The sequence below is a fragment of the Caulobacter sp. SRI_014 genome (genome assembly GCF_057586315.1).
In genome coordinates this window covers 265,241-322,911 of sequence record NZ_JBYCZQ010000001.1, presented here as the reverse complement: position 1 = coordinate 322,911, position 57,671 = coordinate 265,241, and the positions used below count along the sequence as shown (strand labels likewise).

The window sequence follows — 57,671 nt, the reverse complement described above, 5'->3', positions numbered from 1 at the left end:
CGCCGTTGAAGGCAAGACCCCGGAAATCGGTGAACAGCGCATCCTGGACCTGATGGCCTCGGTTGACGCCTACATCCCGCAGCCGGAACGCCCGGTTGACCTGCCCTTCCTGATGCCGGTCGAAGACGTGTTCTCGATCTCGGGCCGCGGCACCGTGGTCACCGGCCGTATCGAAAAGGGCGTGGTCAAGGTTGGCGAGGAAGTCGAGATCGTCGGCATCCGTCCGCTGCAGAAGACGACCTGCACCGGCGTCGAAATGTTCCGCAAGCTGCTCGACCAGGGTCAAGCGGGCGACAACGTCGGCGTTCTGCTGCGCGGCACCAAGCGTGAAGACGTCGAGCGTGGCCAGGTTCTGTGCAAGCCGGGTTCGATCACCCCGCACACCAAGTTCATGGCTGAAGCCTACATCCTGACCAAGGAAGAGGGCGGCCGTCACACCCCGTTCTTCACCAACTACCGTCCGCAGTTCTACTTCCGCACGACGGACGTGACCGGGATCATCAAGCTGCGCGAAGGCGTGGAAATGATCATGCCGGGCGACAACGCCGAGCTGGACGTCGAGCTGATCACCCCGATCGCCATGGACCAGGGCCTGCGCTTCGCCATCCGCGAAGGCGGCCGCACCGTCGGCGCCGGCGTCGTGGCCAAGATCGTCGAGTAATCTCTCTCAGCCTCACGGCTGACTGAAGCGAAGGGCCCGGAGAAATCCGGGCCCTTTTGCTTTGGAATGGCGGGCTCTAGCCGGGCGGAGCGCAGTCCAGGGCTTGCCGGGCCGACCAGCTCAGGCAGGCGATGTAGGATCCCAGCAGGTAGCCGAGTTGATTGCGCAGGGCCGGCGAGAAGTGGATCTGGCCCTCCTGGTCTTCCTGGAAGAACCCGGCCTTGGCGCCGGCCCGCAGCACGGCCCGCGCCTGGCCCCGCGAGGCCCCCGAACGGCGGGCCAGGTTTGCGAGGTTCACCCGGCTTGGACCGGTAGGCGGAAATTCATCGCCATTGCGCGCCTGGGTGATGATCTGGCCGAGCACCGTCAGGCCGGTGTTGAGGTGGCTGATGGCCTCGAGCGTGGGCTTGTCGCGGTCGTAGGAGAGCAGGGCCTGGGTCATGTAGCGGCCGTGTGCGATGGTGAAGACGTCGGCCAGGCCGGGCGTCTCCCACCGTCCCAGGCAGTCGGCCACAGCCTGATCCAGCGGCGCGATAAGCGTCAGTTCTCGCTGAAACCGGTTCATGAACAGTCGGCGCAGGGGCGTCGTCGGTTGAAACCGCCGCTCGCGCCTGTCGCGGCCGTCCACGCCCGGCGGCAGAGGTTCCACCAGCCCGGTGAACTGAAGATAGGCGAGCAGAGCGATGGCCCGATTACGGCTGCCGTACCCGGTCTTGCCGAGCATCGCTCCCATGGTTGTCGGCGTCAGGCCGGTCGGCTCGGCCGCCAGTTGCAGCGCCCAAACCCCGGCCAGATAGGAGCCCACGTCGCGCAGACGCCGGCTCATGGCGCCGTCCCCCGGAGGCTCGGCGTGCGGCGCCCAACCGTCCATCAGAGCGTAGGCGACAACAGGAAACTTGGGATGCGACATAATCTCGGCCAGCGCCGCGTCGACCGCAGCGCCGGTTGGCGGGCTGTCCAGCCCGCCAATGAACTCAACCATTCATCCCCCCAACGGCGCCTGACGCCGCGCCAACTCCCCCCGGAAACGGCGCAGACTTCTGTTTGTTCCGCTTGACCTAGCGGACGTCAAACCTGGCGAAGATAGGACCCAGTGCGATGCGCGAAGCGGCGTCGTCGAGAATGCTGGCCGCATGGGCCAGCCCTTCGGCCTCGGCCGGGGTCGCGGTCGTGCGGGCCCGCAGCTCGTCGGCAGCAGCCAGCAGCGAGAAGACATCCAGCCGGGTGATGACGGCGATCAGCGCCTCTTCGAGACCATCGGCCCTCGCCCGCTCTTCACCGGCGTCGATTTCAGCATGGGTCAATGGGGCTCCCCTTCCGGGCTGGCTCTCGCGGCGAGCGGCCCGGGCGACAGACGGACGGGCGGGATGCTTCCGAGCAAGGCGACCAGTTCCGCCTGGCGTTTGGCGCCGGACTTCCGGAGCAGGCTGGTTAGCTGGACCCGTGCGGTATTAACCGACACCGAGCGGGCGGCGGCGAACTCGACCACGGAGTTGCCATTCACCAGCGCCCAGGCCAGCCGCGCTTCGGCGTCCGACAGCCCGAACAGCAGCCGGATGGGGTTGAGGCGCCCATCATGCTCTCCGCTGGCCCGAAGGGTGACCAGTGCGCGCCGGGGTTCATGCGCCGCCCCGTCGTTCCGCAGCGGGGACACCAGCACGGTCGCCCAGGCCCCGCTGCGGCCCAGCATCCGGATCAGGGCCGGGCGTGGGGCGACGGGTCGGCAGGCGTCCATGATATGGACCTCCAGGCGCTCCCGCTGGGCCGGGTCAACCGTCGTGATATGGCCGTCCACGACCGACAGCCAGTCGGCGGTCCCGACCAGCAACGATGCGGCGCGGTTGCCGTACAGAACCTCGCCGGTCTCGCCGACGACGAGGGTTCCCAGGGTCAGGGCGTCGAGGGCGGCGTTCCCGTGGGCAGACGCCTCGCGTTCCGCCTCGGCCGCCCACATCAGATCGGCGACTCGGGGAATCATGGGTAGGAACATTTCCACCCGCGCCTGCTCCGCCGTGGAGAAGGGGCTGTCCCACGTGGCCCGGGCGAGGAAGGCGACGATCTCGCCGCCGGCGCAGGCTACGCTGGCGATCAGGCTGTGATCCGGCTCGACACCTGTCGGGCGCAGGATGGACTGATAGTAGTCGGAAGCCTTCCAGACGGCGGCGGGCAGGAAGGACTCGCCGCGGATGGCCCGGCCAAGCATCCGGGGCCGTTCGGTCAGCCAGGGGTCGGGAACCGCCATCCGCTCCGACTGGCCGATGTTTCCGCCCAGCACCCTTGCGGCGCCTTCCTTCTCAAAGGTCAGTTTTCCCCACCGCGAGCCAGTCGCGTTGAGCAGGTCGCCAAACAGACCCTGAAGGGCATTACCCGGAACGGGTGTAACAAACTCATCAAGACCTGAACTCCGCAACGCCAACATTAAAGCTCCCCCCAGAGCCACGCTCTCACAAGAGCGATGTTCGATGTATACTTAAATTGCCGAATATAAACTATGCGAATTGACCACGATTGAATGGATATCCGACGGTACGCGCGCCTAGAAGTGTCATTTTTTGGTGTAAACCAAAATGGGCGCTCCGACAAACCTGAGGAATAGTGCATTGTCACTATTACTTTCGGTTAATTCTCGCCCAATTGAGCTTAAAACGCTGCTGAATTAGTGTTCCAGAATTATTGTTTAACCGCCGGCGCTCCTTCACCCTTAGCGAAATGTTACCAGGCGCTGGACCCATGGGGGTCGTGTCGCGCCTCTTGGGGGAACGATCATGGCCAACATCACCGGCACCAACGGTATCGATAATCCGCTCAACGGCACGGCCGGCGACGACACCATCAACGGCCTGGGCGGCAACGACACCATCAGCGGGGGCAATGGCGTCGACACCATCGACGGCGGCGAGGGTGACGACACCGTTTCAGGCGGCAGCGGCAACGACCTGATCCACGGCGGCGCGGGCAACGACACCCTGAACGGCCTCAACGACGACGACACCATCTGGGGCGACGACGGCAACGACACGATCAACGGTGGCTCGGGCAACGACACACTGATCGGCGGTCTGGGCAATGACACCCTCGTCGGCGGCACCGGCATCGATACCGCGGTGATCAACGCCGATGCCGCGAACAACATCGGGACCTGGTCCGGCTCGACCCTGACCATCACCACCAGCGATGGCGTGGACCGCATCACCCAGACCGAGACTCTGCAGTTCAACGACCGCAGCTTCACCTTCTCGGGCGCCAACGTGGTGGCCAATCTGGCCGCCGACACCGCATCCACGGACGAGGACGTCGAGGCCAGCGGCAACGTCCTGAGCAATGACATCAATATCGACGGGACCCTGTCGGTCACCAGCTTCAACAACGGCGGCGCGCCGGTTGCGGCGGGCGGTTCGATCACCGGGACCTACGGGACCTTGACCCTCAACACCGATGGGACCTGGAACTACGTCCCCGCCTCGAACCAGCAGGGTGTCGACAGCTTCACCTACACGGTCACCGACGGCGCGGTCGTCCAGACCCAGACCCTGACCATCACCATCAACAACATCAACGACGCGCCGGTGGCCAACGCCTCCACGGCGTCCGGCGATGAAGACTTCGCCATCATCGGCGCGGTGACGGCCAGCGACATCGACAACACCGCCGGCGAGCTGAGCTACGTTGTTTTCGCGGGTCCGAGCCACGGGTCCGTCGTCCTCAACACCGACGGCACCTTCACCTACACCCCCAACGCCAACTACTTCGGGGAAGACGCCTTCACCTTCACCGCCACCGACGGCTCGGCCACCTCGGCACCGCAGTCGGTCACCCTGACGATCAATGCCGTCAACGACGACCCGGTCGCCGTCGACCAGTCTTCCAGCATCAGTGAGGACGGCGACCTCGAGGGCCAGCTGTCGGCCAGCGACGTCGACGACAACGCCGGCGCCCTGACCTACGTCGTTGCGGCCGCGCCGCTGCACGGCCAGCTGTCCATCGCGGCCGACGGCTCCTTCACCTACACGCCCACCGGCGACTTCAACGGATCCGACAGCTTCACCTGGACGGTCACCGACGCCGAGGGCGAGACCAGCACCGGGACCTACTCGATCACGGTCGGGGCGGTGAACGACCCGCCGGTCGCCATTGACGGCAGCGCCTCGGGCGAAGAAGACACCGACATCACCGGCGTCCTGACGGCCACCGACGTCGATAGCGACCCCGTCGGGCTGACCTATGGCTACGGGTCCATGCCCGCCAACGGCACGCTGGTCATCGACGCCGTTACCGGCGCCTACACCTACACGCCCAACGCCAACTTCTCCGGGACCGACAGCTTCACCTTCGTGGTCTACGACGGCCAGGCCCTGTCGGAAACGCCCGGGACCATCACCCTGACCGTCGAGGCGTTGAACGACTCGCCCGAGGGTTCGACCAGCTCGATTTCGGTGCTCGAAGACGAATCGATCGAGGGCTCGGTGCTGGCCACCGACGTCGACAACACCAACGCCGAGCTGACCTACAGCATCGGCGCTGACCCGGAACACGGCACGGTCGTGTTCAACCCCGACGGCACCTACACCTACACCCCGAACGCCGACTTCAACGGCACGGACAGCTTCACCTGGAGCGTCGAGGATCCGGAGGGCGAAGGCGCCTCCGGCACGGTCAACATCACCGTCGGCGCGGTCAACGACGCGCCGCGCGCCGAGGACTACTTGCTCACGGGGACCGAGGATAACAGCGTCCTCATCGCCATTCCCGACACCGACATCGACGGCGACGTCCAGACGGTGACCTCGGTCGGCGGTCAGGCCATCGCGGCCGGTGAAACCGTTACCCTGGACCACGGAACCGTCACCCTGCAGTTGGACGGCGACCTGCTGTTCACGCCGGTCGCTGACTACAACGGTCCTGTCGACTTCAGCTACACGCTCAGCGGACCTGGCGGCGACCCCATCCCGGGCGGTGTCTGGGGGGACTTCAACGCCCCGGCCGACTTCGACGTACCGGATATCTTTGGCTCGAACGCCAATCACAGCGGCCCGCACGTCGGCGGGATCAACGCCTATAGCACCGAGGCGGATATCTCAGCGGCCCAGTTCCAGGCCCTGCTCGGGCGGGACCCCGGCTTCGCGGACAGTTCCTATCTCGCGTCCGGCCTGAAATTCACGGTTCACCTGAACGCGGGCCAGGTCCTCAACATCGATCAGACCGTCGATCAGGATAGCTACGGCGATGATCAGCAGTACCTCTTCTGGACGGGCGCGGCGGAAGGGATGTCGACCGTCGGCGGCGGCGATGGCACGTTCACGGCGAACGTGGACGGGACCTACACCTTCGTCTTCGCCCGCATCGACTTCGACGAGAACAACAACGCCGGATCCGGCTACGGGGGCTACACCCACATCGGATCGGTGACCATCGACGGCGCGCCGATCGCGACAAGCAGCGGTGAAACCGGCCTGCACGATACCGGCCAGGTCCATATCGACATCTCGGCGGTCAACGACGCCCCGACCGCCGCCGCCCAGTCCTTCTCGGGCACGGAAGACACCGAAATCACCGGCTCGGTGACCGGCGGCGCCGACATCGACAGCAGCGAGCTGTCCTATGAACTGGTCAGCGGGCCAGAGGGCCTGATCCTCAACGCGGATGGTTCCTTCAGCTACACGCCTGAAGCCAACGTCAACGGCCCGGTGACCTTCACCTACACGGTCAGCGACGGCGCCCTGAGCTCGGCGCCGGCCGAAGTCACCCTCAACTTCGCGCCGACCAACGACGCCCCGGTGTCGAGTGACAGCCTCATCCTGATGGGCGAGGATGACCTCTACGTCGGCACGCTGCCGACGGCGACCGACATCGACGGTACGGATACCCTGACCTACGCCCTGGCCGTAGGCGGCGAGGCCGCCTTTGGCACGGTGATCATCCAGCCGAACGGCGCCTTCACCTACGAGCCGGCCGACGACTACAACGGCTCCGACAGCTTCAGCTACACCGTCAGCGACGGGAACGGCGGAACCTCGACCTCGACCATCTCCATCGGCATCTTCCCGGTAAATGACGCCCCGGTCGCCGCCGACAGCAGCTCCACGGGCACGGAAGATATCCTGGTCACCGGCTCGGTCCAGGCGACCGACATCGACAGCGAGACCCTGACCTACGTCCTGGACGGGGCCAATGGCGACGATGGCCTGATCCTCAACGCCGACGGCACCTTCACCTACCAGGCCGCGCCCGACTTCAACGGCGAGTTCAGCTTCACCTACCACGCGACGGACGGCGCCTTGAACTCGGCGACGGTGACCCACACCATCACCATCGATGCGGTCAACGACGCCCCGACCCCGACCGCCACCTCGGCCTCCGGCGATGAAGACACCACCATCTTCGGCGTCATCAGCACCCCGACCGACATCGACGGCGACACCACCTTCACCTTCGAGGCCGGCGACGCGCCGACCAACGGCACCGTCACGGTCGATCCGGACGGGAGCTTCATCTATGTCCCGAACCTCAACTACGAAGGCCCCGACAGCTTCAGCTACACGGTCAGCGACGGCAACGGCGGCACGGCCACCGGGACCGTTTCGATCACCGTCGAAGGGGTCAACGACGCCCCGGTCGGCGTCGACGCCAGCTACAGTGTCGACGAAGACGGCACGCTTGAGGACACCATCGCGGCCACCGACGTCGATGCTGGCGACGGCCTGACCTACACCCTGGGTGACGATGTCACCTCGGGCGTGCTGGTCCTCAACGCGGACGGCAGCTTCACCTACACCCCGGACGAGAACTTCAACGGCGAAGACAGCTTCACCTACACGGTGGAAGACATCGACGGCGAAACCTCGACGGGGACGATCACCCTCAACGTCGGCGCCGTGAACGACGCCCCGGTCGGCGAGGACGACTCGGCCTCGACCTTCGAGGACAGCGCCGTCACCATCGACGTGCTGGGCAACGACCACGACGTCGATTTCGACGACGAACTCTCCGTCACCCACGTCAATGGCGAGGCACTGACCGAAGACGGCGTCGAGGTCTACGACGAGGACGTCCTGCTCGGCGTGGTGACGCAAGGCGAGGGCGGCCTGCTGTTCACGCCTGCGGCCAACTACAACGGCACGGCGACCTTCAGCTACACCGTCTCCGACGGCGTGCTCAGCTCGACGGCCTCGGTCAGCGTCCTCATCGACGCCCAGAACGACGCCCCGGTCTCGCTGGCCGATGCGGCCACCATGGAGGAGGACACCATCCTCCTGGGCCAGGTGCCGGAAGCCACCGACGTGGAAGGCGACAGCTACAGCTACTCGGTCGCCGAAACGACGGCCAACGGGACCCTGGAGTTCAATCCGGACGGCAGCTTCACCTACACGCCGAACGAAAACTTCCACGGGACGGACAGCTTCACCTACTTCGCGACCGACGCCGATGACGGTGAGCCGGCGACCTTCACCATCACGGTCGAGTCGGTGAACGACGACCCGGACTCGACCGCCTCCAGCGTCACGACCGAGGAAGACACCCCCTACGAGGGCACTGTCATGCCCAACGTCGTCGATCCGGACGACAACAACGTCTTCACCTTCAGCATCCTCACCGAGCCGGAGCACGGCACGGTGACCATCGATCCGGAAACCGGCGCCTACATCTACACGCCGGACGCCGACTACAACGGCCCGGACTCCTTCGAATGGTCGGTGGACGACGGCTTCGAGGGCTCCAGCTCCAACCAGGTGACGATCACGGTCGGCCCGGTCAACGACGCGCCGGCCGCCACCGACTACAGCAATACCGAGCTGCTGGAAGACTTCGACCCGATCACCATCACCGTCCCGCATACGGACGTCGACGGCGATCCCGTCTCGGTCACCGCCATCAACGGCCAGCCAATCACTCCCTCGACCTCGGTCACCCTGGTCGACGGCGCCGTCACGATCGGCGTGGTGACGCTCAACGAGGACGGCGACATCGTCTTCGCCCCGGCCCAGGACTACAACGGCCCGGTCGACTTCGAGTACACGCTGTCGGAGCCGACGCCGGTTCCCGCGGTCACCTGGGGTGATTTCAATGATGGCGGCGACCTGAACGCCATCCAGACCTTCGGGTCGCTGTTCATCGAGGGGTTCCCCGACAGACTGCACGTCGAAACCACCTCGGCCAACGTGTCGGCCAGCCAACTCGCCGACATCGTCGGGCGGGATCCCGGCTTCGCGGACACCACCTACAACGCGGCGGGCTTCAAGTTCACGGTCACCCTCGAGGCCGGCGATCTCCTCGACGTTGGCCAGTACGAACAGTCCATCTACACCTCAGGGAACCAGCAGTTCCTGTTCTTCAGCAATGGAACTGACGAAGGAACCATCGACATGTCCGGGGGCCCCGGGCAGTTCACCGCCTCGGTAGGCGGGACCTACACCTTCGTCTTCGCGCACATCGACTTCGACCAGAACGACAGCGGTGACTACATTCACATCTCCGCGGTGACCATCAATGGCGCGCCTTTGGCGACCGCCGGTGCAGAGGGCAATTTCGAAGGCCTCACCAGCACCGGATCGGTCCACCTCGAGATCGCCCCGGTCAACGACTCGCCGGTCGGCGGCATGGTCAACAACACGACCGATGAGGACGTGCCGGTCAGCGGCTTCGGCGACATCGTCGATATCGACAACGACGCCCTGGTCTACGAGGTCTCCGAGGCCAGCAACGGCACGGTGACCATCGATGAGGTGACGGGCGAGTACACCTACACCCCGAACGAGAACTTCCACGGGACCGACAGCTTCGTCGTCTCCGCGGTCGATCCGGACGGTGAGGGCGCGTCGAGCACCGTTACCATCACAGTGACGCCGGTGAACGACCCCCCGGTCGCCGCCGACATCACCATCGCCGACCCCATCGACGAGGACTCCGGTCCCCTCAGCATCTTCGTCAGCCAGACGGACGTTGACGACGACAGTGTCGGTGTCAGCGCCATCAACGGCCAGTACATCGACAGTGAAACCCCGGTCGCCGTCATCGGCGGCGTGGTCTCGCTCGACGACGTCGGCCAACTCGTCTTCACCCCGAACGAGGACTTCAACGGCGACGTCGACTTTGAATACACCCTGTCGGACGGTTCGCTGTCCGACAGTGGCCAGATCCACCTCGTGGTGGCTCCGGTCAACGACGCGCCGGTCGGCGCCGACGTCACCCGGTCGGAGGGCGAGGACGAGGTCGTCACCGGCTTCGGCGACTTCAGCGACGTTGACGGCGACGCCCTGACCTACACGGTCGGGACCGCCACCAACGGCGAGGTGTCGATCGATCCGGAAACCGGCCTCTACGCCTTCACGCCTGACGAGAACTACAACGGCCAGGCGACCTTCACGATCACCGCCACCGACGAAGCCGGCGCAACCGCCACCAGTGAGGTCACCATTGACCTGGCCCCGGTGAACGATGCGCCTGTGGCGACCGACTTCACCGACACCATCGCCGAGGACGCTGATCCGATCATCATCACCGTCCCGCATACGGACGTCGATGGCGACGTGGTCACCGTCGTCGCGGTGGATGGCCAGGCGATCAACGCCGAAACCTCCGTCGCGGTCACGGGCGGCTCGGTCACGCTGAACGAGGATGGTGACCTGGTCTTCACGCCGGGCGAGAACTTCAACGGCGACGTCGACTTCGACTATACCCTGGCCGACCAAGGTTCGTCGGGGACCGGCAACTTCGATGCGGGTCTGCCGGCCGGGTTCAACAGCCTGAATTCGCCCGCGACCGTTGTGAGCCCGTTCGGCGGCAACGGCATCCTGCTTAACTCCGACGCGACCACCGACCAGGCGCTCTCGGACTTCTCGGATGCCGCTTTTGGGGGCTGGGTCGGAGGTTCGGCCTTCAGCTTCAACCTCGTCTGGCAGGCTGACACAGTGCTGTCGTTCGATCTGAGCATGACCACCGGTCTGAGCTTCTTCGTCGTCCTTGGCGTCGAGAATCCCGAGTCCGTATCCGATGGCGATTTCTTCTACGGCCTCACTGAAGCGAACGGCCACATCAGCCTGACGGGCGGCAACTTCACCCCCATCGGTGGCCCGTCGGCCCCTGTTGTCGGGCAGGCCTACACCGTGACGTTCTTCGCTGGCAGCCGTAACGGCGTCGATCAGGGCACAGCGCTGGTGGACAACCTCGGGGGCGCAGGTCCGCTGACGGACGACGGACATGTCCACCTCACGGTCACGCCCGTCAACGACAGCCCTGAAGGCGAAAACAGCACCGACTCCGGCGACGAGGACACAGTCATCACCGGCTATGCCGCGGCGACCGACGTCGATGGGGATGTCCTGGCCTATGCGATCGCCAGTCCGGCGGTCGACGCCAACGGCGACTCCGCCGGCACGGTGACCATCGATCCGGTCACCGGCGAGTACAGCTTCACCCCGAACGCCAACTTCTATGGCGAGGCGACCTTCAGCTGGTCGGCGGAAGATCCTGACGGCGAGAGCGCTTCCGGCGTGGTCACCGTTACGGTCGATCCGGTCAACGACGCGCCGGCGGTCGACGCCGGCGGGGCCTACATCCTCGGAGAGGACGACACCGTCACCGGCCAGGCCAGCGGTTCGGACCTGGACGGCGACGATGTGGAGTTCGCGCTGGTCGGCGACGGCCTGCCGGGCCTGACCTTCAACCCGGACGGCTCCTGGAGCTTTAACGGCCTCGCCAATCCGGCGGCCCAGGCCCTGAACACCGGACAGGCCCTGACCCTGACCTTCAGCTATGTCGCCACGGACGGGGCCCTGAACAGCGCGCCGACCACGGTCAGCCTGGTGATCAGCGGCTCCAACGAACTGTTCGTTCTCACCGAAGGGGTCGACACCTTCGGCGGCACCGCGGGCGGGGATGAAATCCACGCCCTGGGCGATGACGACGTCATCTCCGGCGGCGCCGGCGACGACCTGATCTTCGGCGACGGCGGCGACGACCTCCTGGGTGGCGCGGTCGGCAACGACGACCTTCGCGGCGGGGCGGGCAACGATACCCTCTCCGGCGGCGCGGGCGACGATGTCCTCGACGGGGGCGAAGGCGACGACGTCCTCAACGGCGGCGCGGGCACGGACCTGGTGTCCTACGCCAGCGCCACCGGCCCGGTGAACGCCAACATGACCACGGGTACAGTCACGGGCGGCGACATCGGCGTCGACAGCCTGGTCAGCATCGAGGGCATTACCGGCTCCAGCTTCGACGACACCCTGATCGGCAATGCGCTGGCCAATGTGTTGGTCGGCGGGCTCGGCAACGACGTGCTGAACGGCATGGGCGGAGACGACGCCATGACCGGTGGCCTGGGCAACGACACCTTCCACGTCGACAGCCTCGGCGATGTCGTGGTCGAAGCGGACGGCGAGGGTACGGACACCATCGTCGCCAGCCTTAACTACACCCTGGCCGAAGGCTCCTCGATCGAGGCGCTCAGCGCCTCGGGCAGCGCGGGCCTGACCCTGACCGGCAACAGCGCCGGCCAGACCATCACCGGCGGACAGGGCTCCGACCTGCTCTACGGCCTGGGCGGCAATGACGTCCTGGTCGGCGGGGTCGGCAATGACCTGCTCGACGGCGGCGCCGGCGCAGACGCCCTGACCGGCGGAAGCGGCAACGACATCTACGTTGTCGACGACGCCGGCGACACCACCACCGAGGCCGTCAATCAGGGAACCGACACGGTTCACGCCTATGTCGACGCCACCCTGGCGACCAACATCGAGAACCTTCTGCTGATGGGCGCTGCGGCGCTCAGCGGCACGGGCAACGCCCTGGCCAACACCATCACCGGCAACGGTGCGGCGAACACCCTGAAGGGCCTCGACGGCAACGACTTCCTGTACGGGATGGACGGCGACGACTTCCTGCTCGGCGGCCTGGGTGTCGATACCCTGGACGGCGGCGCGGGCGCCGACACCATGAGCGGCGGGGTCGGGAACGACACCTACATCGCCGACAACGCCGGCGACCAGCTGATCGAGCTGGCCGCGGAAGGCGTCGATACCGCCCTGGCCTCGGTCACCTTCGTGCTCGGCGCCAACCTTGAGAACCTGACCCTCACCGGGGCGACGGCGATCAACGGCACAGGCAACGAAGCGACCAACATCATGTACGGCAACAGCGCCGCCAACACCCTCTGGGGCATGGCCGGCGGTGACCAGATCCACGGCGGCGACGGCAATGACGTCATCTACGGCGGAGCGGGCAATGACCAGATGTGGGGCGACGCCGGGGCCGATCACTTCATGATCGACAACGCCTCGATGATCCTGAGCGGGGCCCGCGAAAGCGACACCATCAAGGACTTCTCGGTGGCCCAGGGCGACCGCATCGACCTGTCGGCGATCGACGCCAACGGCAATGCGGCGGACGGGGACCAGGCCTTCACCTTCGTGAGCGCCTTCACCCGCGTCGCCGGCCAGGCGACCCTGACCTACAGCTCCGCGCTCGACACTACTCAGCTGCGCCTCGATGTGAACGGCGACGGCGCCTACGACTACCAGCTGACCATCAACGGCAACGCCACCACCGGCGTGCCGATCCTGACCGGCGCCTCGGCGCCGAGCGACGGCGGCTGGCTGCTCTAGCAACAAGGGCCCGCCCGGGCGAACCGGGCGGGCCCTTCATTTTCCGGCGGCCGATGGTTCGGCCCGCTTCATTCCATCACGCCCGCCCCCTGGGGCGCCGGCTGTCAAATCCTCGAAGGAAATGCCATGGCCGATCCGGTCGACCAAGTAACCATCACAGACTCCTACGCCGAGTTCCAAGGCGGTCAATCGGGTGGAACCTACTTCCGAACCGTCGTGACTGTTCCGACGACGATCTCGGGCCCCAGCGCCGAGGTCACCTTCTCGGGGGTCGGCGACCTCGATGCGTTTGGCTCTGAGTATTTCGATATCTTCGTCGAAGGTACGTATATCGGCAGAATTGAAGGCCAGCAGTACGGCGGCCCCGTCAGCGTCTTCGCCAGTATTCCGCAGTCGGTCTGGGCAGCGATCATTGCCGACGGCATGATCGAAATGACCTATGTCGTCGGACCCAACTCCGACGATTTCGGCTCCGAGTACATCGACGCCTCCTTCACCTGGCTCTCTGGCCCAGCGGTTGTAACGCCTCCGGTGGCCGTGGCGGACGCCGCCGCCGTGGTGGAAAGCGCCACCCTAACCGCCGCCACCCGCGCCTTCGGCGTGCTAGGTAACGACAGCGACGCCGACGACGGCCAGACCGACACCCTGGTGGTGACCAGCATCGCCGCAGGCGCGCAGAGCGCGGTGACCGTCGCCGGATCGCCTGTCGCCGTCACCGGAACTTACGGTGTCCTGACCATCAATGCCGACGGGACCTACAGCTACAACGCCAACAACGCCCAGAGCCTGAATGCCGGCCAGACGGCGGTCGACACATTCACCTACGTCATCGAGGACGAGGACGGGGAGACCAGCACGGCCACCCTGGCGATCACCATCAACGGGGCCGCCAACTCCATCGCCGGCGCGACCCCGGGCATCGACAGGCTGACCGGCACCGCTTTCGATGACCTGCTGTTTGGTCTCGGCGGGGCCGACGTCCTGACCGCCGGCGCGGGCGCGGACCGCCTTGACGGCGGGACGGGCATCGACCGCATGGTTGGCGGTACGGGCGGCGACATCTATGTCGTCGACGACATCCGCGACGCCGTCGTGGAACTGGCGGGCGAGGGGACCGACACCGTCGAATCCTCGGTCGACTACACCCTGGCCGCCAACGTCGAGAACCTCACCTTCACCGGTTCGGCCATCAAGGGCACGGGCAACGCCCTGGCCAACACACTGACCGGCAACGGCCAGAACAACGTCCTCAACGGCGCCGACGGCGATGACATCATCTTCGGCCTCGCGGGCCTCGACAACCTGACCGGCGGCAATGGCGCCGACCAGATCCACGGCGGCGATGACGCCGACACCCTTACCGGCGTGGCCGGCGACGACAGCCTCTGGGGTGACGGCGGCGACGACGTGCTGTCCGGCGGCGAGGGCAATGACACCGGCTACGGCGGCGACGGCGCCGACCAGTTCCTCGGCGCGGCCGGCAATGATGTCTTCAATGGCGGCGACGGCGCCGACCTTGGCTACGGCGGGACCGGCATCGACCAACTCTTCGGGGACGCAGGAGCAGACCGCCTGTTGGGCGAAGCGGGCGACGATCTGCTGTTCGGCGGCGAAGGCGACGATGTCCTGACCGGCGGCTCGGGCATCGACAACCTGTCTGGCGGACTGGGCGCGGACACCTTCGTCTATCTGTCGGCCGCCGACAGCACGGGCCTTGGCCGGGACCTCATCCAGGACTTCAGCGTCGCCCAGGGTGATCGCATCAACCTGCAGGCCATCGACGCGAAATCAGGCACGTCCGCCAACGACGACTTCACCCTCGTGGCGTCGCTCACCGGCGTCGCCGGCCAGCTGGCGATCGGTCATTTGGGGGGCGGCGTCTATGAGCTGCGCGGCGACGTGAATGGCGACGGCCAGTCCGACTTCGAACTGTTCTTCATCTCCGCCGCGCCGATGTCCCTGTCGGACCTGACCGCCATCACCGGCGTCAAGACCATCAGCCTGGGCGCAATCCCGGACCTGTTCGCCTGACGGCGAATTGGACGTCAACCTGAGAGGAAGGCGGGCTTCCGCCAAGGGTCATGTTCAAGCGGCGTACCGGTCTGAAGCGCGACGACTTCGAGCGCGAAGTCCTGATGGAGGTGGCCTACTGCCGCCAGATGTATGGTGAGCGCGCCGAGGCTGAAGCCACGGCGCGCGCCCAGCTGAAGCCGGCGGGCAGCGACCGACGCAAGGTCATCGAAGAGGCCGCACGCCGTCTGGCCGCTGAACGATGAGGCTCCAGGCCCCCGCCGGCGATGACGGGGACCGAACCGGAGCTCGACAGGGTGAGGCAGGTCCTCGGGTCGCCCCGAGGGCCCGCGCACGCCGACCTGAGGGCTTGCATACCCCTCGGGTCGTTGGCGGCCGGGCGGATGTCTTTGCCCGGCCGTCATTTTCCCGCGGTCGACCTGCCTCGGCACTGGCGCTTGCCGCCCGCCCGGGCTAGCAGACCGCCCCATGATCCGCCTCGACAACATCACCAAGCAGAACGGCCACCAGCTGCTGTTCATCGAAGCCTCGATGGGCGTGCAGAAGGGCGAAAAGGTCGGGCTTGTTGGCCCCAACGGCGCGGGCAAGACGACGCTGTTCCGCATGATCACCGGCCAGGAGCAGCCCGACGACGGTCTGGTGGCGATCGATACCGGCATGACCATCGGTTACTTCAGCCAGGACGTCGGCGAGATGTCGGGCCAGAGCGCGGTCGCGGCGGTGATGGACGGCGTCGGCCCCGTCAGCGCCCTGGCCGCCGAGATGACCAAGCTCGAGGCCGCCATGGTCGATCCCGACCAGGCCGACCAGCTGGACGCCATCATGGACCGCTACGGCGAGGTCCAGGAGCGGTTCCAGGAGCTGGACGGCTATGCGCTCGACGCGCGGGCGCGCGAGGTCCTGGCGGGCCTGAGTTTCAGCCAGGAGCGGATGGACGGCGACGTCGGCCTGCTGTCCGGCGGCTGGAAGATGCGCGTGGCCCTGGCCCGCATCCTGTTGATGCGGCCCGACGGCATGCTGCTGGACGAACCCAGCAACCACCTCGACCTGGAAAGCCTGATCTGGCTTGAGGCCTTCCTCAAGAACTACGACGGCGCCCTGTTGATGACGTCGCACGACCGCGCCTTCATGAACCGGATCATCGGCAAGGTGGTGGAGATCGACGCCGGCTCCCTGATCACCTATTCCGGCGACCTCGACTTCTATGAGAGCCAGCGGGCGCTCGGCGAGGCCCAGCGCCAGGCGCAGTACGAACGCCAGCAGGCCATGCTGGCCAAGGAAATCAAGTTCATCGAGAAATTCAAGGCGCGCGCCAGCCACGCCGCTCAGGTCCAGAGCCGGGTCAAGAAGCTCGACAAGATCGAAAAGGTCGAGGCCCCGCGCCGCCGCCAGTCGGTCCAGTTCGAATTCCGCAGCCCGCCGCGCTCGGGCGAGGACGTGATCAGCCTGCGCAATGTTCACAAGGGCTATGGCGCCCAGCCGATCTACGAGGGCCTCGACTTCCTGGTTCGCCGCAAGGAGCGCTGGTGCGTGCTCGGCGCCAACGGGGCCGGCAAGTCGACCCTGCTGAAGCTGGTGGCCGGCGCCGCAGCCCCCGACAAGGGCAGCGTCAACATCGGGGCCGGGGTGAAGATGGGCTATTTCGCCCAGCACAGCATGGACCTGCTCGACGGCGAGGAGACCATTTTCGAATCCCTCGACCGCTCCTTCCCGCAGGCCGGCCAGGGCGCCCTGCGCACCCTCGCCGGCTGTTTTGGCTTCTCCGGCGACGACGTCGAAAAGCCCTGCCGCGTCCTCAGCGGCGGCGAGAAAGCGCGTCTGGTCATGGCCAAGATGCTTTTCGATCCGCCCAACCTGCTGGTCCTCGACGAGCCAACCAACCACCTCGACATGGTCACCAAGGAGATGCTGGTCGCCGCCCTGGCCGACTTCGAGGGCACCATGCTGTTCGTCAGCCACGACCGTCGCTTCCTGGCGGGTCTGTCGAACCGGGTGCTCGAACTCACCCCCGAGGGCATCCACCAGTACGGCGGCGGCTACACCGAATACGTCGAGCGCACGGGCCAGGAAGCGCCGGGGCTGCACCCGGGCGGGTAGGGACCCGCGCTGCAGTGCACGCAGACGTCAAATGCGTCTGTGGCGCCTGTGCTATAGAGAAGGGAGGTCCGACCCCAGCGACTGGCCCGATGATCGCCGCCACCCTTCGCCGCCTTTCTGTCCTGCTGCCGCTCATCGCCTTTCCGGCCTTTGCGCAAGACGACTTCCAGACCCGGGTGCTGGCGGCCCACAACGCCGTGCGGGCCGAGGTCGGGACTCCGCCGCTGGAATGGAACCGGCGCCTCGCCGCCGACGCCCAGGCCTGGGCCGACACCCTGGCCCGCAAGGGCCGGCTGCAGCACGATGACCAGCGCCTGCAGGGCGAGAACCTGTGGATGGGCACGGCCAACTACTTCTCCATAGAAGAGATGGTCGGCGCCTGGGCCGGCGAACGCGCCGACTACCGGCACGGCGAATTCCCCAATGTCGCCAAACGCGGCAAGCCGGTCGGCCACTACACCCAGATGGTCTGGCGCTCGACGACCGAGGTCGGCTGCGCCACCGCCCGCACCGCCGACGAGGAAGTGCTGGTCTGCCGCTACAGCCCGCCGGGCAACTGGATAGGCCAGACTGCGTACTAAGAGAGCTGTTCACTGACCCCGGGGCCGCGCGCGGCCGCACGAAGGAGACTCCATGGCTGATCCCGCTCCGGTTCTGGTCCTGCTTGGCGGGGCGGGGGATCTATCCATGCGCATGCTGCTTCCCTCCCTGCTGCATCTGGAGATGGACAGCCTGCTGCCGGCCGGCCTGCGGGTCATCGCCGTCGGCCGGGCCAAGGGCGATGCGGAAAGCTATCGCAAGGATGTCCGCAGCCACCTCAAGAATGAGGATGACATCGATACCGCCTGGTCGGCGCTGTCCGCGCGCCTCGACTACCTCGCCGTCGACGCCGGCAAGCCCGAGGGCGCCAAGGCCTTGAAGGAGCGGATCGGCGAGCACAGCCTGATTGTCTTCTACTACGCCCTGTCGCCCAGCCTTTTCGCACCCGTCACCAAGGCGCTCAGCGACGCGGGCCTGATCGGCGACAAGACCCGGCTGGTTCTGGAAAAGCCCATCGGCCGCGATCTCGAGTCCAGTCGAGCCACCAACGCGGTGATCGCCGAGGCCGCGCACGAGGGCCAAGTCTTCCGCATCGACCACTACCTGGGCAAGGAGACGGTCCAGAACCTGATCGCCCTGCGCTTCGCCAACGCCCTGTTCGAGCCCCTGTGGAACAACCTGGCGATCGACCATGTGCAGATCACCGTGGCCGAGACTCAGGAGGTCGGCGACCGCTGGCGGTACTACGACGAGTACGGCGCGATCCGCGACATGCTGCAGAACCACATGCTGCAGCTGCTCTGCCTGGTGGCCATGGAGCCGCCGTCCGACCTCGAGGCCGACGCGGTGCGCAACGAGAAGGTCAAGGTGCTGCGCTCCCTGCGCCGCTTCACCCCGGAAGCGGCCGAGAAGGACAGCGTGCGCGGCCAGTACGTCGCCGGCATGGCCGAGGGCAAACCCGCCGCCGCCTACGAGGCCGAGGTCGGCCGCCCGTCCTCGACCGAGACCTTCGTCGCCCTGACCGCCTGGATCGACAACTGGCGCTGGAAGGGCGTGCCCTTCTACCTGCGCACCGGCAAGCGGATGGCCGAACGGCGCACCGAGATCGTCATCCAGTTCAAGGCCGTGCCCCACTCGATCTTCGGCCCCTACGGCGACCGCGACATCCAGGCCAACCGCCTTGTGATCGAACTCCAGCCGCACGAGGACATTTCCCTTACCATCATGAACAAGCGTCCGGGCCTCAACGGCGAGCATATGCGCCTCCAGCCCCTGCCGCTGTCGCTGAGTCTGGCCAAGGCGCTGGGCGAGGAGGGCGGCCGGCGGCGCATCGCCTATGAGCGGCTGCTGCTCGACGTCATCCGGGGCGATCCCACCCTGTTCGTGCGCCGCGACGAGGTCGAGGAGGCCTGGCGCTTCGTCGACGGCGTGGCCGAGGCCTGGGCGGCGGCCGGCGTGCAGCCCAAACCCTATCCGGCCGGTAGCTGGGGGCCCGCCGGCGCCTCGGGCCTGATCGAGCGGTCGGGCCGCGCCTGGAATGACTGACCGGCCGCCCGTCGAGGTGTTCGACAGCGCCGACGCGGCCGCCGAGGCCGCCAGCGCCGCCATCGCCGAGCGCCTGCGGACCGCCATCATCGACCGGGGCGCCGCCCATCTCTGCGTCACCGGCGGCTCCTCGCCCGGCCCGGTCTATGACCGGCTGAAGGACGTCGACCTCGACTGGGGCCGGGTTTCCATCACCCTGTCGGACGAGCGCTGGGTCGATACCGCCTCGCCGGACTCCAACGCCCGCCTGGTCCGCGAACGGTTGCTGCAGGGCCGCGCCGCCGCCGCCGCCTTCGTCTGCCTGAAGGGCGAGGAGACCGACCCGGTGCACGGCGCCTGGGCCGCCGACCTCAAGGTCGCGCCGCTGGAGCCCTTCGACGCGGTGTTGCTGGGCATGGGGTCGGACGGCCACATCTGTTCGCTGTTCCCCGGCAACCCGGTTCTGGAGCAGGGCCTGGACCCGGCCGGGGCCCGCCTGGTGCTCCACACGCCCGCCGGTGAGCCCGCGCCCGCGCAGGATCGCGTCACCCTGACCCTGCCGGCCCTGATCTATGCGGGGCTGATCCTCATCCTGACCAACGGCCAGCCCAAGCGCGCAATTCTCGAGCGCGACGGGGACGAACCGGTCCACCATCTGATCCGCGCCGCCGCGCGGGGCGATCTTCGCCTCCTCTGGTCGGCTTGAAAGTCATGCCCATGCACCCCGTCGTCGCCGACGTCACAGCGGCCATCATCGAGCGAAGCCGCGAGTCCCGCGCCAAATACCTCGCCCGCATCGAGGCCATGCGCGCGGAGGGCCCCGGTCGGGGCAAACTCAGCTGCGCCAACTGGGCCCACGCCTTCGCCGCCTCGCCGGGCGAGGACCGCCTGCGGGCCCTGGACCCGAACGCTCCCAACATCGGCATCGTCTCGGCCTACAACGACATGCTCTCGGCCCACCAGCCGCTGGAGGACTATCCGGCCATCATCAAGGCCGCCGCGCGCAAGGCGGGGGCCACGGCCCAGTTCGCCGGCGGGGTGCCGGCCATGTGCGACGGCGTCACCCAAGGCAAGCCGGGCATGGAGCTCAGCCTCTTCTCGCGGGACGTCATCGCTCTGGCCACGGGCGTGGCGCTCAGCCACGACGCCTTCGACGCCGTCATCATGCTGGGGGTCTGCGACAAGATCGTCCCGGGCCTGGTCATCGGCGGCCTGGCCTACGGCTGGCTTCCCACCATCCTGATGCCGGCCGGCCCGATGACCAGCGGCCTGCCCAACAACGAGAAGGCCCGCATCCGCGCCCTCTACGCCGAGGGCAAGGTCGGCCGCGACGAGCTGCTGGCCGCCGAACAGGCCAGCTACCACGGCCCCGGCACCTGCACCTTCTATGGCACTGCCAACAGCAACCAGATGCTGATGGAGCTGATGGGTCTGCACCTGCCGGGCTCGGCCTTCGTGACCCCAGGCACACCTCTGCGCGAGGCCCTGGTCGCCCATTCCGCCGTCCGGGCCGCCCAGATCGGCGCCAGGTCCAACGACTGGACGGCCATGGGCCACGTCATTGACGAGCAGGCTATTGTAAATGGCGTCGTCGGGCTGATGGCCACCGGCGGCTCGACCAATCACTGCCTGCACCTGCCGGCCATGGCGGCGGCGGCCGGCATCAAGCTGACCCTCGAGGACATGGATGCGCTGAGCCGCGTCACCCCGCTGATGGCCCGCGTCTATCCCAACGGCCAGGCCGACGTGAACCACTTCCAGGCCGCCGGTGGTCTGGCCTTCGTCACTCGGGAACTGCTGGCTGCCGGCTTGCTGCACGAGGATGTGCGCACCGTCGCCGGTCCCGGCCTCAGCCGCTACACCCAGGAACCGGCGCTGGAGGGCGACACCCTGGTCTGGCGTGAGGGGGCGGCGCAAAGCGGCGACCTGGCGATTCTCCGCCCGGTATCCGACCCGTTCGAAAGGGAAGGGGGGCTGCGCCTCCTGAACGGCCCCCTCGGCCGCGCCGTCATCAAGGTTAGCGCGGTGAAGCCGGAGCACCGCACGGTCAGCGCGCCGGCCGTGGTCTTCGACAACCAGGATGACTACCTGGCCGCCTTCAAGCGCGGCGAGCTCGACAAGGACTGCGTGGCCGTCGTCCGCTTCCAGGGGCCGCGCGCCAACGGCATGCCCGAGCTGCATAGCCTCACGCCGCCGCTGTCGGTGTTGCAGGATCGCGGCCGCAAGGTGGCCCTGGTCACCGACGGCCGCATGTCCGGCGCCTCGGGCAAGGTGCCCGCCGCCATCCATGTCACGCCCGAGGCCCTGTGCGGCGGCGCCCTGGCCCGGGTCCGTGACGGCGACATCATCACCCTCGACGCCGAGGCCGGCACCCTGAGCATCGCCGTCGATCCGGCCGTCTTCGCCGCCCGCCCACAGGCTGCCCCGCCCCCGGAAGGCATTGGTCATGGCCGCGAACTGTTCGCCAGCCTGCGGGGGCTGGCCGGGGCGGCGGACGCGGGAGCATCCGTTCTTTTCGAAAACTGACCGACTCACGTTCCGTGAACGTCAAGGTAAGCTGCGTCACCCTGCCACAGGCCATAAAGGTCACAGGTGTTTCAAAGATGAAACGCAACGGCGTTACGCCGGTTGACGTGGCGTGAGAACATACCGCATCATCGAACAGTTGTTCGTCGGACTGTTCCGGCGAGCGGGCGGCAGCTTCTAGGGGGCGCGTTGGCGAGATCGCCAAACCTGTCTGGCCTGATCGGAACCCGGACCGGCGTCCGGGCGATGGGCGTCTCTGCCACTCCATCCCAAGACATCAAGATCGGCCGGACATCTTCGTTCGCGCCCCACGGCCTGCTTGTTCGGGGAGGCAATCCCGGCAGCGGATAAATCAAACTTGAACCCGGTCACCGACGCTCGACCACAAGAAGCGCGGGGCCACCAGGAAACAACAGGGAGGGAGTATTATGCGTAGGATTGCGTATCTGGCCGGCGGGTCCGCCTTGGCCATGGTTGCAGCCATCGGGTTCGGCGGCGTCGCCGCGGCCCAGGACGAACCGGCCGCCGTCGAAGAAGTCGTCATCACCGGCTCGCTGATCGCGGGCACCCCGGAAGACGCGGCCCTGCCCGTCGACGTGATCGGCGCCGAAGAACTGGCCAAGCAGGGCTCGCCCTCCACCGTCGAACTCCTGAAGGGCCTGTCGGTCTCCAACGGCGTCCTCGGCGACACCAACCAGTTCGACGCCCGGGCCCAGGGGTCTGAAGGCTCCGGCTCGGTCAACCTGCGTGGTCTTGGCCCGACGCGGACCCTCGTCCTGCTCAACGGCCGCCGCATGCCGATCAACCCCTTCGCCCTTGCCGGCGCCGGCGCGGTCGACACCAACATCATCCCCTCGGCCGCCATCGGCCGGGTCGAAGTGCTGAAGGACGGCGCCGCCGCCACCTACGGCTCCGACGCCATCGCCGGCGTGGTCAACTTCATCACCAAGAAGGGCCAGGAAGGCGGCGAACTGGGCGCCAGCTACAAGCTGGTCGACGGCTCCGACGGCGACTGGACGGCCAACGCCTCCTGGGGCTGGTCGGGCGACGCATCCGACGCCTTCGTGGCCTTCGGCTACCAGCACCGCTCCGAACTGAACGTCAAGGAACGTGACTTCGCCAACCGCGGCTACCTCGAAAACCCCGAAAACGGCTGGTCGGCGGCGGGCTCGCCCTCGACCTTTATCCCGCTGGCGGCCTCGACCACCGGCTTCCGCGACAGCAACTGTTCGGCCCTGGGCGGCTTCGCCGGCTTCAGCGGCGCGACCCCGGTCTGCTACGCCCACTACATCGAGTTCGACAACCTGGTCGAACGCGAAGAGCGCTTCCAGGTCTACGGCGAGTTCAATCACGAGTTCAACGACACCACCAAGCTGCACATCGAAGGCCTCTTCGCCTCGACCGACGTGCCGGAGTGGAAGACCTCGCCGTCGTACGCTCTGCTGGCCACCCCGACCGCGACCACCTCGCCGGTTCCCGGCCGCTACTTCATCCCAGCCACCAACCCCGGCCTGATCCGCTACGGCATCGATAACCCGACGCTCGGCAACTACAGCCTGGCCACCGGGCTCTGCACCACCGGCGCGGCCCAAAACCCCTGCGTCGGCGGGCCCTCGGCCCTGCTCGGCGGCGGTGTGCTGAACGTCGCCAACCGTCCGCACCTGCTCGGCGGCAACCCGATGTTCAACTACGGCGCGTCGCAAGGCAGCCGGAACTTCGAGGCCTATCGTCTGTCCGCCGAACTCAGCGGCCAGTTCGCCGAAGACCTCAACTGGCAGATCAGCGCCACCTACGGCGAAGAGCGCGGCAACCGGACCGGCTACGACACCATCGTCGGCCGCTACCAGCTCGCCCTGCGCGGCCTCGGCGGCGCCAACTGCAACAACATCGCCGCCAACCTGCCGGGATCGACCTGCCAGTTCTTCAACCCCTTCTCCAGCGCCATTCCGGGCTCGCCGGACTTCGACCCGGCCCTGGCCAACGATCCTGACCTGACCCGCTGGTTCTTCCAGAAACAGGAAACCGAGCAAAAGACGGGCATGTTCGTTGTCGAGGCCCTGCTGAGCGGCAAGATGTTCACCCTTGGCGGCGGCGACGCGGCCTGGGCGGTCGGCGGTCAGTACCGCCGCTCGACCTTCGATGTCTGGTTCAACGACATTTCCAACCGGGCCATCAACCCCTGCCTCGACACCCCGATCAACGGCAGCAAGACCTGCGCCTCCCCGTCGGGTCCGTTCGCCTTCCTCGGCGTCGGCAGCAATGCCTATGTCGAGCAAAGCACCTGGTCCGGCTTCGGTGAAGTCAGCCTGCCGTTCACCGACAGCTTCAACGTCAGCATCGCGGCCCGCTACGAAAGCATCGAGGACGTCGGCGAGACCTTCAATCCGAAGATCTCCGCCAAATGGCAGATCTTCGAGCCCCTGGCCGTCCGCGCCTCGCTCGGCACCACCTTCCGGGCTCCGGTGCCCAGCCAACTGACCACCGACTTCGTCACCTCGCTGCAGTCGATCAACGGCACCTTCCGCGCCGTCGACATCTACGGTGATCCGGACCTCGAGCCCGAAACCGCCACCACCTACAACATCGGGGTCATCCTCGAGGTTGGCGGCCTGAAGGCCTCGCTCGACTACTTCAACTTCGACTTCCAGGACCCGATCACCACCGAGCCGGTTTCCGGCCTGGTGGCCCAGGTGTTCCCGGGCGGCATCGGCGCCGGACAGATGGCCAACTGCGCCAGCCCGTTCGCTTCGCGGTTCAGCTTCTCGGGCGGCGCCACCTGCGCCTCCTTCGCCTCGGCGTCGGCGGCTTCGGCGGCCATCACCCGGGTGCAGACCAACACCATCAACGGGGCCGGGGTGAAGACCTCGGGTGTCGACCTTCTCGCCGAATACGACTTCGACGTGGGCGGCGGCACCCTGACCGTCGGTGGTTCGGCCACCTACGTGATCGAGTACGTCACCGACGACCTGAACGTCGCCGGTGTGGTCCTCAGCCCGTCCTTCGACGCGGTCGGCCTGCTCAACTACCAGACCACTGCCTACCCGCTGCCGCAGTGGAAGGGCAGCATGTTCCTGGAGTACAACAACGGGCCGCACAACGCCCGGGTCACCGTCCGTCACATCGACGGCTACACCGACCAACGGATCTCGCCGTTCGCGGCGGGCACCTACTTCACGAACAACCCGATCCGTACGGCGGCTCCGGCCAATACGAACGGCAAGAATATCGACAGCTTCACCACCATCGATTTCACCTACCGGGTCTTCCTGCCCTGGGATTCGACGCTGGCCATCAGCGCCGACAACATCATGGACGAAGATCCGCCCTTCGCCCGCCTGGACCTCAGCTACGACCCCTTCACGGCGAGTGGCCTGGGCCGGACCTTCAAGTTCAGCCTGTCCAAGAAGTTCTAGTCGGAGCGATCCGGCCGGACGGGAAAGGGGCGGTCTTCGGACCGCCCCTTTTTCGTTTGGGGACCGGTTGCGTGCGAAGCGCGCTACCTGTCCCCGATTTGCGGAGGAGGCTCGTACTGGCGTGATCCAGACGTCTTGAGCGCGGATGTGTCGACAGCCGGCGCTGATCGGGGACAGGTAGCGTGCTCACGCACGCAACCGGTCCCCTAACGCGTGAACAACCCCAGCATCAGCGGGCGCACGAACAGGCCGGCGGCCTCGTCCTTCTCCAGCCCCGTCACCCAGGCCCCCATCGAGGCGGCGGCGTTGAGCAGGGCGTTGAGCATGTGTGCGGCGACCAGCGGATCGACCGGCCGGATCGAGCCCTCGGCGATGCCGTCCGAGATCATGCCGGCGAAGCGGTCGGAGATGCGGGCGTAGCGGTCGGAGATGTCCTGGCGGATCTCGATCGGCAGGGCGGTCATCGACGAGCCGCGCAGCAGCGGCCCCTCGTCCGACAGCTGGAACTCGGTCAGGGCCGAGGCCGCCGCCGCCAGCCGCGTCCACTGGTCGGCCTTGAGGTCGCGAGCGGCCAACTGGGCGGCGCGCAGGACGGTGAAGGTGCGGTCGAAACAGGCCAGCACCAGCTCATCCTTGTCCTCGTTGTGATGGTAGAAGCTGCCCTTGGTGACGTTCAGCGCCGCCGAGATGTCCTCCACCGAGGCGCCGCGATAGCCGCGCTGGTTGATCAGCCGGGTGGCGGCGGTCAGGAAGGTGGTGCGCGAGACCTCGCCGCCCGGCTCGGCCGGCGGCTCCTCGGTCAGCCGGGGCAGGGCGGGCGGCGCCCAGCTGCGGCTCTTGCTGGCCAGGCCGCCGGTCAGGATGTCGCTCATCCGCTCGCGCAGGCGCGGATAGTCCTCGACGTCGTAGCGGCGCAGCCAGGAGAAGGTCCAGAAGGCCTGCTCGAGCAGCAGATGGGTCCGGGCATTGGCCTCGGCGCGGCTGAGGCCCGCGAACTCGGGGGCGTCGAAGAAGCCCCGCACCCGGCGGAACATGTCGGTGAAGGCGCCGGTGACCTCGGCGTGGTGCGGCTCCTTCAGCGAGCGCATCTCGCTGAAGCTGACCATCGGCGGCGCTTCCTTGAGGCGGATGCGGCGCGACAGGTCGAAGAACAGCTCCAGGAACCGGTCCAGCCGTCCCCGGGCGTCCGGCGCCTCTGCCGAGCGGGAAACCAGGTCTTCGAAAGCCTCGATGCCGCGCAGGAAACAGGCGGCCGCCAGGTCCTCCTTGCGGCGGAAATAATAGGTCACCGAAGTGGTAATCAGCCCGACCTCGGCCGCGACCCCGGCCAGGGTCATGCCCTTGACGCCCTGCCTGTTCAGGATGCCGGTTGCGGCCGCCAGGATGGCCTCGCGCCGCGCCGCATAGCGGGCGGTGGCGGCGGGCTGGTCCGGGGCGGCGGTCTCGGTCATGAAATCTGTATCAAGCGGCTCAAGATGGGCTCCCGCACCTTAGGACCGCCCCTGCGTCATCTGCTACCGTCTTTTCGAAAAACCTCTAGGCGCCGGATTGGACAGTATCCGGGGCGGCCTCGATCCAGTCCTCGGCCAACACCTCGGCGACGGTCCGCACCAGGGCGGCGGGCGACAGGGGTTTGGCCACCCCGCCATTCATGCCGGCGGCCATGTAACTCTCGACCTGATGGGCCAGGGCGTTGGCGGTCATGGCGATGATCGGTGTCTGTGCCTGGGGTCCGTCCAGGGCCCGGATGGCGGCGCTGGCCGCCAGCCCGTCCATGACCGGCATCTGGATGTCCATGAAGATCAGGTCGAAGGCCTGCAGCTTGACCGCCGCCACCCCCTGGGCGCCGTCGTCGGCGGTGGTCACTGAGGCCCCCAGATGCTCCAGCATGCGGGTGGCGATCAGCCGGTTGGTGGCGTTGTCCTCGACGACCAGGGCCCTCAACCCCCCGAGCAGGGCGTCGTCCTCGTCCGCGGGATTGGCGACCGGCGCCTCGCAGGCGGGGCCGGCGATCTCGACGCGGAAGGTCGAGCCTTCGCCAGGGGTGCTGTCCAGGCGGATGGCCCCGCCCATCTGTTCGGCCAGGCCCCGCGCGATGGCCAGGCCCAGGCCCGAGCCGCCGAACCGCCGGGTGGCTGAGCCGTCGGCCTGGCGGAAGCGCTCGAACAGGCGGTCCTGGGTCTCGGCGGCGATGCCGATGCCGGTGTCGGCGATCTCGAAGGTGAGCTTGCGGTCGGCGCCCGCCCCGGCGGCCGCCAAACGCACGGTGACGCCGCCGTGGGCGGTGAATTTTACGGCATTGCCGATCAGGTTGAACAGGATCTGGCGCAGCCGCACCGGATCGACCATGGCCCAGCCGCAGTCCTCGGCCTCGACCTTGAGATAGAGGTCCTTGTCGTGCGCCTGCGTGGCCAGCAAGGAGGCGACACTGTCGAGCAGATCGGCTGGCCGCACGGCCTCCGGGCAGAGGTCCAGCTTGCCGGCCTCGATGCGCGAGAAGTCGATGACGTCGTTGAGCAGCTCGGCCAGCATGGCCCCGCAGCCAAGCGCCTCGTCGAGCAGTCTCGCCCCATCGGCCGAGAGGTTCTCGTGCTTGAGCAGATGCAGCACGCCCAGCACCCCGTTCATCGGGGTGCGGATCTCATGGCTCATGTTGGCCAGGAACTGCGCCTGGACCTCGGCGGCGCCCAGGGCCGCGTCGCGGGCCTCGGCCAGTTCGGTGACGTCCTGGGTCAGGCCGACCACTTCCCAGTGGCCGCTCTCCTGCTGATAGCCGCCGCGCCAGGCGGCCCGCAGCCGCGCCCAGCCACCTTCGGCCCGGAAGTGGCGGTACTCCACCACCCGGGGCTCGCCGGTCATGATGGTGTGGATGAAGTTCTCGGTCACCCGCCCCTGGTCGTCGGGATGGATCTCGGCCGTCATCTCGTCGGCGGTCAGCTGACGCCGGCCCTGGGTCCCGCGGGTCCCCTCCTTGGCCATGTCGTCGTTGACCATGTAGCGATTGCTGCGGGGATCGAACCGCCAGGTGTAGATGCCGGCGTCCTCGCGCAGCATCTCGTTGGTGCTGACCGCCCGCGCCGCCTGCTCGGCCATGCGCCGGGTTTCGGTGATGTCCTGCAGCACGATCAGGGCCACCCCGTCCTCGCGCAGCTTGCTCTTGGCCCGCACCCACATGGCCTTGCCGGACTTGAGCATCATGCGGTGCTCGCAGAGGGCCTGTCCCCGCTCGACCAGCGAACGAACGGTCTCGGCGATCAGCTCATGCTCATCGGGATGGCAGAAGTCGGTGAAGTGCCGGCCTGTCACCTCGTCCTCGGACCAGCCGGTCAGCTTGGTCCAGGTCGGGTTCACGCGGTCGATGACCCCGTCGTCCAGGACGACGAAGATGTCATCGCTGCTGGCGAAGAACCACTCGGCGGCCTCCGCTTCGATCCGGCCGTCGTTGCGGCTCATGACGTTTCCGTCCCCTGTACGAGAGCGATGGTCGCGCAATCTCGTAAAGTTTGGGTTGCCCCATACCCGGCGTTCGATAAGGCTGATCGTCGCATCCGTCTGAGGGGACTTCACGCGTGACCAAACCCGAAAAGCTGGGCCTGTCGTCTGAACGCCTGGGCCGTATCGAGGCCTTCCTGAGCGAGCGCTACATCGACACCGGCAAGCTGCCTTGCGCTCAGGTGCAGGTCTGGCGGCGCGGCAAGCTGGCCTATGAGACGGTGCTGGGCCTCGCCGACCGGGAACGCGAGCGCAAGCTCAAGGGCGACGACCTCTTCCGCATCTATTCGATGACCAAGCCGGTCACCTCGGTGGCGCTGATGATGCTCGTCGAGGAGGGGCTGATCGCGCTGGATGACCCGGTCACCAGGTTCATCCCCGAGTGGAAGGACCTGGGCGTCTTCAATGGCGGCTATCTGGAGACCTTCCAGTCCAAACCTGTCGACCGGCCGATGCTGGTTCTCGACCTCTTGCGCCACACCTCGGGCCTGACCTACGGCTTCCAGCAGTTCGGCAACGTTGACGCCGCCTATCGCCAACAGAAGCTGGGCGAAAGCTTCCACGGACCCAGCCTGGCCGAGACCGTCACCGCCCTTGCCGGGGTGCCGCTGCAGTTCTCGCCGGGGGATGCCTGGAACTATTCGGTGTCGACCGACATCGTCGGCCGGCTGGTCGAGATCATCTCGGGCCAGACCCTGGATGTCTTCTTCGAGGAGCGCATCTTCAAGCCGCTGGGCATGACCGACACCGCCTTCAGCGTGCCCAAGGACAAGGCCGACCGCTTCACCGCCTGCTACGCCGTTGGCGCGCTTGGCTCCAAGCTGCCGATCGCCGCCAAGCCGCAGTTGCAGGACGACCCGAAGAAGAGCCCCTATCTGAAGCACCCCAGCTTCCTGTCGGGCGGCGGCGGCCTTGTCTCGACAGCAGGCGACTACATGAAGTTCGCCCGCATGCTGCTGAACGGCGGCGAGCTGGACGGCGTGCGGCTGCTGGGGCCCAAGACCATCCAGCTGATGAGCGCCAACCACCTTCCGGGCAACAAGGACCTCACACAGATGTCCAGGAGCCTGTTCAGTGAGGCGACCTACGCCGGCGTCGGTTTCGGGCTCGGCTTCGGGGTGACCATCGATCCGGCCGCCACCATGATCCCCGGTTCGAAGGGCGAGTTCTTCTGGGGCGGCGCGGCCAGCACCTTCTTCTGGGTCGACCCGGAGGAAGACCTGGCCGTGGTCTTCCTCACCCAGGTCCTGCCCAGCAGCGCCTATCCCGTGCGGCGGGAGCTGCGGACCCTGGTCTACAGCGCCATCACCGAGGGGGGCCGGGCCTAGGGCACGATATCCGCCGCCTCGGCCGCCTCATTCTTGGCGGCGATGATCCGCAGGTTCTCCGTGTGGGTCTCACGGCTGATATTGTAGAGCTGCATGATGGCCAGGGCCGTCCCATACAGGATGGCCAGGACGGGCATGTAGACCAGCGCCATGTTGGTGATAACCGCCGCATCCACCTCGCCGGGCTTGGCGTTGCGGGGGAAGTCGATCAGCACCAGCAGGAAGCTGGCGGCCATGACGCCGACGCCGCCGACCGCCTTCTGAACCAGGCTGGTGAAGGCGAAGAACAGGCCTTCCGACCGGCGGCCGGTCTTGACCTCCGAATGCTCGACCACATCGGCCAGCATCGAGGTGATCAGGATTGCGGCGGTGATGCCGAAGATGCCGCGGATGACGCCGTCGAGGAACAGCCAGGGGACGATTGACGGGATCTCCCCATACATGTCCGAGTTCTCGGGGAACCAGCCGAGCAACCGCAGCAGCAAGGGCGCAAAGCCGGTCAACACCGACAGGGCCAACAGAATGGCGCCGGCCTTCTTCTTGCCCGACCGCTTCGACAGCATCGGCGCAGCGATCAGGGCGACGGCCGAGGAGATGTAGCTGTCGAGGACCAGCACGCCGGTCCAGAAGGAGTTGAGCTCCCAGAAGTAGGTCGAGAAGTAGAAGGCCAGGGTGAAGCTGACCCCCTGGGCGATGGCGGCGACCAGGCCGACCAGGGTGATGACCACGAAGGGCCGGTTGGACAGGGTGTCCTTCATCTGGATCAGGGTCTGCTTGACGGTGCGGGCCGCCTGCACCGGCGCCCGTCGAAGCCAGGGTATGAACCGGTGGGTGCCCGCCGCCGAGACGATGATCGACAGGAACATCAGCACCGCCCCGACGTAGCCGTACATCTTGTAGGCTTCGGGATTGAGCTGGCCGTTCTTGATCTCCGGCGTCGGCTGCATGAAAACGAAGAACATCACGACGGTGAGCGTCAGGCCGCCCCACCAGGCGAAGAAGTAGCGCCAGCCGAGGATCGAGCTGCGCTCATCGTAATCCTCGCTCAGTTCCGCGGACAGGGACGAGGAGGGCACCTCGTACATGGTGATGAAGCTGCGGCCGAGGACGGCGACCGCCACCAGGTACCAGAACAGGGCGCCTTCGCCCCAGCCGGCGGGCGGGTTCCACAGCAGGAGGAAGGAGAGGGCGACCGGCAGGGCCGAGGCATACATGAAGGGATGCCTGCGCCCCCATCGAGACCGCCAGTTATCGGAGATTTCCCCGAGCACCGGATCGATCACGCAGTCGATGATCAGCGCCAGGGTGATGGCGAAGCCGACGGCGCGGGGATCCATCCCAACCACCTGGTTATAGAACAGCAGGAGGAAGACCCTGTAGCCGTTGTCCTTGATGCCGAAGGCGACGGAGCCCATGCCGTAAAGGATCTTGGTGCCCAGGCCCACGCGAGGGCGCGGGCCGAGCGGCTGCGCGGCTTCGGTCATCAACAATTCCACCCTGTGACGAACGGCTCTACGGCCGACTTCATTTTCGAATTTGGGGTATGTTGCGAGGGCAAGTCAATCAGTCGTTTGAATCATGAAGCCGGTTTCATCTCCGCCCGGTGCATGGCGCAGGCGTCCCAATAGGGTTCGCCGCCGAAGCGTTCGACCATGCGGTCGGTGAGGATGCGGACCTTGGCGGGGGCGGAGCCGGACGGCCGCACGATGTAGAGGCCGGCGTCGGCGCCGATGGGAAAGCCCGTGAGGATGGGCTCCAGTTCGCCGGTCTCGATGTAGGTCCCGGCCAGGAAGGTCGGCAGCATGGCGACGCCCAGGCCCGCCACCGCCGCCCGGGCCACGGCCTCGGCGTTGTCGGCCCGGAAGCGGGCCCCGGGCCGCACGGTGATCGTCCGCTTGCCGTCCTGGAAACGCCAGGCCTCGCCCTGGCGCATGCCGGTCTGGACCACCGCATCGTGGTCGGCGAGGTCGGCCGGCGTGGCGGGCCTTCCACATCGGTCCAGATAGGCCGGGCTGGCCAGAACGGCGGCGTGGATCGGCGCGATCCGGCGGGCGACCAGGGTCGAGTCGGCCAGCACCCCCAACCGCACCGCCACGTCGAACCGCTCGGCCACCAGGTCGACCAGGCCGTCGCTGTAGGCCGCCTCGATCTTCAACCGGGGATGCTCCAGGGCCAGTTCCTGCAGGACCGGCTGCACATGGCGCAGGCCGAAGGAGAGGGGGAGGGCGATCCGCAGCGTACCGCCCAAGGACTCGCCGCTCCGGGCTACGGCCTCACGGGCCTCCTCGAGGTCGGCCAGGATGCGTTCGGCGCGCAGCTTGAACTCCAGCCCCGCCTCGGTCGGGCTGATGCCCCGGGTGGTGCGCGACAACAGCCGCGCGCCGAGGTCCGCCTCAAGCGCCGAGACCCGCCGCGACAGGATCGACTTGGACACCCCCAGCCGGGCGGCGGCGCGGCTGAAGCCGCCGGTCTCCACCACCTCGACGAAGGCTCGGATGGACTCCAGATCGGACACTCGCCCGCTCCTCAGATGAAACAATCCCTGCCCATCAGATGGTCAGTGTTCCAGTTTCGTCAACACAGAACTGCAACCCGCACAGCTACCGATTGGGCCCTTCCAGGCGCATCTGTCCGTCACGGCCCCGAAGCCCCCAAGGCTGGGCCACATGGAGAAATTCAAGATGACCAAGGTCCTCGTCCTCAACAGCAGCCTCAGCGGCGACGCTTCCGCCAGCCGCGCCCTCGTCCAGACCGCCGTCGACGCGCTCAGCCGCCCCGGCGTGGCGATCATCGAGCGCGATCTGGGCGCCGATCCCATCCCCCACCTGACGCCCGAGACCGTCGGCGCCATCCGCGGGGCCGATCCGGTCACCCCGGCCCAGGTCGAGGCCCGCAACCTGCAGAAGGCGCTGATCGGTGAACTGAAGGACAGCGACGTCCTGGTCATCGGCGCTCCGATGTACAATTTCGCCATCCCGAGCGGCCTGAAGACCTGGTTCGACCACGTCCTGCGGGCGGGTGAGACCTTCAAGTACAGCGAAGCCGGCCCCGAAGGCCTGGTTACCGGCAAAAAGGCCATCGTCGTCCTCTCGCGGGGCGGTCTCTACAGCGAAGGCCCGGCCGCCGCGTTGGACAGTCAGGAGCCGCACCTGAAGACCCTGCTGGGCTTCATGGGCGTCACCGACGTGACCGTCGTCCGCGCCGAAAAGCTGGGCTTCGGCCCGGCCGCCGTCGAGGAAGCCATGGGCAATGCCCGCGAGCAGATCGGCGCCGTCATCGACACCGACTTCCGCCAGGCCGCGTAGAGGCTGAGACAACACCGTTAGGGGCTGGTAGGCTCCCAGGCATGGAAACCTGGATCCTGCCGGCCCTGCTCGGCGTCGGCCTTGCCGCCGCCACCGGATTTCGCACCTTCCTGCCGCTGTTGGGCCTCGGCCTGGCGGCCAAGTTCCAGCTGTTTGGCATGCAGCTGGCCGACGCCATGAGCTGGCTGGACTCGACCCCCGCGCTGATCGCGCTCGGCATCGCCACCGTCATCGAGCTGGCGGCCGACAAGATCCCGGCGGTCGATCACGCGCTCAGCGCGGTCGGCACCATCATCCGGCCGATCGCCGGGGCCGTGGCGGCCGGCGCCGCCTTTTCCCACTTCGATCCCATGGTCGCCGCCATCGCGGGCCTGATCATCGGGGCTCCCACGGCTCTGGCCTTCCACGCCGCCCAGGCCGGCACCCGGGTGGTCAGCACCGGCACGACGGCGGGCCTGGCCAATCCCTTCATCTCGGTGGGCGAGGACATAGCGGCGATCTTCACCACCCTGCTGGCCATGCTGGCCCCGGTGCTGATTCCCCTGGTGCTGGCGGTGATGCTGTTCGCGCTGTGGAGCCTGTGGCGCTTCGTGCGCCGACGTCCGGCCAGCGAGTAGGCGGCAAAGCGCCCCCGCAGCGCAGGCTGCGAGGGCGCTTGTTGGTCTGACGGGCTGGACTAGTTGAACAGGTCCAGCACCACGGCGGTGATCAGGCCGCTGGCCAGGGCGGTCAGCACCACGTCGTTGCCGACCCGGCGGTACTCATAGCCGCGCGGCGGGGCCTGCAGGCCGTAGGTCCGGTAGTTCACGTTGTAGGCGCGGTTGCGGTAGGCGGCCGGCAGGGTCTGGCCGCGGTGGAAGCGGCGCACCTGGTAACCGCGCGGCGGCTGGTAGCGGCCGGCCTTGTAGCGCTTGGCGGCGCGGCGTTCGTAGCGGTTGTCCTGACGGGCGTCGCGCAGGTCCTGGCGGGCTTCGCGGACGTCCTGACGGGCCTCACGCACATCGCGCGGGGCGGCCGAGGCGGTGGTGGCGCCGCCGGCCAGCAACGACAGGGCGACGGCGGAGATCAGCAGCTTCTTCATGGTCTTCTTTCCTTTGTTGTGGGGCGCTGGGGAGAGCGCCCCGGTCCTGATGACGGGGCCACTATCGCGGTCGCCGACTGAGCCTGACCTGAACGGCACGCGTCAGGTTAAGTTCATGATATTTCACACATTTCAGAACATTTCCGGGGCGCAACACCGCACCCTTCGGCGGGGCCTATGGCCGGGGCCCAAAGAGGTCTAGACTTCGCCTGAACGTTGAGTCCCCCAAGACGGGAGACAAGGCGCGGGAGGCCGGGGTCGTTGCGCAAACTGGTGCTGCTGTCGCGCAAGGGTGGAACCGGCAAGACCACGCTGTCGGTCAACCTCGCCGTGGCCGCCATCAGGGATGGCCTGAGCGTCAGCATCGCCGATCTCGACCTGCAGGGCTCGGCGACCGCCTGGGCGGCCGGCCGGCGGGATGAGGCGCCGGACGTGCGGCCGTCGAACGGCGGCACCCTGTTTCCGGTCGCCAACGCCGCCGAGCGGGCGGGCCGCGACCTGCTGATCATGGATACGCCGGCCGGCGGCGACGCCATCTCCAGCGCCGCCATCCGCCTGGCCGACCTGGCTATCCTGGTCTGCCGGCCGAGCTATTTCGACCTCGCCGCCCTGGCGCCGGCCGCCCAGGCCGTACGGGAGTCGGGATGCCCGGGCCTGGTCGTCCTCAACCAGGCGCCCAGCCGCCGCGCCGGGGTCGAGAGCCCGGTGATCGCCCGCGCCGTGGAGGCCGCCCGTCTGCTGGGCTTCCCGATCGCCCACGTCGGCCTGCGGGCCCGGGTCGCCTTCCAGGAAAGCCTGTGGCGCGGCCAGGGGGTGTTGGAGTTCGAACCGCGCGGCCCGGCGGCGGCCGAGATCGGCCGGCTGTGGAGCGAGGTGGCCGACACCCTTTGGCCCCACCGGGTGGAGCATCGCGGCGCAGCCGAGTAGGCCGCCCCTTGCGGAACTGATCGAGCGGTGTTACCTGCGCCGCCTTCTAACGGAGTGAAGCTGAAGATGTCGCGGTCCCTGGACCAGTTTTGTGCAGTCGAACCGACGGCGAAAGCCGACGGCGCCGCCTCGTACGCGCTCGACAACTGACGCCTCGCCAATAGTCGGCAAGGCGGAACGCCTTCCGACCCGTCGAAAGACCCCGGATGGCGCCCGCCTCCGGGGTTTTTTCTTGGGCTATCATGCCCCTCATCGACGGAGCAGACCCATGGGTCTCACCAAGTTCAATGCTGTCCTGCCATTCGCCAGCGAAACGCCGCGCGTCGATGGCGGCTGCGCGCTGCGCGCGTCGGAGGGCGTCTCGAGCTGAAGGGCTGCGGACATTGTCCGGAGCCCTTCAGGGGTTCCGGGTCTGGTCAGGCTCGCGGACTCCGGTCCGCGAGCCTTTTTCGTTTTGGGCGATCCGCCCATCCCCCATCCCGGGACGCCGGGATTTCCCAGTCCCCCGGCGTTGGCCGCGCCGGAGGACACCCAAACAGGCAGAAAGAAAGACCAATGCCTATCAAGACCCACCTCAACGTCGGCACCATCGGTCACGTCGACCATGGCAAGACCACCCTGACGGCCGCCCTCACCCAGGTGCAGGCGGTCCGCTTCGGCGGCCAGGCCCTGTCGTTCGATCAGATCGACAAGGCGCCCGAGGAAAAGGCCCGCGGCATCACCATCAACACCACCCATGTTGAGTATGAGTCCGAGGCCCGTCACTACGCCCACATCGACTGCCCCGGGCACGCCGACTATGTGAAGAACATGATCACCGGCGCCTCGCAGATGGACGGCGCCATCCTGCTCGTCGACGCCACCAAGGGCGCCGCCAAGCAGACCATCGAGCACGTGCTCCTGGCCCGCCAGGTGGGCGTCCGCCACATGGTCGTGTTCGTCAACAAGATGGACATGCTCGCCGAGGACGAGCGGGACGACATGAAGGCGATTATCCAGCTGGAGACCGGCGACCTGCTGGCCAGCCAGGGCTACGAGGACGCCGCCTTCGTGTTCGGCAGCGCGCTGAAGGCCCTGGACGCGGTCAAGCGGGGTGATCTCGATGACCCGGACGTGGCGGCCATCGGTGAGCTGGTGGCGGCGCTGGATGCGACCATCCCCGACCCGGTGCGCGACTTCGAGGGGCCGTTCCTGATGCCGATCGAAGGGGTGCACACCATCCCGGGGCGCGGCACGGTGGTGTCCGGCCGTGTCGAGCGCGGGGTGCTGAAGATCGGCGACGCCGTCGAGATCATCGGTCTCGACAACGACGGCGCCGAGGTCATCGTCACCGGCACGCAAGCCTTCCGGAAGAACATTCCGGAGGCCCGGGCCGGGATGAACGTCGGCCTGCTGCTGCGCGGCCTGAAGCGTGACGAGGTGACCCGTGGCCAGGTGCTTAGCGCGCCGGGCGCTGTCACGGCGCACACCAAGGGCCGGGCGCAGGTCTTCGTCCTGACGCCGGACGAGGGCGGGCGGCATACGCCGTTCGCGGCCGGCTACCGTCCGCAGCTGTTCTTCGGGGTCACGGACGTCACCGGCGTCCTCAACCCCGCGGACGGCGTCCAGGTGAACCCGGGCGACCGGGCCGACATCGGCTTCGAGCTGATGAAGCCGGTCGGCATCGAGCCGGGCGTGCGCTTCGCCATCCGTGAGGGTGGCCGCACGGTCGGGGCCGGCATCGTCACCGAGGTGACGGCCTAGGGCGTCACGGAAGCGGAATCCCCGGCTCTCACCCGAGAGCCGGGGATTTTGCTAGTTGGCCTTGACCAGGGCCTTGGTCGCCGCCTTGGCGATGCGCAGCTGGTTGCCGACCACGCCGGCGGTGTCGCCGGTGGCGTAGGTGTTCCAGCTCAGCATCTTGCCCTTCACCGAGGTGATGCCCATGCCGATGGCGACGCTCGAGGGCATGCCATTGCCCTGCACATTGGCGACGCCGGAGACATAGATGCCGTCATCGTCGGCGCCGGCCGGAGTCAGGCCGGTGGAAATCTTTGTGTCGGGCGGCACCAGCTCGTCGAGCATCTCCTTGGCCTCGGCGCTGTTGGCGCCGGCGTTGAGGGCCTTCTTGAAGGCGGCCGGATCCTTCCGGTACTCGGCGACGACGGCCGACCGCTCAAGGGTCTGACCCCGCATCGAGGCCGGCCGCTTCATGATCGCGTAGGTGATGGCGCTGGACTTGCCGGCCAGCAGGTCGCAGCTGAAGACGGTGATGATGGTGTCGTTGAATTTGTCGGCCGCGGCGGTCTGGGCGGCCGCGTCGGCATAGGGGCCGGGCGGGGTCTCGCACATGCCCTCGGGCAGCGGGATGCGGATATCCACGCCGTCGACCTTCACCGTGACGATCTTTTCCGCCGCCTGGGCGCTCGCGGTCAGGGCCACAGCCGCCGCCAGGCCCAGCATCACACGTCCGAACATACGCAGTCCCCCAAGGATACAGGCCTGAAAGCCTAGGGGACAGATCTGTCGGTGGCTAGACCCGCCGACCAGCTGCGCGCTTCGGTCTCGCGGTTGTCGGCGTCCAGCCGGCGGGCCGCGTCGTCGCACTCGTGGGCCAGCCGCTTGAGGTTGTCGCAGGCGTCGCGGTCGCTGATCCAGCGGGTGAGTGAGCGGCAGCGGGCGGCGTGCGCCCGGTAGTCGTCGGCAGTCGTCATGGGTCTCCCCACCCCTCAACTCGCCCCCGAACGGTCAGCGAACAGCGGTTTGGGTTAACGAGGTCTTAACCCGCACGTCAGGGCTGCGCCTTTCAGAAAAATCCCGACCGGCGGGCATAAATTCCCAAGTCATTCTCAAGACAGAGAAAATGACCTCTGGGACGGAGCCAAGACAGGGGTCCGGAGTTTGATCTGCGGCCCGGCCTGACCGCCCCAGATTCACCCTCCGGGGCGAGGGCCGGCCACCGGTCCCTGGCCTCAGGCCAGGGACCACCGCCATCTCTGCACCGCTTGTCCACTTGCCGCCGGGCGCCATCCCGGCGAGGCTTTCACGCGGGGGACCGGAGACCGAGGATGGACGCCAGCCGGCGGCGACTGTTGCAGGGTGTGGGCATCGCGGCGCTGGCCATCGGCGGGCTGACGGCGGGGGCCTGTATCCATCCCCCCGAGCCCGTGCATGAGATCATCGTCCGGCGCTCCCCCGAGCCGGCCCGGACCAGCGACCGCCTGTTTTCCGCCCCGGCGGTGGTCTACCGGCTGGGCGTCCACACCGCCGACCTGCCGCGCATCCGGGACAGCAAGGGCGAGGTGACTTTCCGCGTCTTCCGCTGCGCCGACCGCGAGCGCGAGGACGCGGTGCCGACCACCGTCGAGCCGGCCGCCCCGGGCGACCCGATCACCTGGGTCCGGATCGCCGTGCCGCGCCGCTATGTGCAGTCGGAGGCCCGCCACTGCGGCTATTTCTGGGGACGCCACGGCTTCATGGTGATGGGTGGCGACCAGCCGGCCAGCGCCGCCTTCCGCTTCGAGGGCCACACCGCCGAGTGACCGGTCGGGAAGGCGGGTTCCAACTGCAACCTTGTCCGTGGCGGGAACAAGCGGGATTCCCAGGACTTCTCCTCCCACATCCGGGAGCACCACCACCATGTTCAAGACCCTCTCCACCGTGGCCATCGCCGCGGCTCTTCTGACCGCCTGCGGCCCCAAGGCCGACGACACCGCCGGTCCCGCCGTCTCCACCTCGGAAGCGCCGCGCAACACCGCCGTCGACACCACCCCGACGACCGGCGATGCGGGCACGACCGCCGGCGCCAACTCCTTCACCGAGGCCCAGGCCAAGGGCGCCATCGAAAGCGCCGGCTACACCGACGTCAGCGACCTGAAACAGGGCGAGGACGGCGTCTGGATGGGCATGGCCAAGAAGGACGGCCAGGAGACCTCGGTCACCGTCGACTACAAGGGCAGCGTCCAGCCGATGTAGGCGCCCGCCTCTCTGCCCGGCCGCCGTGGCGCGGCCGGTTTTCCCCCAGCGTACAGTGCAAGGAGCTCATCATGAGCAGGACCATCACCCGCCTTTTCGACACCCACGTCCAGGCCGTCTCGGCCGTCGAGTCCCTGGAGGCCGCCGGCGTCGACCACGACCGCATCAGCATCGTCTCCAGCAACGCCGACAACTGGCATGACGGCGACCGCAGCTTTGCTTCCGATCGTGGCCCGCTGGGCGACGCCAACGGCGACGGCGAGAACGATGTCGCCGACGGGGCCGGCAAGGGCGCCACGACCGGCGGCGTGATCGGCGGAGTCGGCGGCCTGCTGGCCGGTCTCGGCATGCTGGCCATTCCGGGCCTGGGTCCGGTGGTGGCGGCCGGCTGGCTGGCCTCGACCCTGGTCGGGGCGGCGGCGGGCGCGGCGGTCGGCGGCGCGACGGGCGGCCTGCTCGGCGCCCTGAAGGAAGCCGGCCATACCGATGACGAGGCCAATGTCTACGCCGAGGGCGTGCGCCGGGGCGGCGCCCTGGTCAGCGTCCGGGCCGATGACGAGGACGCCGGCCGCATCGAGCAGCTGCTCAACGGCGGCGTCGACGCCGGCGCCCGTGGCGAGGCCTATCGCCAGCAGGGCTGGAGCCGCTTCGACGACACCGCCAGCCCCTACAGCGTCGATGACATCAGCCGCGAACGCGCGCTGCACGCGTCCCGCGAGGACCGCTCGTTCGGGACCCAGGACGACCGCCAGGACGATCTGGTCGATCCGGACCGCCCCCGCTCGCCGACCGACACCCCGCTCGGAACCCCGCGCCCGTTCTAGGCGCGGGCTCCAGGCCTGACAGACTGACGCCCCGGGCCGGAAGGTCCGGGGCGTTTTTCGTGACGCGCGGCCGAACCGCGTACAGTTCGGCCTGACATGCTCTAGCGGTTCGCCGCCCCCATGGCCTTGATCGCGCCGCGGGCCACGGCCAGCTGTCTGGCAAGGTCCTGGACCGTGTCGCCCTGGGCGTAGAAGTTGAACGACAGCATCTTGCCCTTGGCCGCCGTGACCCCGACCGCCGTGGCCAGCGGGCGCGGGGTTCCATCGATCTGAAGGGTCATGACGCCGGCCAGAAAGACGCCCGTGGCGTCCTCGCCGACCGGCTTGAGGCCGCCGGCGTCGACCTGGACGTCGGCCTTGGCCAGGTCGGAGAACTCCTTTCCGAGCGCCTTTTCGTCCACCGCCTCGCCCATCATCCTGGCGAACTCCGACGGCGTGTCCGGGAAGACGTTGCGCACGTCGTCGATGGTCACGCTGTAGCCTCGGGCGCTGATCGGGAACTTCAGGTGGGCATAGCGCGGCATGTCCGAGCCGCCGGCGGTCATGGTGGCGCAGTCGTAGAGGGTCAGCACCGTCACGTTGTCCTTGTCGTAGGACGCCACGGTCCGGGCGCGGTCGACATAGGCGCCCGTGGCCGGGCAGTAGCCCTCGGGGATCGGGACCTGGATCGTCTGGCCGTCAACGGTGACGGTGACCGACCGCTCGGCCGCCTGCGCCGCCCCGAAGGTGAGCGACAGCGCCGCGATGAGGATGCCCAGGAACTTCATGTGATACGCCTCCCACTGAACGGCCAACCTAGCGTGAGCGGCGGCGGTCGGCCAAGGGCGGAAAAGGCAGGCGCGACCTGGCGGCTTCACCAGCGCGCGACAATCACCGACGCGTTGTCCTGACGGGGCCGGCCGGCCGCGCCCACCGCCGCGATGATCGTGTCGGCCAAGGCCTGAGCGCCGCCGGAGGTCTCCCTGCTCAGCTGGAGAATCTGGGACTCGGACAGGGTCTCGACGCCGTCGCTGGCCAAAATCAGCACATCGCCCTTTCGGTTGCGGATTAGATCGACGCATTCGTCGCGACGCATTTGATCGATTGGTTCGCCCATCAGCACCGAGGTGATGCTGTTGCGGTCCTTGCGGGCCATGGCCGCCTCGCGTGTGAGATCGCCGCGCGCTACCGCCGCGTCGAGCAGGCCGCCGATCGAGTGGTTGGTGTTCAATCGCCTGATCTGGCCGCCGCGGATCAACCAGAGGGGCGAGTCGCCCATGGAGAGGAACATAAAGCCCTGCTCGATGAGCAGCACCGCCACCAGGGTGCCGCCCATGCCCTGAAGGTCTGGATCCTCGCGCACCGCCTGGCGGATGGCCTTGTTGGCGACCTTTGCCCCGTCGCGGAGAACCCGGGCCGGGTTGTCATGACCGTCGAGGCCGTGCTGGCCATCGAAGCAACGGACGATCGACTGGACGATGAGTTGCGAGGCGACATCGCCACCGGCCGCCCCACCCATGCCGTCCGAGAGGACCAGCAGGCCGGCGTCTGGCCCGTCCGGGAACAGGGCGATGCTGTCTTCCTGTTGCCGACGGTCGCCGATCGCCTGTTGCCGGCCAAGGTCGCAAAGCGGTTCGAACATGATCAGTCGCCGGCCAGGACGCTGGCCCAGCTCCAGTCGGGACCAACGCAGGGGATGAAGCGGAATTCGGTCATCCCCGCCTTGATGATACTGCCGGCCTTGAGCGCGACCGAGGTCTTGACCTTGGCCCCGTCAACGGTGGTGCTCGAGGAGGCGGCGTCGGCTTCCTTGAGATCGAAGCTGCCGTCCTCCTCGTCATAGATGATGATGAACTGCATCGCCGACAGGGCCTTATCGCCGAGATCCAGCTGGACCTTGGCATCCTTGCCGCGGCCCACGGCGCTGCGTCCCTGGCTGATGGGAATACAGATGCCCTGGCCTGCCCCCTTGGTGATCAACAGCACGGCGCAGACCGGCTGGCTGGTCGGATCGGCCGGAAAGGTGATGCGAGGACCGTTGCGGCCGCTTCCAGCCTCGATCTGGATCCGCGCCGGGCCCTGTCCCTTGCCGCGGCTCTTGACGACGCCGGCGACAATGGCGTGGGTCATCTCGTCGCCGTCGTCGTCGTCATCTTCGTCCTCGTAAAAGCCGTTCGGATTGACGGGCCTGGTCGCATCCGGGTCGGCCGAGGCGCGTTTGCCCGGCTGCGGCGGCATCTGCGGGCGGGTGGGATCATCTTCGGGAGCGGACATTTCAGAGCCTTTCCAGAGTGTAGCGGGCGTCGCGGGCGCCGAACTCGATGACGTCGCCGACCTTGACCGGGCGAGGGCCGAGACCCTTGATCTCGCCGCCGTTGACGCGGGTGCCGTTGACTGTGCCGACATCGAGCAGAGCGAAGCCGCCGTCCGGCGACCAGCTCAAGCGGGCGTGCTGGCGGCTTGTGCCGGCCGACCCGAAGGTGGCCGTCCGGCCGATGGCGGCCCCGCCTTCGACGGCAATGTCTTCCGACCGGAACAGGAGCGTAAAGCCGGCAGACTCGTTGACGCCCCGCAAGATCAGGCCGTGCGGCGGGCCGGCCGGCGGTGGCGGCGGGCGGCGGGTCTTGCCGAACCGCCAGGCCAGGAAGCCGAGCCCGGCCAGAGCCACGACGCCGGCCCCGACGCCGCCCCAGGTGAGCAGGTCTGCCTGGGCCTTGGCGGCCTTGGCCGCGGCAATCTCGGCGGGGGTCGGTCCTGGCGGCGGCGGGGGCGGCGCCAACGGCTTGGGGGATGGATCGCAGGTGGTCGCCACCTGTTTGAAGTTGAGATTGGACTTGTTCAGATAGGGAATGACGTCCGAGGCGCTGAGCGCCATGTAGCTGCTGTTGGCGCTGGCATTGTAGGCGGTATTGAGGCCGATGATCCGGCCGCACAGATCGACAAGCGGGCCACCGCTCATGCCCTTGTCCAGATCGGCGGTATGCTGGATCTGGCCAACCGCTGGACGGCCGGGCGACCAGGGCGCGGTTGCCACGGTCGAAACGATGCCGTCGCGCAAGGCCGGGGTTCGGTTCAGCTTGCGCCACTGCATGTCGTTGACGACCGGATAGCCGATCGAGCGAACCGGCATGTCCTCGATGGCCGGGCCGGTGGCCAGGGTCAGGGGCTCGCGGAAGAAGTTCTTCACATAAAGGATGGCCAGGTCGGACGACGGATCTCCGCCCCAGTAGGTGGCCGTGACCTCCTCGACCTCGGCTGCGCCGTTGGCGCCGGTGGTGCCGACCTTCGGCGCCAGGACCCGGATGCTGTTGATCCCCGCCCCTTCGATGACATGATAATTGGTGACCACGAAACTGCCCTGAGCATCGCGGCTGACGACGGCCCCGGAGCCCAGGCTGTAGCCATCCTCATGGATCACCCCGACCCGGACAACGCTGGGAAACAGGTCGCCCATACTGGCCTTCTGGGCGGTCGCGGGCGCTGCGAAGGCGAGCACTCCGGCGGCGGCCGCCGCACACAGGAAACGTTTCATATTCAAACCCCCGGCGCCCTCGGCGCGCTAGTCGATCATGACCCAATACTCGGTTGAACCCAGGCGGATGCGGTCGCCGGAACTGATAATTTCCGCACCATTGGTCAGCAGTCGGTCGTTGAACACCACAGTCTCGCCCGGCGCCGGTCGCAGCCAGAGCCGGCCGTCCCGAACCCAGACCAGGGCATGCGTGTCGGCGACGCCGGGAGAGGCCAGCAGCAACGCCGCCGTGGGACTCTTGCCGATAGTCGCCGTCGGCGTCAGGCGATTGCCGGCCAGCCGGTGTTGCCCGCCCTTTTCATCGACCAGGGCCAGGTCCCGGCGCAGGGCCGTGGGCGGGTCCGACTGCGGTGTCGGGACACGGGCCAGGGGCCGGCGGCGCAGGAACACGGCGAAAACGGCCAGGGCCGTCAGGAGGAGCGCCCCGCCGACCACGGCCAGGCCATAGGTCTTCAGGAAGGGCGGATGGGCTTGCGCGCAGGTCGGGGCAGGCGCGCAGGCCGGGTTCGTCGTGGACTTGCCCGCCTTGGTGGTCGGCGCCGCTGCCGGTTTGACCTCCGGCTCCGAGGCTGGTCCCGAAGCGGGCAACGGTTCCGGCGGCTTGATCGGGGGCTTCGCCTCCCTCGTTGCGGGCGCATCGGGCTGAAGGACGGCCGGTCGTTCGCATCCCGGCCGAGCCTCGCCGCCCGGTCCGCTGCAAGGGTCCTGCCTGGGAACCGGCGGCGACGCTGTCTTCTTGCCGGCTGGGGCCGGGTCCTTTGCCGCAACCGCGGGACCGTTCTGCGGGGTGGCCGGCGGCGGTTTGCCGGCCGCGGCTTTTGGGTCAGCGTTCGGGGCCGGAACGGACGCCGGTGCGACCGGGGCCGGCGTGACCGCAGCCGGGGCGGCGGCGGGCGGGCCACCGCGCAATCCGTCAGCCGCAGCTTCGGGCGGCGCCAGGACGGCGAGAGCGAAGACGAGGGCGATCATGGGGCGGCCGGGGTTGTGGCGGCGGCGTCCGGTGCGACGTAGAACTCGTTGCGGCAGCTGTCGGCGCGATCGGGAACCTTGGTCGAGCCCTCGAAGTAGCCTGCCTGGCGCCGGCCGTTGGCTTCGACCCAGACACCACACCCGCTCGGCGTGGCCTCGACCACCTGGCCCCAGTAGATGCGTCCGCCATCCTCCAGCCGGCCCCAGGTCTTCGAGGGCAATGCGTCGGCCTTCGGGGTGGTGTCGGGGCGGCTGAACACCCCTGTCCAGGTTCCGCCGGAGGGCAGGGTCAGCCGGCCCTGGATCAGGTCGTTGGGGCGCGACACGCCGCTGGCGCGACGACCGTCCTTGAAGACAAACAGGCCGGTCCGGACCGCTCCGGAGGACTGGCCGCGGAACTGTAGACGATCGCCCGTATACTCCTCACCCGTCCAGTTCGGCACCTCTCCGCTCTCGTTCGGCGTGAACGTCAGGCTGCCGGACAGGCGCGTCTCGCCAAACAGGGTAGGCGAGGCGTTGCCCACCCAGGTCTGCTCACCGCCGCTGGTCGTCACCCGACCGCGGACCGTTCGCCCGGCCCACGTCATCTCGCCCAGGCCCAGGGGCTGCTGCGTCTCGTCGACCTCGCCGAGGTAGACGAAATAGTCAGAGCTCACCTTCCACGGATTGCGGGTTTCGCTGAAGGTCTGTTCGATGAGGTGGGTGTGCGACGGGCCGCAGGCATATCTGCCCTCATAGTTGCGGATGCCGGTGTCGGCCTGAATGCCGTAATAGCTGGAATAGGAATACATCGGCCTGATGTTCGGCCCTTTGCGGTGGCACCAGTCTCCGGTCGTGATCTGCACATCACCGTAATACGAACTGCCGACATTCCAGCCGTGGAAGATTTCCAGCGGCTTGAGCGACTGCTCGTAGCGCTCATACCGCGCCGTCGCTTCGTCCCGCAGCGGCGTGACCTGCCCCACCTCGGTGACGGCCTTACGGGCCTGGCTTTCGCCTTCGAGCGCCTGGCTCTCGCCCTGTTGGGCGGCCGCCAGGGCATCGCGATAAGCGGTCTCAGCCTGGGTCATGATGTGCTTTTCCAGGGCCGCGCCGCCGGAGGAAACAACCATGAAGACGATGCCGCCGATGACCGCGGCCGCCACGCCCGCACCGCCGCCGATCAGCACCGGACGCGGAAGCGTTTTCGACCGGCCCTTCGGCGGCTGGTCCTCGTCCTCGCCCTCGATGTCCGGACCGTCGGCGAATAGCTCAGCGCGCCATTCGGCGATCGACTGGGGACGTTTGGAGCCCTGCTGGTTGAGGCCCTTATCGACCGCCCGAAGGAAGCGGGCCGGGGCGCGGGTCGCCGAGGTGTCGTCGCCGGGGACAGGGCGGATCAGTTGCCGTAGCTTCGCCCCGCCCAGCAGGTCGGTGCCGCTGGGTGGCCGCCCCTGGAAGGCGCGCCAGATCAGCGCCGCCAGGCTGTAGATGTCCGTATGGGCGCCCTGGGCCTCGATCTGGTTGTCTTTCAGTTCGGGCGGGGCGAAGGCCTCGGTGACCACGCCGATGGTGCGGGTGACGTCATCGTTGTCGCGGATCACCCGGGCCGAGCCGAAGTCGATCAGCACCAGCCGCGTATCGGAATGGCGCAGGACATCGGCCGCCGCCGCCTCGCGCAGCTCGTCGGGCGGGACGACGAGGATGTTGGACGGCTTGATGTCCCGGTGCAGCAGGATGTTGATCTCCTCGCCGGTGATCTCCCGGGCGAGGGCGGTGCCGGTGGTGTGGACGTAGTCCACCGCGTCCAGCAGTTGCTCCAGGAGCGGCCGGAGCAAGGCCAGATCGACGTGCTGGCCTTCGGTCGCCTCGACGTCGCGCAGATAGTGCTCCAGGGTCACCCGGCGCTCGACGATCACGGCGCCAGTCTCGGTGCCGCCCAGCTGCTCGCGGCCCTCGATCAGCGGCGAGACGTGGTAGGCCGTCCCGTTCAACTCGAAGGAGGCGGTGACCCGGTTGATGCCCGGGTGGTCGAAGGCGGCCAGCAGCCGGCCTTCCAGCAGGAAGCGCTTCAGCCCCTCCTGGAAGATGCGCTCACTGCCCTCGACAGCGCGGGGCGCGACCTGGCCGCGGGTGTCTCGCTTGGCGAAGGCGCGGGGGAAGTACTCCTTGAGGGCGACCGGCTCGCCTGACTCCGAGACGGCGCGATAGGTGACGCCGAAGCCGCCGATGCCGATCATGTAAGCTGGCGGCTTCAGGCCGGTCTCAGCCGCCCAGGCCGTCGCGACCTCGGTCGTCCAGACCCCCTCGCCGTCCGGATCGCCCACGATTGCTCCGGGCCCCAGATACCTCGCCATCATGCCCCCTGCGCGTCGCTCAACGCGCCGCTGTCCCGTCAGGCGGAAATCAAAGCACAACGTTATGTGGTTAACCAGACCGAGTTGGTCGAAAGCTCAACTTATGGCCGAATTTTGCGCTGGGGCGCGGGAAGGGACTTCAAACTGGCGGAAGGCGTAGTCACTCACATGGCTGATAGCGGCACGACGCCCTACCGCTTCCCCTTCCGAAACGCCTCCGCCGCCTCCACCCGCGCCTGCTTGCGCAGCGCCTTCGGCACGCTCGCGTCCACCGACTCGCCCGCGCCGGTCATCACCTCGTTGGCGAACTCCAGGTCGAGCAGCTTCAGCCGCTTGATCTCGTCCCGCAGCCGGGCCGCCGTCTCGAATTCCAGGTTGCTGGCAGCATCCCGCATGCGGGTTTCCAGGTCGCGCAGGGTGGCCTGGAAGTTGTTGCCGAGGAAGGGTTTGGCGTCTTCGGCGACGCCGGCGTCGATGCGGACGTGGTCGCGTTCGTAGGGGCTGGCCAGGATGTCCTTGATGCTGGACTTGATGCTCTCCGGGGTGATGCCGTTGGCCTGGTTCCAGGCGTGCTGCTTCTCGCGGCGGCGCTGGGTCTCGCCCATGGCCCGCTCCATCGAGCCGGTGATGGTGTCGGCGTAGAGGATCACTTTCCCGTCCACGTTCCGCGCGGCGCGGCCGATGGTCTGGATCAGGCTGGTCTCCGAGCGCAGGAAGCCTTCCTTGTCGGCGTCGAGGATTGCGACCAGGCCGCACTCGGGGATGTCGAGGCCCTCGCGCAGCAGGTTGATGCCGATCAGGATGTCGAAGGCGCCCAGCCGCAGGTCGCGGATGATCTCGATGCGTTCGAGGGTGTCGACGTCGCTGTGCATGTAGCGGACGCGCAGGCCCTGCTCATGCATGTATTCGGTGAGGTCCTCGGCCATCTTCTTGGTCAGGACGGTGACCAGGGTGCGGTAGCCGCGCTCGGCGGTCTCGCGGGCCTCGGCGATGACGTCGTCGACCTGGCTGGTGTTGTTCTTGCTGACCGGGCGGACCTCGACCGGCGGGTCGATCAGGCCGGTGGGGCGGATCACCTGTTCGGCGAAGACCCCGCCGGCCTTGTCCATCTCCCAGGGGCCGGGGGTGGCCGAGACGTGCACCGTCTGGGGCCGCATGGCCTCCCACTCCTCGAACTTCAGCGGGCGGTTGTCGAGGCAGCTGGGCAGGCGGAAGCCGTACTCCGCCAGGTTCCATTTGCGGCTGTAGTCGCCTTTGTACATGGCGCCGATCTGCGGCACCGTCTGGTGGCTCTCGTCGGTGAAGAGGAGGGCGTTGTCGGGGATGTATTCGAAGAAGGTCGGCGGCGGCTCGCCCGGGCGGCGGCCCGTCAGGTAGCGGCTGTAGTTCTCGATGCCGGCGCAGGAGCCGGTGGCCTCGATCATCTCGATGTCGAAGGTGGTGCGCTGTTCGAGGCGCTGGGCCTCCAAGAGCTTGCCGTTGGCGACCATCCAGTCGAGGCGCTGCTTGAGCTCGGCCTTGATCTGGTTGACGGCCTGGCGGAGCGTCGGGCGCGGGGTGACGTAGTGGCTGTTGGCGTAGATCTTCACCGTCTCGAGGTCGGCGGTCTTCTTGCCGGTCAGGGGGTCGAACTCCTGGATGGCCTCGACCTCGTCGCCGAACAGGCCGATGCGCCAGGCCCGGTCCTCGTAGTGGGCGGGGAAGATCTCGATGGTGTCGCCGCGGCGGCGGAACATGCCGCGCTCGAAAGCGGCGTCGTTGCGCTTGTACTGCTGGGCCACCAGGTCGGCCATCAGCTGCTTCTCGTCGATGCGGTCGCCGACCGACAGGGAGAAGGTCATGGCCGTGTAGGTCTCGACCGAGCCGATGCCGTAGATGCAGGAGACGGAGGCGACGACGATGACGTCGTCCCGCTCGAGGATCGCCCGGGTGGCGCTGTGGCGCATGCGGTCGATCTGTTCGTTCCGGGATGAGTCCTTCTCGATGTAGGTGTCGGTGCGGGCGACGTAGGCTTCCGGCTGGTAGTAGTCGTAGTAGCTGACGAAATACTCGACGGCGTTGTCGGGGAAGAAGGACTTGAACTCGCTGTAGAGCTGGGCGGCGAGGGTCTTGTTCGGGGCGAGGATCAGGGCCGGGCGCTGGGTCTCGGCGATGATGCTGGCCATGGTGAAGGTCTTGCCCGAGCCGGTGACGCCGAGCAGGACCTGGTCGTGCTCGCGCGCCTTGATGCCGGCGACGAGCTCCTTGATGGCGGTCGGCTGGTCGCCGGCGGGTTCGTAGTCGGCGACGAGGTTGAAGCGGCGGCCGCCCTCGGACTTTTCCGGGCGCGAGGGGCGGTGGGGCTTCCACAGCATGGGCGAGCCCGGGTTGGCCAGGTCGTGGACGAACTGGGCGGAGACATCCTGGACGCCCTTAAGTGAAGATTGGGGCGCGAGGTTTTGCTTGGAAGGCATGGGGCGAATGTAGGTCTCTCGCGGGCGTGGGGCCAGTGGGGCTGGTGACAGGGGTTGGCAGCAACAACGCGGCCCCCTTTCCCGGGGATGCGCGGCGAGCGGGTTGGCGCTCTCATGGCATCGTCAGTCGGAGCCTGCTCATGCGCCTCATAGTCCCCGCGCTCGCCGCGATCCTCGCCTTCCAGGCCCTGCCCGCCGCCGCCCAGGACCATCCGCTCGACGGAACCTGGGAGGGCGCCTACAGCTGCAACCAGGGCAAGACCGGGCTGACCCTGACCCTCGACGCCACGCCGGCCGGCAAGGTGTCCGGCGCCTTCGCCTTCTGGCCGCGCAGCGACAATCCGGGCGCGGCTCGCGGCAGCTTCACCATGGAGGGCGAGATCACGCCGGAGGGCGCCCTTACCTTGCGCTGGGTGCGCTGGATCAATCAGCCGGCGGGCTATGCCATGGTCAACCTCGAGGGCCGGGCCTATCGGGACACGACGGGTGGGAAGGATACCCTGATGGGGAAGGTCACCGGTCTTTCGGGTTGCACCGACTGGGCGGCGCGAAAACAATAGCCGGCCGCCCCCCATTTGGGAGGAAGACAGACAGGTGACGAGCGGCGATTGCAGGGTCCCCAACGGAGTGACCCATGCGAATCGCCGCTCGACTGATTGTCCCCACGGTCCTGATGGCCGCCATGATGGCGTCGTCGGCGCTCGCCGCCGATGCCCGGTCGATGACCGGAGTCTGGGAGGGGGGCTATGACTGCTGGCACGGCAAGACCTTCGTGCGACTGACGCTTGTCGGCGAGGCCAACGGGGATCTGAAGGGGACCTGGCGCTTTGGGCAAACCAGCTATGAGGGCGTCGCCCAACAGCCGGTGCCCGACGGCGAGTTTGAAGTCCACGGCTGGCTGGAGGACGACGGCGGGGTCCATCTGTCGGCCGGCGACTGGATCCTGAAGCCGGAGGGAGACTGGGCCAAGTTCGGGGTCATCGCTGATCTGGTGGAGGGCAAGTCCGACCGCTACATCGGCGGCTACATCCTCTCGCCGACCTGCGGCAAGTTCGCGGTGTTCAAGAAGTAGGGCCCCCCAATGCGAGGATGACGCCCGGCGGGGCTCGTGCTGTGCTGGCGGCGAACCGGAGGTCTCCATGCGCCGCCTTGCCGTCCTCGCCGCCGTCGCCGCCATGTCCGCCGTGGCCGGGCCCGCCCTGGCCATCGACGCCAACCCGCTCGATGGGGTTTGGGAGGGGGTCTATGTCTGCGGCCAGGGACCGACCCGTCTGACCCTGACGCTGGACGGCCATGCGGACGGCCGGATCACGGGGGTGTTCGCCTTCGGGCCGCGGCCCAACAATCCCTACATCGCCGCCGGCAGCTTCCGCGTCGAGGGCAAGGTGGAGAGCGACCAGGTCTTCACCCTCAACGGCGTGCAATGGATCGAGCAGCCGTACAATTACAGCATGATCGGCATCCGGGGCCGGATGTACAAAGGCAAGAACCCGGGCGATCCCCTGAACCTGTTCGGGGACATGCTGGGCGGCAGCGGCTGCACCAACTTCTCCGTCGACAAGCAGTAGGGGACCGCGGCCGGTCAGGGACCGGAAGGGGGCCGGCTGAAGGACCCGCGCCAGACGTGATCAGTAGGGCGTGGCGTAGTCGCCGCCGTAGGGCACCTTGATCGGCCGGCTGTAGCGGGCCAGCGCCTTGATGACCTCCGGCCTCGCCAGAACCTTGTCGCGGGTTTCCACGACCCGGGCGATGAAGGGCGTCTTGGGCAGGGCTCCGCGGCTTCCGGTCAGGTTGGCGCCGATGGCGCCGTCGCGGTGCCTGGGCGATTCCAGCCGCCTGACCAGCAGGGCCGCCGCCTCGTCGACGCGGCCCAGGCACAGCTGGGCCTGGTAGAGGGCGGCCGGATTGTCCTCCCATTTCGGCGCCATGCGGGCCAGCACGGCCGTAGCCCGCTTGCGGTCGATGTCGCTGAGGGCGCAGACCATGCCGCTGTCGCGCCAGCCGATACCGTAGGGCGAGCCGTCCTTGTCGCCGATCTCCTGCAGCAACGTCAGGGCCTCCGCCGCGCGGCCGGCGTTGATCAGGTCGCCGGACCAGTTGACCCGCTGGGAGATGCGGTCGCCGGTCTTGTCGCTGACCGGGATCATCTGGCGGAACAGCGCGTCGGCCTCGGCCTCGCGGCCCAGGTCGCCCAGGGCGCCGGTCAGGCTCAGCAGCAGCCAGGGGCTGTTGTCCTCCTGGTCAACGAAGGCGTCGGGCGTCGCCAGCCGGGCCCGGGCGGCCTCGCCCAGTGTGCGGGCCTCTTCGGCCCCGTCCGTCAGGCGCAAGGCGTCCATCAGGGCCATGATGTTGGACAGCCGGTTGGGCTCCCTGGCCAGCAGCGCGCGCTTGTTGGCGACGTTGGCTTCGGCGACGGGCTTCCAGTCGAAGCGGCCGGCGGCCTCCATCTCCGTCCACAGGGGTTCGAAGCGGCGGTCAAGCGCGATGGAGATCAGGCTGTCGGGATCGTCGACCGGCGCCAGGGTCGCGCGCATGGCGGCGACGTCCTTGAGGTCGGCCTGGCGCCGGGCCAGGTCCATCCGCCACCAGACGCGCGCCGCGTCCTTGGCCGAGGGGTGGCTCCAGTCGGCCTTGACCAGGCGGCTGAGTAGCGCCAGCTCCAGGGCAGGGTCCTTCTTGGCGGCGACCAGCATCGATCCGAACCACGAGGCTTCCCAGTGGTCGACCATGCCGGGGTAGCTGTCCATGACCGCCAGCAGCCGCCTGGCGGCCTGCAGCCTGTCCTTGCCCCTGCCCAGGTCGCCGGTCATCAGATGGTAGTTGAGCATGCCGCGCTCGGCCGGCGTGACGGCGATCGGCTCCAGCAGCCGGGCGGCGAACAGGGCGTCCGGATCGGCGTTGCGCTCTGTGCAGGTCAGGATGCTGAACAGGGCATTGCGTTTGACCGGTTCAGACAGGCCGGAGAAGGCCCTGTCTCTGACGATGACCAGCAGGTCCGCCTTGCCGGCCTCACAGCCGTCGAAGCCTTCCTTGCGCAGCCTGACCAGCCGATCGACGACGCGGGCTTCGAAGCCCTCGAACTGGGCCGGCGCCGGCGGGGCCGTGGCGTTGGTGTGAGGATTGGGCGCGGCGGCGGCGGGCGCGGCCAGCAGCATGGCGGCCATGAACAGGCCCGTCATCGGCGAACGCATACAGAAAATCCCCCTGAACGGCGCCAGCATCGCTGGCGCCGCCAAGGGATGCAAGGCCGCTCAGCCGAACTTGCCGGTGTAGCCTTCGTAGATGTCCAGGCAGGCGCTGCGCTGCAGGTTCCAGGGTCCGGTGCGCTTGTCGCCGCCGCGGGACAGCAGCTCGTTGCCCAGTTCGCGGCCGGTTGCCAGCTGCTCGGAGGCCAGAGCCATGGCGGCCTTGCGCTCCATGCCCCGGTCGCGGACCAGACGGTCGATCGAGGCGTTGAACATGGCCACGCCGGTGGTCTTGTCGGCTTCCTCGCCACGGTAGGCGAAACCGGCCGAGAAGACGCCGGCGCATTGGGCGTGCAGCACCCAGTAGGGCTTGCCGACGTCGCTTTCGGTCAGGGCGCTGGAGGCGCCCTTGGCCATCAAGAGGTCAGCGGCTGAGGCCGGCACGGCGCCGGCGGCCAACGCCAGAACCGTTACGGCGGCGACAATCCCCCGGATCTTCATATCAGTAGCTCACCTGGGTGTAGGCCTCGGCGACGTCGAGGCAGGAGCTGCGGGCGAAGTTCCAGGTCGACTTGGCGCTGGTGTCGCCGCTGGAGACCAGGCTCATGCTGTCGGTGCGGGCCTTGAGCACAGCCGGCTCGATGGCCGCCAGGGCCTCTTTGCGGGTGATGCCGCGGTCCTTGACCAGGCGCTTGATGGCGTCGTTGGCGAAGCTGACGGCCAGCTTGCTGGAAGCCTGGGCGCCGGCGCTGTCGCCGGTGTCGGTCAGGTACTGGGCGGCGGCGCCGAACAGGCCGGCGCACTGCGCCTGGGCCGACCAGTAGGGCTGGCCATTGAGGTTCTCGGTCAGGCTGTCGGGCGCGGCCTCGTACAGCAGGTCGCCCGCCAGCGCAGGCATCGCGGCCAGAGCGAGGGCGGCGGCAGCGGCCCCGGCGATGAGCTTCTTCATGGACGTCTCCAATACGTCACGAGTGGACGTAGAACATGGTGACTCGCAATGGGCGTTTGCGCAATGGATACCCAAGCTGAGAGGACAGGTTTCGCACAGTAGTCTTCGCTCGACAGGGGAAACTTGCCGCAGTGCGGGGATGCGCCGGAGTCTCCGCGAATCTGCAAGAACTTGAAGGTGTTAACCCGACCCGGCGCGAAATCTGACGGCCTGCTTCATGTTGCGGTGCAGCATTGCCTTGCGAATCGGCCACATTTGGGCCATAAAGTCTGGGATAAGGACCACCTCGGCCTAATCCTGATCCTGGCCGAATCCGTCGTTCAATCGCCCGCGTAGCGTATTTTGGGCTCGTTCGACGCTGATACCGGGGGGCGCATCCTGCCCCTGTCGCACAGGACTTGAGACCTTTGTTTTTGTTTGAACGGAGCCGCGCTGGCGCGCGTGCCCTGGTTGTTGGCGCATCGACCGGCGCCGCCATGGGCCTCATCGTCGCGGCCGCCTATGTGGCGGGCACCGCTGACGCGCGCGAGCAGAACGTCCGTATGGCCGACATGGCCCAGGCCGCCGGCGGCGGCTATTCCGAAATCGCCCTGCGCGACCGCGTGCTCGACATGGACCCGGCCGCCCTGGCCCTGGCCCGCCGCTACGACCCCACCCTGACCACCGGCGGCGCCCAGCGCGACCGCCAGACGGCGCTGGAAGTCGCCCGCATGGACCGCGCCGCCCCTCTGCCGGCGGCGCAGCCGAAGTCGGCTGTCGGCCTGCTGCGCGCCAGCTTCGGCGGGCCGTTCAACCCGGCCGCCAAGCCGTTCAAGCTGAGCGCCGACCTGGACAGCTCGCGCGACCTCGAATGCCTGACCCAGGCGGTCTATTATGAAGCTCGTGGCGAGACCCCGGCCGGCCAGGCGGCCGTCGCCCAGGTGGTCCTGAACCGCGTGCGTCACCCGGCCTTCCCCAAGAGCGTCTGCTCGGTGGTTTTCCAGCGGGCCTTCGGCGTCTGCCAGTTCAGCTTCGCCTGCGATGGCTCGATGCGCCGGGGCCGTGAGCCGGGCGCCTGGAGCCGGGCCCGCAAGGTCGCCAGCCGCGCCCTGGGCGGCGAGGTGATGGCCAGCGTCGGCAACGCTACCCACTTCCACACCATCAACGTCTCGCCCGGCTGGGGCCCGCGCATGGTGCGGGTGCAGCAGGTCGGCCTGCATGTCTTCTACCGCTTCGGCGGTGGCCGCGGCGCGCCGGGGGCCTTTGACGGCCGTCCGCGCCTGTCGGGCCCGGAAGGCAACTTCCAGGTCGCGTCGGCCACGGATATGCCGGCCGGCCCGCAGCCCTATGAGATGGTGACCCCGTCCGGCGCCACGGTGATCCTGGCTTCGGCCGTCACCGAGACCAAGGCGACCGGCGTCGGTGGCCCGGCCGAAAAGCCCAAGGAGCCGGCGACGGCCCCGAAGGCCGAGGCTTCGGCTGCTCCGAGCGCGATGTAACTTTCCCTTCTCCCGACAAGCGGGACAGGGATCGTTATGTGGCTTCCGCCAGCGCCTTGAAGCGCTTGCGGATCATGCCCGGCATGAAGCGCAGCATGAAGGCGATGTCCTTGCCGGCCTTGCCGACGATGTAGTTGAGCTTGTCGCCCTTGCCGGCTGCCGCGTCCCAGATGACCTGGGCCGCTTCCTCGACCGTGTAGACCGGCGAGCCGCCCTCGCGGATGGCGTCGGTGATCTTCATATTGGTTCCACTGGCCCCGGCGTTGAGGATCGGCGTGTCGACGAACCAGGGCATGATGCAGCGCACTGCCACGCCGAAGCGGGCGAACTCGGCCTCCAGCGATTCCGACAGGCCGCGCACCGCGAACTTGGTGGCCGAATAGATGGCCATGCGCGGGGCCCCGAACAGGCCGGCGCAGCTGGCGACATTGATCAGGGTCGAGCCCGGCGTGGCCTTGAGCAGCTCCAGGCCGGTGCGGGCGCCGTAGATGACGCCCTTCACATTGATGTCGATCTGCAGATCGCCTTCCTCGAGGCTCTGTTCCTCAAGAAAGCCGTAGCGGGCGATGCCGGCGTTGTTGAGCAACACGTCGAGGCGGCCGCCGCTGGCCTTGGCGAAGGCCGCGATGGCCTTTTCCCACTGTTTGAAGTCGCGCACGTCGAGATCGACGGTGACGCCGTTGCCGGGGCCGATCTCGGCCAGGGCGGCCTTGAGGCCCGGCTTGTCGATGTCGGCCAGACCGACGAACCAGCCCTCCTTGGCGAAGCGCCTGGCGGCGCCCAGGCCAATGCCGCTGGCGGCGCCGGTGATGAAGATGCACTTGCGCCCGTTGGCGCCGGCCGTGGCCATGGGCCGCCTCCCGTTCCGATTATTGGTTATCGCCGATCAGAAGCGGGAGGAGCCGTCAGGTCAAGCTCAGCTGTTGTCTTCCGTCGGGGCCTCCGGGCCGTTTTTCTTGATGGAGTCGATGGCGTTCTGGGCGGAGGCCTTGGAACTGTAGCCCTCAGTCGAGAAGATGGTCTCGCTGTTGTATTTGAAGCGGACCCGGTACTCGCCGGCCTTGTCTTTGTAGATCTCGAACTTGTGGGCCATGGGGCGTCTCCATTGGTAAGGAAGCCGACATTGGCGCGGCCCGGCGGCGGTCGTCACCACACAGGGGCGTGAGGGACCATCATCCTCCCCCGTTTACGGGTGAGGATGAGCTGCGCCCGACGAGCGCCGCAGCGCCTGCGGCGGTTGGCCGAAGGCGCGGAGGAAGGCGCGGCGCATGCGTTCGCTGTCGCCGAAGCCGGTTTCGAGAGCGACGTCCTCGACCTGCAGGGGCTGGCTTTCCAGCAGGGTGCGGGCCGCTTCCAGGCGCAGGCGTTCGACGGCCTTGGCGGGGGTGAGGCCGAGCTCGGAAGAGAAGGCGCGCAGGAAGGTGCGTTCGCTCATCTTCGCCTGCTCGGCCAGTTCGGGGACGGTCAGGGGGCGGCGCAGGTTCTCGCGCATCCAGGCCAGAAGCGGATCGAAGCGGCCGCCGGCCTCCATCTCCAGCAGGGCCGAGAACTGTGACTGGCCGCCGGGTCGGCGGTGGTAGACGACCAGTTGCTGGGCGGTCTTGCGGGCGATGTCCTCACCCAGATCCTCGCCGATCAGGGCCAGGGCCAGGTCGATGCCGGCGGTGATGCCGGCGCTGGTCCAGACCGGGCCGTCGCGGACGAAGATGCGGTCGGCCTCCAGTCTCACGGTCGGGTAGGCGCGGCGGAAGTGGTCGGTTCGGTTCCAGTGGGTGGTCGCCCGCCTGCCATTGAGCAGCCCGGCCTCGGCCAGGATGTAGGCCCCCGAACAGACCGAGGCGACACGGCGGGCGGCGGTTCCGGCGGTTCGAACGAAGTCGAGGGTCGTCTCGCAGATCGCCGGGCCGCGGGTGCCTTCGCCGCCGCTGAGCAGCAGGGTGTCGAAGCGGTCGGCGCCGTCGAAGGCGCGGCTGTCGACGGCGACGCCGCCGGACGAGCGCACCAGGCCGCCGTGGCGGCTGACCGTCTCGATCTCATAGGCGCCGGGCCGGTAGCGGGCGGCGATCTCGAAGGCCGACATGGGTCCGGCCGCGTCGAGCAGCTGGAAGTCGGGGAAGATCAGGACGCCGATGCGCTTGGCCATGGTCCGTCAGCCTGCTTGGCGGAAAGTGAGGGATCAATGTCATTTCAGACAAGCGCCGCATCGGGCAGGATGTCAAGGTCACCTCATTCAACGGAGCCTCCCCATGCCCGCCGCCCCGCTGCACATCGTCTTCGCCCTCTATCCGGACGTCACCCATCTCGACTTCACCGGCCCGCACCAGTTCCTGAGCCGCCTGCCAGGCGCGCGGGTGACCGTGGCGTGGAAGGATGGTGGCGAGCTGGAAGCCGACGGCCTGACCTTCGCCGGTCTGTCGCGGCTCGACGCCATCGAGACGTGCGACATTCTCTGTATCCCCGGTGGGTTCGGGACCAGCGCCGCCATGCT

At 67.8% G+C, this 57,671-nt stretch carries 46 protein-coding genes (2 of these 46 running past the window's edge); 23 read left to right on the top strand and 23 right to left on the bottom strand.

Annotated features, from left to right (window positions below):
• On the top strand, nucleotides 1–661 hold the 3' portion of the coding sequence (tuf, locus tag AC2YG9_RS01770; RefSeq protein WP_487296206.1) for an elongation factor Tu. It extends 530 nt beyond the left edge of the window; only the last 661 of its 1,191 coding nucleotides appear in the window; the start codon falls outside the window, past its left edge; it ends in the stop codon at nucleotides 659–661.
• Nucleotides 662–737: 76 nt separating this feature from the next.
• On the opposite strand, the gene AC2YG9_RS01765 is transcribed toward tuf (AC2YG9_RS01770), so the two are convergent.
• The 3 genes from AC2YG9_RS01765 to AC2YG9_RS01755 all read right to left on the bottom strand — a co-directional run bounded on the left by AC2YG9_RS01765 (nucleotide 738) and on the right by AC2YG9_RS01755 (nucleotide 2,936).
• Entirely contained in the window at nucleotides 738–1,643 is a 906-nt protein-coding gene (locus AC2YG9_RS01765) for a hypothetical protein (RefSeq protein WP_487296205.1), read from the bottom strand.
• Between the two features lie 76 nt (nucleotides 1,644–1,719).
• Nucleotides 1,720–1,965: a hypothetical protein gene (locus AC2YG9_RS01760; protein WP_487296204.1), complete on the bottom strand. Its 246-nt coding sequence runs from the start codon at nucleotides 1,963–1,965 to the stop codon at nucleotides 1,720–1,722.
• The gene (locus AC2YG9_RS01755; protein WP_487296203.1) at nucleotides 1,962–2,936 is read right to left on the bottom strand and encodes a helix-turn-helix transcriptional regulator; all 975 of its coding nucleotides are present in this window, start codon (nucleotides 2,934–2,936) and stop codon (nucleotides 1,962–1,964) included. The genes AC2YG9_RS01760 and AC2YG9_RS01755 overlap by 4 nt, the downstream gene beginning before the upstream one ends.
• A gap of 490 nt (nucleotides 2,937–3,426) precedes the next feature.
• Here AC2YG9_RS01755 and AC2YG9_RS01750 point away from each other — a divergent pair, with 490 nt between their 5' ends.
• The 9 genes from AC2YG9_RS01750 to AC2YG9_RS01710 all read left to right on the top strand — a co-directional run bounded on the left by AC2YG9_RS01750 (nucleotide 3,427) and on the right by AC2YG9_RS01710 (nucleotide 25,391).
• Nucleotides 3,427–13,260: a beta strand repeat-containing protein gene (locus AC2YG9_RS01750; protein ID WP_487296202.1), complete on the top strand. Its 9,834-nt coding sequence runs from the start codon at nucleotides 3,427–3,429 to the stop codon at nucleotides 13,258–13,260.
• A gap of 126 nt (nucleotides 13,261–13,386) precedes the next feature.
• Nucleotides 13,387–15,291 (top strand): calcium-binding protein, encoded by a 1,905-nt coding sequence (locus AC2YG9_RS01745; RefSeq protein WP_487296201.1) that lies wholly within the window; start codon nucleotides 13,387–13,389, stop codon nucleotides 15,289–15,291.
• A gap of 50 nt (nucleotides 15,292–15,341) precedes the next feature.
• Nucleotides 15,342–15,536 carry a hypothetical protein gene (locus AC2YG9_RS01740; RefSeq protein WP_487296200.1) on the top strand — a complete coding sequence of 65 codons (195 nt, stop codon included), beginning with the start codon at nucleotides 15,342–15,344 and terminating at the stop codon, nucleotides 15,534–15,536.
• Nucleotides 15,537–15,759: 223 nt separating this feature from the next.
• Complete coding sequence (locus AC2YG9_RS01735) at nucleotides 15,760–17,388, top strand: ABC-F family ATP-binding cassette domain-containing protein (protein WP_487296199.1); 1,629 nt, start codon at nucleotides 15,760–15,762, stop codon at nucleotides 17,386–17,388.
• 89 nt (nucleotides 17,389–17,477) lie between these two features.
• Entirely contained in the window at nucleotides 17,478–17,969 is a 492-nt protein-coding gene (locus AC2YG9_RS01730; RefSeq protein ID WP_487296198.1) for a CAP domain-containing protein, read from the top strand.
• Nucleotides 17,970–18,021: 52 nt separating this feature from the next.
• On the top strand, nucleotides 18,022–19,473 hold the full coding sequence (gene zwf, locus AC2YG9_RS01725; protein ID WP_487296197.1) for a glucose-6-phosphate dehydrogenase: 1,452 nt from the start codon (nucleotides 18,022–18,024) through the stop codon (nucleotides 19,471–19,473).
• Nucleotides 19,466–20,158: a 6-phosphogluconolactonase gene (pgl, locus tag AC2YG9_RS01720; RefSeq protein ID WP_487296196.1), complete on the top strand. Its 693-nt coding sequence runs from the start codon at nucleotides 19,466–19,468 to the stop codon at nucleotides 20,156–20,158. The genes zwf and pgl overlap by 8 nt, the downstream gene beginning before the upstream one ends.
• A gap of 5 nt (nucleotides 20,159–20,163) precedes the next feature.
• Nucleotides 20,164–21,978, top strand: a complete 1,815-nt coding sequence (gene edd / locus AC2YG9_RS01715) for a phosphogluconate dehydratase (RefSeq protein WP_487296195.1) — start codon at nucleotides 20,164–20,166, stop codon at nucleotides 21,976–21,978.
• Nucleotides 21,979–22,406: 428 nt separating this feature from the next.
• Nucleotides 22,407–25,391: a TonB-dependent receptor domain-containing protein gene (locus tag AC2YG9_RS01710; RefSeq protein ID WP_487296194.1), complete on the top strand. Its 2,985-nt coding sequence runs from the start codon at nucleotides 22,407–22,409 to the stop codon at nucleotides 25,389–25,391.
• Between the two features lie 206 nt (nucleotides 25,392–25,597).
• Here AC2YG9_RS01710 and AC2YG9_RS01705 read toward each other — a convergent pair whose 3' ends face one another.
• Nucleotides 25,598–26,842 carry a TetR/AcrR family transcriptional regulator gene (locus AC2YG9_RS01705; protein ID WP_487296193.1) on the bottom strand — a complete coding sequence of 415 codons (1,245 nt, stop codon included), beginning with the start codon at nucleotides 26,840–26,842 and terminating at the stop codon, nucleotides 25,598–25,600.
• A gap of 85 nt (nucleotides 26,843–26,927) precedes the next feature.
• Entirely contained in the window at nucleotides 26,928–28,844 is a 1,917-nt protein-coding gene (locus tag AC2YG9_RS01700) for a PAS domain-containing hybrid sensor histidine kinase/response regulator (RefSeq protein WP_487296192.1), read from the bottom strand.
• Between the two features lie 116 nt (nucleotides 28,845–28,960).
• Between AC2YG9_RS01700 and AC2YG9_RS01695 the strand changes: the two genes are divergently transcribed.
• On the top strand, nucleotides 28,961–30,211 hold the full coding sequence (locus AC2YG9_RS01695; RefSeq protein ID WP_487296191.1) for a serine hydrolase domain-containing protein: 1,251 nt from the start codon (nucleotides 28,961–28,963) through the stop codon (nucleotides 30,209–30,211).
• Here AC2YG9_RS01695 and AC2YG9_RS01690 read toward each other — a convergent pair.
• Together AC2YG9_RS01690 and AC2YG9_RS01685 are read right to left on the bottom strand one after the other, a co-directional pair.
• A complete protein-coding gene (locus tag AC2YG9_RS01690) occupies nucleotides 30,208–31,695 on the bottom strand; it encodes an MFS transporter (protein ID WP_487296190.1) in 1,488 nt (495 codons plus the stop codon). The genes AC2YG9_RS01695 and AC2YG9_RS01690 overlap by 4 nt on opposite strands.
• A 92-nt stretch (nucleotides 31,696–31,787) precedes the next feature.
• Nucleotides 31,788–32,726, bottom strand: coding sequence for a LysR family transcriptional regulator (locus AC2YG9_RS01685; RefSeq protein ID WP_487296189.1), 939 nt, complete (start codon nucleotides 32,724–32,726; stop codon nucleotides 31,788–31,790).
• Nucleotides 32,727–32,892: 166 nt separating this feature from the next.
• On the opposite strand from AC2YG9_RS01685, the gene AC2YG9_RS01680 reads away from it, so the two are divergent.
• Together AC2YG9_RS01680 and AC2YG9_RS01675 are read left to right on the top strand one after the other, a co-directional pair.
• Nucleotides 32,893–33,516, top strand: coding sequence for an FMN-dependent NADH-azoreductase (locus AC2YG9_RS01680; RefSeq protein WP_487296188.1), 624 nt, complete (start codon nucleotides 32,893–32,895; stop codon nucleotides 33,514–33,516).
• Nucleotides 33,517–33,557: 41 nt separating this feature from the next.
• A complete protein-coding gene (locus AC2YG9_RS01675; RefSeq protein WP_487296187.1) occupies nucleotides 33,558–34,133 on the top strand; it encodes a DUF4126 domain-containing protein in 576 nt (191 codons plus the stop codon).
• Between the two features lie 59 nt (nucleotides 34,134–34,192).
• On the opposite strand, the gene AC2YG9_RS01670 is transcribed toward AC2YG9_RS01675, so the two are convergent.
• Complete coding sequence (locus AC2YG9_RS01670; protein ID WP_487296186.1) at nucleotides 34,193–34,597, bottom strand: RcnB family protein; 405 nt, start codon at nucleotides 34,595–34,597, stop codon at nucleotides 34,193–34,195.
• Nucleotides 34,598–34,858: 261 nt separating this feature from the next.
• Between AC2YG9_RS01670 and AC2YG9_RS01665 the strand changes: the two genes are divergently transcribed.
• Nucleotides 34,859–35,524 (top strand): division plane positioning ATPase MipZ, encoded by a 666-nt coding sequence (locus AC2YG9_RS01665; protein WP_487296185.1) that lies wholly within the window; start codon nucleotides 34,859–34,861, stop codon nucleotides 35,522–35,524.
• 555 nt (nucleotides 35,525–36,079) lie between these two features.
• Nucleotides 36,080–37,267 carry an elongation factor Tu gene (tuf, locus tag AC2YG9_RS01660; protein WP_487296184.1) on the top strand — a complete coding sequence of 396 codons (1,188 nt, stop codon included), beginning with the start codon at nucleotides 36,080–36,082 and terminating at the stop codon, nucleotides 37,265–37,267.
• 51 nt (nucleotides 37,268–37,318) lie between these two features.
• Here the strand turns inward: tuf (AC2YG9_RS01660) and AC2YG9_RS01655 are convergent, their stop codons facing one another.
• Both AC2YG9_RS01655 and AC2YG9_RS01650 read right to left on the bottom strand, forming a co-directional pair.
• The gene (locus tag AC2YG9_RS01655; RefSeq protein ID WP_487296183.1) at nucleotides 37,319–37,981 is read right to left on the bottom strand and encodes a hypothetical protein; all 663 of its coding nucleotides are present in this window, start codon (nucleotides 37,979–37,981) and stop codon (nucleotides 37,319–37,321) included.
• A 32-nt stretch (nucleotides 37,982–38,013) separates the two neighbouring features.
• Complete coding sequence (locus tag AC2YG9_RS01650; RefSeq protein ID WP_487296182.1) at nucleotides 38,014–38,217, bottom strand: hypothetical protein; 204 nt, start codon at nucleotides 38,215–38,217, stop codon at nucleotides 38,014–38,016.
• A gap of 354 nt (nucleotides 38,218–38,571) precedes the next feature.
• Between AC2YG9_RS01650 and AC2YG9_RS01645 the strand changes: the two genes are divergently transcribed.
• The 3 genes from AC2YG9_RS01645 to AC2YG9_RS01635 all read left to right on the top strand — a co-directional run bounded on the left by AC2YG9_RS01645 (nucleotide 38,572) and on the right by AC2YG9_RS01635 (nucleotide 40,302).
• The gene (locus AC2YG9_RS01645; RefSeq protein ID WP_487296181.1) at nucleotides 38,572–39,045 is read left to right on the top strand and encodes a hypothetical protein; all 474 of its coding nucleotides are present in this window, start codon (nucleotides 38,572–38,574) and stop codon (nucleotides 39,043–39,045) included.
• A gap of 97 nt (nucleotides 39,046–39,142) precedes the next feature.
• Nucleotides 39,143–39,478 carry a hypothetical protein gene (locus AC2YG9_RS01640; RefSeq protein ID WP_487296180.1) on the top strand — a complete coding sequence of 112 codons (336 nt, stop codon included), beginning with the start codon at nucleotides 39,143–39,145 and terminating at the stop codon, nucleotides 39,476–39,478.
• A gap of 71 nt (nucleotides 39,479–39,549) precedes the next feature.
• Complete coding sequence (locus tag AC2YG9_RS01635) at nucleotides 39,550–40,302, top strand: hypothetical protein (protein ID WP_487296179.1); 753 nt, start codon at nucleotides 39,550–39,552, stop codon at nucleotides 40,300–40,302.
• Nucleotides 40,303–40,403: 101 nt separating this feature from the next.
• Here AC2YG9_RS01635 and AC2YG9_RS01630 read toward each other — a convergent pair whose 3' ends face one another.
• The 7 genes from AC2YG9_RS01630 to uvrB all read right to left on the bottom strand — a co-directional run bounded on the left by AC2YG9_RS01630 (nucleotide 40,404) and on the right by uvrB (nucleotide 49,571).
• Nucleotides 40,404–41,069, bottom strand: coding sequence for a hypothetical protein (locus AC2YG9_RS01630; protein ID WP_487296178.1), 666 nt, complete (start codon nucleotides 41,067–41,069; stop codon nucleotides 40,404–40,406).
• Between the two features lie 86 nt (nucleotides 41,070–41,155).
• Nucleotides 41,156–41,923, bottom strand: a complete 768-nt coding sequence (locus AC2YG9_RS01625; protein WP_487296177.1) for a PP2C family protein-serine/threonine phosphatase — start codon at nucleotides 41,921–41,923, stop codon at nucleotides 41,156–41,158.
• 2 nt (nucleotides 41,924–41,925) lie between these two features.
• Complete coding sequence (locus AC2YG9_RS01620; protein WP_487296176.1) at nucleotides 41,926–42,555, bottom strand: FHA domain-containing protein; 630 nt, start codon at nucleotides 42,553–42,555, stop codon at nucleotides 41,926–41,928.
• Between the two features lies 1 nt (nucleotide 42,556).
• Nucleotides 42,557–43,813 carry a trypsin-like peptidase domain-containing protein gene (locus AC2YG9_RS01615; RefSeq protein ID WP_487296175.1) on the bottom strand — a complete coding sequence of 419 codons (1,257 nt, stop codon included), beginning with the start codon at nucleotides 43,811–43,813 and terminating at the stop codon, nucleotides 42,557–42,559.
• Between the two features lie 27 nt (nucleotides 43,814–43,840).
• A complete protein-coding gene (locus AC2YG9_RS01610; protein WP_487296174.1) occupies nucleotides 43,841–44,401 on the bottom strand; it encodes an FHA domain-containing protein in 561 nt (186 codons plus the stop codon).
• Nucleotides 44,402–44,778: 377 nt separating this feature from the next.
• Nucleotides 44,779–47,088: a serine/threonine protein kinase gene (locus AC2YG9_RS01605; protein ID WP_487296173.1), complete on the bottom strand. Its 2,310-nt coding sequence runs from the start codon at nucleotides 47,086–47,088 to the stop codon at nucleotides 44,779–44,781.
• A gap of 221 nt (nucleotides 47,089–47,309) precedes the next feature.
• On the bottom strand, nucleotides 47,310–49,571 hold the full coding sequence (gene uvrB / locus AC2YG9_RS01600; RefSeq protein ID WP_487296172.1) for an excinuclease ABC subunit UvrB: 2,262 nt from the start codon (nucleotides 49,569–49,571) through the stop codon (nucleotides 47,310–47,312).
• A gap of 140 nt (nucleotides 49,572–49,711) precedes the next feature.
• Here uvrB and AC2YG9_RS01595 point away from each other — a divergent pair, with 140 nt between their 5' ends.
• From AC2YG9_RS01595 to AC2YG9_RS01585, 3 genes are all read left to right on the top strand, one after another.
• A complete protein-coding gene (locus tag AC2YG9_RS01595) occupies nucleotides 49,712–50,131 on the top strand; it encodes a hypothetical protein (protein ID WP_487296171.1) in 420 nt (139 codons plus the stop codon).
• A gap of 74 nt (nucleotides 50,132–50,205) precedes the next feature.
• A complete protein-coding gene (locus AC2YG9_RS01590; RefSeq protein WP_487296170.1) occupies nucleotides 50,206–50,643 on the top strand; it encodes a hypothetical protein in 438 nt (145 codons plus the stop codon).
• Nucleotides 50,644–50,710: 67 nt separating this feature from the next.
• On the top strand, nucleotides 50,711–51,139 hold the full coding sequence (locus AC2YG9_RS01585; RefSeq protein ID WP_487296169.1) for a hypothetical protein: 429 nt from the start codon (nucleotides 50,711–50,713) through the stop codon (nucleotides 51,137–51,139).
• 60 nt (nucleotides 51,140–51,199) lie between these two features.
• Here the strand turns inward: AC2YG9_RS01585 and AC2YG9_RS01580 are convergent, their stop codons facing one another.
• The 3 genes from AC2YG9_RS01580 to AC2YG9_RS01570 are packed head-to-tail and all read right to left on the bottom strand — an operon-like array spanning nucleotide 51,200 to nucleotide 53,705.
• A complete protein-coding gene (locus tag AC2YG9_RS01580; protein WP_487296168.1) occupies nucleotides 51,200–52,762 on the bottom strand; it encodes a hypothetical protein in 1,563 nt (520 codons plus the stop codon).
• Between the two features lie 60 nt (nucleotides 52,763–52,822).
• Nucleotides 52,823–53,257, bottom strand: a complete 435-nt coding sequence (locus AC2YG9_RS01575; RefSeq protein WP_487296167.1) for a hypothetical protein — start codon at nucleotides 53,255–53,257, stop codon at nucleotides 52,823–52,825.
• Between the two features lies 1 nt (nucleotide 53,258).
• Nucleotides 53,259–53,705, bottom strand: a complete 447-nt coding sequence (locus tag AC2YG9_RS01570; protein ID WP_487296166.1) for a hypothetical protein — start codon at nucleotides 53,703–53,705, stop codon at nucleotides 53,259–53,261.
• Nucleotides 53,706–54,181: 476 nt separating this feature from the next.
• Here AC2YG9_RS01570 and AC2YG9_RS01565 point away from each other — a divergent pair, with 476 nt between their 5' ends.
• Nucleotides 54,182–55,183 carry a cell wall hydrolase gene (locus AC2YG9_RS01565; protein ID WP_487296165.1) on the top strand — a complete coding sequence of 334 codons (1,002 nt, stop codon included), beginning with the start codon at nucleotides 54,182–54,184 and terminating at the stop codon, nucleotides 55,181–55,183.
• A 34-nt stretch (nucleotides 55,184–55,217) separates the two neighbouring features.
• Here the strand turns inward: AC2YG9_RS01565 and AC2YG9_RS01560 are convergent, their stop codons facing one another.
• From AC2YG9_RS01560 to AC2YG9_RS01550, 3 genes are all read right to left on the bottom strand, one after another.
• Nucleotides 55,218–56,033 (bottom strand): SDR family oxidoreductase, encoded by an 816-nt coding sequence (locus tag AC2YG9_RS01560; RefSeq protein WP_487296164.1) that lies wholly within the window; start codon nucleotides 56,031–56,033, stop codon nucleotides 55,218–55,220.
• A 66-nt stretch (nucleotides 56,034–56,099) separates the two neighbouring features.
• Nucleotides 56,100–56,276 (bottom strand): YegP family protein, encoded by a 177-nt coding sequence (locus AC2YG9_RS01555; RefSeq protein WP_487296163.1) that lies wholly within the window; start codon nucleotides 56,274–56,276, stop codon nucleotides 56,100–56,102.
• A 93-nt stretch (nucleotides 56,277–56,369) separates the two neighbouring features.
• The gene (locus tag AC2YG9_RS01550; protein ID WP_487296162.1) at nucleotides 56,370–57,326 is read right to left on the bottom strand and encodes a GlxA family transcriptional regulator; all 957 of its coding nucleotides are present in this window, start codon (nucleotides 57,324–57,326) and stop codon (nucleotides 56,370–56,372) included.
• A 103-nt stretch (nucleotides 57,327–57,429) separates the two neighbouring features.
• Between AC2YG9_RS01550 and AC2YG9_RS01545 the strand changes: the two genes are divergently transcribed.
• Nucleotides 57,430–57,671, top strand: the beginning of a protein-coding gene (locus AC2YG9_RS01545) for a DJ-1/PfpI family protein (protein ID WP_487296161.1). 442 nt of this gene lie beyond the right edge of the window; the window shows 242 of its 684 coding nt (coding positions 1–242); its start codon is at nucleotides 57,430–57,432; its stop codon lies beyond the right edge, outside the window.

Bases quoted from the DNA above. Each gene is read 5' to 3' on its own strand.
- AC2YG9_RS01565 (WP_487296165.1), top strand. From the start codon at position 54,182: ATGGGCCTCATCGTCGCGGCCGCCTATGTGGCGGGCACCGCTGACGCG.
- AC2YG9_RS01655 (WP_487296183.1), bottom strand. From the start codon at position 37,981: ATGTTCGGACGTGTGATGCTGGGCCTGGCGGCGGCTGTGGCCCTGACC.
- AC2YG9_RS01705 (WP_487296193.1), bottom strand. From the start codon at position 26,842: ATGACCGAGACCGCCGCCCCGGACCAGCCCGCCGCCACCGCCCGCTAT.
- AC2YG9_RS01570 (WP_487296166.1), bottom strand. From the start codon at position 53,705: ATGAAGAAGCTCATCGCCGGGGCCGCTGCCGCCGCCCTCGCTCTGGCC.
- AC2YG9_RS01670 (WP_487296186.1), bottom strand. From the start codon at position 34,597: ATGAAGAAGCTGCTGATCTCCGCCGTCGCCCTGTCGTTGCTGGCCGGC.
- tuf (WP_487296184.1), top strand. From the start codon at position 36,080: ATGCCTATCAAGACCCACCTCAACGTCGGCACCATCGGTCACGTCGAC.
- AC2YG9_RS01690 (WP_487296190.1), bottom strand. From the start codon at position 31,695: ATGACCGAAGCCGCGCAGCCGCTCGGCCCGCGCCCTCGCGTGGGCCTG.
- AC2YG9_RS01750 (WP_487296202.1), top strand. From the start codon at position 3,427: ATGGCCAACATCACCGGCACCAACGGTATCGATAATCCGCTCAACGGC.
- AC2YG9_RS01645 (WP_487296181.1), top strand. From the start codon at position 38,572: ATGGACGCCAGCCGGCGGCGACTGTTGCAGGGTGTGGGCATCGCGGCG.
- AC2YG9_RS01640 (WP_487296180.1), top strand. From the start codon at position 39,143: ATGTTCAAGACCCTCTCCACCGTGGCCATCGCCGCGGCTCTTCTGACC.
- AC2YG9_RS01615 (WP_487296175.1), bottom strand. From the start codon at position 43,813: ATGAAACGTTTCCTGTGTGCGGCGGCCGCCGCCGGAGTGCTCGCCTTC.
- edd (WP_487296195.1), top strand. From the start codon at position 20,164: ATGCCCATGCACCCCGTCGTCGCCGACGTCACAGCGGCCATCATCGAG.
- AC2YG9_RS01730 (WP_487296198.1), top strand. From the start codon at position 17,478: ATGATCGCCGCCACCCTTCGCCGCCTTTCTGTCCTGCTGCCGCTCATC.
- AC2YG9_RS01625 (WP_487296177.1), bottom strand. From the start codon at position 41,923: ATGTTCGAACCGCTTTGCGACCTTGGCCGGCAACAGGCGATCGGCGAC.
- pgl (WP_487296196.1), top strand. From the start codon at position 19,466: ATGACTGACCGGCCGCCCGTCGAGGTGTTCGACAGCGCCGACGCGGCC.
- AC2YG9_RS01675 (WP_487296187.1), top strand. From the start codon at position 33,558: ATGGAAACCTGGATCCTGCCGGCCCTGCTCGGCGTCGGCCTTGCCGCC.
- AC2YG9_RS01575 (WP_487296167.1), bottom strand. From the start codon at position 53,257: ATGAAGATCCGGGGGATTGTCGCCGCCGTAACGGTTCTGGCGTTGGCC.
- AC2YG9_RS01700 (WP_487296192.1), bottom strand. From the start codon at position 28,844: ATGAGCCGCAACGACGGCCGGATCGAAGCGGAGGCCGCCGAGTGGTTC.
- AC2YG9_RS01740 (WP_487296200.1), top strand. From the start codon at position 15,342: ATGTTCAAGCGGCGTACCGGTCTGAAGCGCGACGACTTCGAGCGCGAA.
- AC2YG9_RS01595 (WP_487296171.1), top strand. From the start codon at position 49,712: ATGCGCCTCATAGTCCCCGCGCTCGCCGCGATCCTCGCCTTCCAGGCC.
- zwf (WP_487296197.1), top strand. From the start codon at position 18,022: ATGGCTGATCCCGCTCCGGTTCTGGTCCTGCTTGGCGGGGCGGGGGAT.
- AC2YG9_RS01590 (WP_487296170.1), top strand. From the start codon at position 50,206: ATGCGAATCGCCGCTCGACTGATTGTCCCCACGGTCCTGATGGCCGCC.
- AC2YG9_RS01635 (WP_487296179.1), top strand. From the start codon at position 39,550: ATGAGCAGGACCATCACCCGCCTTTTCGACACCCACGTCCAGGCCGTC.
- uvrB (WP_487296172.1), bottom strand. From the start codon at position 49,571: ATGCCTTCCAAGCAAAACCTCGCGCCCCAATCTTCACTTAAGGGCGTC.
- AC2YG9_RS01550 (WP_487296162.1), bottom strand. From the start codon at position 57,326: ATGGCCAAGCGCATCGGCGTCCTGATCTTCCCCGACTTCCAGCTGCTC.
- AC2YG9_RS01560 (WP_487296164.1), bottom strand. From the start codon at position 56,033: ATGGCCACGGCCGGCGCCAACGGGCGCAAGTGCATCTTCATCACCGGC.
- AC2YG9_RS01650 (WP_487296182.1), bottom strand. From the start codon at position 38,217: ATGACGACTGCCGACGACTACCGGGCGCACGCCGCCCGCTGCCGCTCA.
- AC2YG9_RS01765 (WP_487296205.1), bottom strand. From the start codon at position 1,643: ATGGTTGAGTTCATTGGCGGGCTGGACAGCCCGCCAACCGGCGCTGCG.
- AC2YG9_RS01580 (WP_487296168.1), bottom strand. From the start codon at position 52,762: ATGCGTTCGCCGATGACGGGCCTGTTCATGGCCGCCATGCTGCTGGCC.
- AC2YG9_RS01555 (WP_487296163.1), bottom strand. From the start codon at position 56,276: ATGGCCCACAAGTTCGAGATCTACAAAGACAAGGCCGGCGAGTACCGG.
- AC2YG9_RS01630 (WP_487296178.1), bottom strand. From the start codon at position 41,069: ATGAAGTTCCTGGGCATCCTCATCGCGGCGCTGTCGCTCACCTTCGGG.
- AC2YG9_RS01710 (WP_487296194.1), top strand. From the start codon at position 22,407: ATGCGTAGGATTGCGTATCTGGCCGGCGGGTCCGCCTTGGCCATGGTT.
- AC2YG9_RS01680 (WP_487296188.1), top strand. From the start codon at position 32,893: ATGACCAAGGTCCTCGTCCTCAACAGCAGCCTCAGCGGCGACGCTTCC.
- AC2YG9_RS01745 (WP_487296201.1), top strand. From the start codon at position 13,387: ATGGCCGATCCGGTCGACCAAGTAACCATCACAGACTCCTACGCCGAG.
- AC2YG9_RS01585 (WP_487296169.1), top strand. From the start codon at position 50,711: ATGCGCCGCCTTGCCGTCCTCGCCGCCGTCGCCGCCATGTCCGCCGTG.
- AC2YG9_RS01620 (WP_487296176.1), bottom strand. From the start codon at position 42,555: ATGTCCGCTCCCGAAGATGATCCCACCCGCCCGCAGATGCCGCCGCAG.
- AC2YG9_RS01735 (WP_487296199.1), top strand. From the start codon at position 15,760: ATGATCCGCCTCGACAACATCACCAAGCAGAACGGCCACCAGCTGCTG.